Below are 57671 nucleotides of genomic sequence, written 5' to 3'. Positions count from 1 at the left end.
TAGTTGCTGTGCTCCCTCCTCTTTTATTTTCTGCTCCATGGATTGAATGGATTTATCGCGGATTAACTATTTTACTCATCGGCTGCCCTTGTGCATTGGTTATTTCTACTCCAGCTGCAATTGCATCAGGAATTACGGCTGCAACTAAACTTGGTATTCTTGTTAAAAATGCGAGTGCAATCGAAATCATTGGTAAAGTGACAAAAATTGCTTTTGATAAAACAGGTACAATCACTTATGGCCATCTTAAAGTAAAAGATATAATCAGTTTTAAGAATGATGAGAATAAACTTTTTCAATTAATAGCTTCTGTAGAGGAAAAATCAACACACCCACTTGCCAAAGCCATTTTAGTTGATGCGCAAAATAAAAATATTTCTCTTCTTGCTGTTCATAATGCCAAAACCATTCCTGGAATTGGTGCCTCGGCAATCATAAATGATCAAGAAGTTTTAGTTTGTTCACCGGTCTATGCAATTCAACAGGGAGTATTAGACACGCAGCAAGAAAATCAAATTCGCTCAACCCAATTGGAAGGAAAAACAATTGCAGTTGTATTATTAGAAAGGAATGCTATTGGGTTTGTTTCTTTCTCTGATGAGTTAAAATCTGAAGCTAAAAATTCGATTTTAAAACTCAATAAAATGGGAGTTCGCAGTGTTATCTTAACGGGAGATAATAAAATTTCTACACAGGCAATTACATCTGGACTTGAAGCAGAAATAATAGCTGAACTTTTACCAGAAGAAAAACTTTCTCATATTAAAAATATTTCAAAGTCTGAAAAAATTGCGATGGTTGGGGATGGTATCAATGACGCTCCTGCAATTGCAGCAGCAGATATTGGCATTGCCATGGGAGCTGGCACAGACGTAGCAGTTGATACGGCACAAATAGTAATTTCTAGAAATAATATCTCTGCCATTGTTGATACAATTGAACTTTCTCGTAAAACAATGAAAAATATTAAACAAAATATTACACTCTCAATTGGACTAAAAGCTATTTTCTTATTTTTAACAATTGTTGGAGAAACTCAACTTTGGATGGCAATATTAGCAGACACGGGGGCTACTGTTTTGGTTACCTTAAATGCGATTCGTCTGTTAAAGTATAAAGGTAACAAAATAAAAGTTTAAAATAATTTATTCTTGTTGAAGTCTACCAGAACATGAATTCACAGCATCTTCATTAGAATATTCATTGTCTCCAACGGCTTTACAAGAGTAAACTTTTCTAAACTTTTTTTGCTTGCCAATATACGCTTCGACTATACAGCGTGTTTCGATTACACGATCTTCGGTTCCTGGAATTTTAGTGCCAGCCTTTACTTTACATGTTGCAATAACTTTTCTGGTAATATCTTGACTTTTATCAGAGACAGTTCCATCCATTATTTTTAATTTTTCTGCCTCTAACAATGTAATGAGTTCACCACGTAAACCATTTGCAACATCATCATTTGCCGTAATTAAAATATATTGATCTTTATCACCATCTTTTGCAACTTGCTCAGCTAAATCGTGAAAAGCAGTGTCTATTTTTAGATCTTTACAGCCCTTGTATATTTTACAAAGCTCTAAATCACTTTCAGAACTTTCCTGATAGTCAGATAAGAATTTTTTTGCATCGTCAATTAATTTAGCAGTTATATCCTCAGATTTTGAACTTTCAATTGACTTTTTAAAATTAACTGCTTTTTTTAGATTTGTAGAAAGTTTTTCAGAAAGAGTTGAAATAAACATTGCTTTATCTAACGTAACAACAGCCGAAAAGCTATCAGAGTTAGTACATCTTTTAAGAACCTTTGCCCCCACTAAAATTTCAGAAACAACTGATTTTGAAGTCGCATTTAAAGAAGTATCAGTATTATTTTCATTTACCGTAGATGAGGCTGTAACTTTTTGCCTAATATTTCTTGCTAAATCAACTTGAGCATTTTGATCTGCCTCTTTTTGAGTTGCAGCAGCCCCAAAACCAACAAAAGAAGACTCATTGCTTTTAGATTGAAGATCTGCAAGGGTAGAGCAAGAATCTGTCTGTGCAAATGCAAAAGGAGATATTGAAATGAGAGAAGATAATATAATTGTATTTTTTAAAATCATAAAAGACCTTTATAAACAAATATGAAACTATCAATTATAATTTTTAATTTGCTGCTTTAGCTTCTGGTTCTTTTTTTGCAACACCTTCAATGAAATTCTTTTGAGCGTCTAAAAGTTTTTGGCGAATTTCAGGATTTCCACCAGGAACTCCATTGATGGCATCTTTCATTTGTCTTTCCAATGTAGATTTATCTATAGAAACTTGTACTGCACACATTAATTTTTTTATAGGTCTAACTCCAGAATCATCCGCTTCCATTGTTTGTTCCCAATAGGTAGTCGTTACTTTAGCGCCTGAAATATTCCCTTGTGATAGAAAAGCAGTTAAAGAAGACATAGATGGATCAGAAGAAGCATTTAATTCCTCAACTTGGCCAGAAGAAGTTACTGAGTTTTTAATATACTTCATCATTTCGCCAACTGCTTGAGTACGAGCCATTGAGATACAAGCATCAGGTCTTGAGGTTCCACTTAATGTCATTTTATGAATAAAAATAAAATTACCACCATCTTCTACCATCACTTGAGAATTTAAAGCCCAATCAGGAGTTTTTAAAGTTTTTGTCGAATTTGCAATCACTTCGGATTTTATATATTTTGAGGATGAAGTACAGCCAGCAATAAATAAAAGAGAAGTTACACAACTTAAACCAATTTTTACACCATTCATATTATTAATATTTCTCATATAAAATTCCTTTCGCAAAATAATCATGAAAAGAAGACATTAACTTTTTTTATTTTATTTCGCAAATTGCTTTATTATAAATTAAATTTGGTTTTTCAAAAATAGAATACTGAATAAAATAGACTGTTGTAAAAACAAAAAATATGCCAAGACAAGAAATAAAAACTCCGCCTATAAATCCAAGCCAAAACCATCTTTTTTTAATTTCAGTTTTATTTTGGGAATCTTTACTTCGAGAATAAGTATTGCGAATCACATCATTCATAAAGTTCTGAGCTTCATGCGCACCAATTGGAACAGACAAAGCTTTTTCATTATTAGAAATGTCAAACGATGTCCGATTTGAGTCGCCCATTATTAAATGCTCCCAGGTGCGTACTTCTTTCTAATGTTAGGAAGTTCTTCAAATATTCTTCCTGTGCGAATTGCCTCTCTCATCTCTTCGGTTAAGTCATAAAGAAATTGTAGATTATGGATTGATAAAAGGCGGAAAACTAAAAGTTCTTCAGCAACAAAAAGATGACGAAGATAGGCTCTAGAATAATTTTTACAGGTGTAGCAACTGCAATTTGAATCGAGGGGCTCTTTACTTGCTTTATGCGCTGCATTTTTAATTTGCATTTTACCATTTGCCGAGGCCGTTGATCTTACAAATACACTGCCATTGCGTGCATTTCGGGTTGGCATAACACAATCAAACATATCAATTCCTAGCATTATGGAATCAATAAGATCATCTGGAGCTCCTACTCCCATAAGGTAACGAGGTTTGTCATGGGGCATCCAAGGCATTGTCGCTGATAAAAGCCTTCTCATTTCCCTTTTAGACTCTCCAACGGACAAACCACCAATCGCAAAACCTTCAAAATCATTTTTTCTCAATTCTTTTATGCTTTGAACTCTTAAATCTCCATACATGCCGCCTTGGACAATACCAAATTGCGCTCTATTTTTATTTTTGCGTGCCTCTCGTGCTCTTTGCGCCCAACGCATGGAACGTTCCATACTTGCTTTTGCTTCGGCATGAGTCGCAGGATAAGAAGTGCACTCATCTAGAACCATTTGAATATCAGAATCAATATCTTCTTGGATACCCACAACGCTTTCTGGTGTTAAAGTGATTTTTGCTCCATTAATATGATTTGCAAATGTTGCTCCTTCTTCGTTTAGTTTACGAATTTTTGCAAGACTCATCACTTGAAATCCACCACTGTCAGTTAAAATTGCACCTGGCCAACGCATAAATTGATGCAAACCACCAAAATCACGCATTAACTCCATCCCAGGCCTTAAATTTAAATGATATGTGTTACCTAAAATAAGCCTATATCCAATGGAATAAACATCTTCTGGTGATAGTGATTTAACGCTTCCAACAGTGCCAACTGGCATAAAAATAGGAGTTTCGAGTTCTATATTTCCAAATTTTAATTTTGTGATACGTGGTCCAACTGTATGAAGAAGATCTCTCTCGCTTTCTACAGCTGCTTTTTTTTCTAATGCTACAGAAAACTCTTGCTCTAAATCAAGAGACTTTAAATCTGCGGTATCATATTTTCCAGTTTTAAAATCTTTATTGAGCTCAAGAGATTTAATTAATGAAAATTCAATTAAGTTTCTATTAGGTAACATATTCAAGAGTTTTCTCCAAAGACAAGAAGACTTGAGTCTCCATAACTAAAAAAACGATACTTTTTATTTATAGCATGAGCATAAAATTCTTTCCAGAATTGATATCCCATGAGCGCAGAAATAAGCATTGCTAAAGTGCTTTCAGGTTGATGGAAATTTGTGATTATTGCATTTCCAACACAAGGAACCACTTGATCATTTTCGTTTTGAGGATGAATAAAAATTTTTGTTGCTATCCATTTATCAACATAATTACTTAGATAATTATTTAAATTATTTTCTTTTGCTTTTTTAATTATTTCATTTTTATCATGCTTTGGAAAAGCTACCCTAAAAAAGCTTTCAACCGCTCTCAAAGAGGTTGTACCAACAAAAATAATTGGCCAATCATTAGCTAAATACATGGAAATTTTTTCGGCTACATTTTTTGAAATTATAAAATGCTCTTCATGCATATTATGTTCGTGTATATTTATTGATTGAACAGGCAAAAAAGTGCCTAATCCAACATGCAAAGTTACTGAGGCAAAATCAATTCCATTATTTAAACATTTTTCTATTATTTCAGGTGTAAAATGCAAGCCAGCCGTTGGTGCTGCAGAACTTCCTACTTCTAATTTATTTGAGTAAACCGTTTGATATCTTTCTTTATCAATTTCTTTTAAAGAATAAGATTGTTTATTACCTCTTTGAATATAGGGAGGCAAAGGCATTTCGCCATATTTTTCTAATAATTCATCAAGCGAATTTGCATTAACAAGTTCAACACATGGAGGTGATAGATTTGTCACCTTAAAAAGAGGCAGTAACTCTTCTTGATCTGCATAGAGAATTTCACCCTGTTTGATTTTACTTTTTGGTCTTAGTAAACAATGATAAAATTCTTTAATTCCTCTTTCTAATAAAAAAACTTCGCCACGTGCACCCGTTTTTCTGCGTATTCGCACCCTTGCTGGATACACTCGAGAGTCATTTGCAACGAGAAGAACCTTCGCATCTCTTTCTTTTATTTTAAATATATTATTTATTTCTTCAGCTATATTTACAAAAAAACTATCTGAAATAGTTTTTGTTGAAGATCTGCATACCAGTAAACGGCTTTTATCTCTTTTTTCCAAAGGTACTTGAGCAATTAACTCCTCTGGTAATTCATAATTAAAAAAACTTGTTTTCACTAATCAATAACCAATCTTTTGAGATGAGATCCAATGCGAGTCACTATTTCATAATTGATAGTTTGGGCCCACTCTGCTAAATTTTCTGCCGAAACAGACTCTTTCCCATCTGAGCCAATCAGTGTCGCAACCACAGATGTTTCATCACCTGTCGCCTCGGTCACGTCAACAATTATATGATTCATCATGACTCTCCCCAGTATTTTACAACGCAATCCATTTACCAGAACATAGCCTTTATTAGAAATAAGACGGGGGTAACCATCGTAATATCCCACAGGTAAAAGTGCCGTTCTCAGATCTCTATCTGCGCGGAAGGTACAACCATAACCTATATAAGAACCTGAAATAACAGTTTTAATACTTTGACTTTTACACTTCCAAGAAAGAACTGGCATTAACTTAGGCAATACATTTAACACAACTTTTGCAGAAAGTTTTGTTTCAATAGAGGGCCATAATCCATACATTGAAATACCAACCCGCACGAGATCATAACGTGAACGTGGGATGACAAGAGAAGCTGCACTCTGTGCAAAATGTTTTTCAAGGGAGTAGTTTAATGAAAACTTCTTCTCAATTATATCAAATGCTTCATTAAGTTTTGCCATTTGCTCAAAAGCATACTCTTGTTCAGTCACATCTTCCGTATTGGAAAAGTGTGACATGACTCCTTGAATATGAATGAGCTCGGTACATTTTGTTAAGAAATCAATTTTTTTCGTTAAATTATCGAGAGTAAAACCTTCTCTACCAAGGCCTGTGTCTATATGAATATGCGCTTTTAACGGACGATAAGAATTGCCCGTTCCCTTTTCAGATTGTTTTAAAATAGGAATATATTGTTTCCATTCCTCATCTCCAACAACAACTTCTATAACTTTACGTGCGCAACGCACTGCTTCTTCCGCTGTAATAACACCTAATACAATCACTCTTTTTTGGGTGAGATCATTTTCTTTTTCATATTTACGTATTTTAAAAGCATCCACAGGACTTATTACAAAAATAAGATCAACATAGCCATGTAGAATTTCAAGACAAGGCATAAATCCGTGCCCATAAGCATTTCCTTTTAAGACACATCCCAGCAGTATTTGAGATTCAACCGCATTTCTGAAGACAGAGACATTGTGAACAAATGCAGCTTGACTAATTTCAAGCCATGAAGCTTGTTCAGGAAATTCACTTATAAACGCCAAATCACCCATATGCACTCCTTCAAAACAGTTAACTCACACGCGATAGGACATTGAGTTTAACAACAATTATAATGAATTTTATTTTTTTGTAACACGCCTACGGAACAAAAACTTTACGCCGATACATTATTTGGAAAAAAGTGAGTTTATTGTACGGGGTATCATGGAAAACGAAAAACTCATAGCACAAATATCTCAACGAGAAGATGCTGGCGTTGATAAAGTTGGAACACTTTCAACTAAAACCAGCACTGTCATTTCTCGTATGCAACGTGCAGATGAGTTAAGAAAGAAAACAATTCGTGTTATCAACCTCGGAAAAATGCGCCTAACAAAATTAAAGATCCAAGACAGCTTAGAAATTATTAAAAAAATATTTTTCATCGAATATGGTGAAAATATGGAGCTTTATTTAAAAACCAATGAGATTGAAATTTATTCACTTTGGGTTGATGGCGTGACTCTTGCTGAAAATATGGAAAAAGAACTGCCCTACAAACCAGAAGAAATTATTCGCTTTCGCAATCGTCTTAGGCTTTGGGTGCGCATTTTTGAAAATCTATCCTACTATCACGCAAAAGGAATACTGCATGGAAATATAAAACCAGAAAATATTCTTATAAAAGATCGCAGTGCGGTTGACTTAAAACAATCGTATGATTCTGAATTTTTTGATAAAAAAGAGGAGGTTCCACACATATCCCTACTTGACGGAGGTTATGCTCACTTTCTTCCATATCAATCGCATAATCTAGAAGAAAAATCATCTCAAGCGAATGAAATTATTAATAGAAATTATTGGCTTCCCCCCGAAGCACGCGGTATTCTAGACGGCTGTTATCAGGAAAACTCTGATATTTATAGCCTAGCAGCCATTATGGCTTATGATTTAGGAATGATATCAATTGAAAAGAGTTCTGCCTTAAATGCATTGTGGCCTTTATATATTATTAGCGATAGCAATGTATTTAATTTTGGAAAAAAATGGTATAAGTGGAACACACGCCACCCCGTTACCGATGTTATGAAACGTTTAAAAGTCATCTTAAGCAAAGCTGTAAATCCAGCTCCCGAGAAAAGAACAATAGGATCTCGAGAGTTCGCTTATGAAGTTATGCTTTTAGCTAATAGACTTGCTGAATCAACTGAACACCAAAATTTAAATAATTTTTTTAATGAATTTATCCCAGAATTCGATGAAAACTCAGACAAAAACATTCTTAACAAACAATTTGATATCCCTGAAAACCTTGTGCAATTTTGTATAGATAAAGCCAGAAATCATAATAACCGATTTTGGATAGATGCTCGTAATAAAACAGCAAATAAATATATATTTATGAGAAATTTAAATACTGGAATGAATGTAATTCAAAAAAATACTATTTATTATGGAGTCAAATTCAGTCCAATTAACATTCCATTTTCGAGTTTAGATGAGTTTTGCAATTGTTTACTTAATAATACGCTTTTCTATAATCCGCTTTTTCTCCAAGAACTTCGTACATTATTTTATAATTTAGGCAGTGAAATTGATTCAGTCTTTTATGTACTACCTTCTCTCATAAAATATGGAGACAATAAGTCTTCTCATAATAAAAATATGAAAAATTTACTTATTCAGGTTAGACATGAATGCTTACATAACAATATTGACAAAATATTTGAAAAAATATTAGGTTCTTCTAAATTAAGTATGATAATTATTGATGATATTAATAGAGCCGATAATTCATCTCTTGCTGTATTACTTCGCCTCTTAAAAAAACAAACAAAAAATATTAAATGGGTTATTGGAGTGCGTTCTGAAGAAGAAATCAACGATATTGATAATAAAAAAGAACTCAATTCTCTTAAACACCAGGATCCCACATATTCAACCTTAAAAGATGATAGAACAAGATCTTTTTGGGTCACAAAACTTAATAATTTAACCAGTCAACAAGCTCGATTTCTAGCGACATGGTCTATGGTTGACTTACAAATAAGCACAGAAATTATTGAATTATTAAGTAGCAAAGTTATCTTAATGCAAGATATTTTCTCAAACAATTATCATCACGGGAAGGTGGATACTTTCCCAGAAGGCCCTGAACCTGAAGATTTAATTAAAGAAGATAAGAAAGTAGAAGAAGTAAGACCATTGACAGAAGAAGAGGAAGAAGAACTTGAAAAGAAAAAGGATCCTTTACACTTAGCATATGATGCACTGAAAACAGCAATCAAAATTGGGTTGGTTTCAGAAAATAGAGATGCGTTAACAGGACATTTACAATGTTATTTTTGGGAACATCAATATATATGGCTTAGTTTATCATTACTATTAAGCAAAAAAACAAAGTCTGAAATATATTATATACTTTCAGAATATTTATGTAATAATATTCATGATAAAACCACTCTTTTTGACATCATTCATATTTCTGAATACCTTTCAAAAAGCGATTTATCAAAAAGTGCTTTTGGAGCTTATTCTTCCCTTCTCGTCGCTTCAGAAGAATTATTTGATATAAATTCCGCTGAATTTGTTATAAGTAAATTGCAAATGCTCGGAGAGTCTGTCGAAAAAGATCGTCCCGACGATGCGTCTGTACTCGTTCCAAAAATACGAGAACATATTGCAGATCTTTCAAAGTCATTAGGCGATATTGAGCAAGCTGAAAAATATTATCGTGCTGTTGGCTGGAATTTGATGAATTCAAAAAGAAAATCTATTCTTTCAATGAAAAATTTCTTTCCATCTCAATATAAAAATAAAGAGAAAAGAACAGAAGAGTTTTTAAAGATTATTCAACAATCTGAGAAAGCCGAATTGTTTTCAGATATACCACACAGTATAAACTTTACTTACAAATCAGCAATTGAATTTGAGTTGTATAAAATTCAAAAAAAACTTTCCGATCCTCAAGCTTTTTATGACGCTGAGGAATCTAAAAATATTAAATTATTATTTAAAAGTTTTATAAAAATTGAAAACAGTGAAGAATCTAAAACAGAAAAGCTTCCACTTTCTCCTCGCTCAAAACCCATTCGAGGGATTGTTCTTTCACAACTTCTTAGATCTTGTGTCGGCTGGATTGATAATAATATCCTGTTTCCTCAAGTAATGCGTGCTTTGCAATTCACAATTGAAAATAATGATGGAGAAGATACTATTCATCTTTTATTTTCTTTAATTCTATGTGCAGAAAGAAATATTTCAACTAAAACTCGATCTTTTATTCTTGAAACAATAACTGATTTATCTGGACGTATTGGCAATGATATGGCTCTATATGAAGTTCTTTTAATGAGAGCTTGGTGTTCCTTTTTTTATGAAGGAGATTTACATGAAAGTAAAAAGAATTTAGACAGAATAAATTCATCTTCTGGAGAATTGCCACTTTCTCTTAGACAATGTGCACATAAATTATATTTATTGGTTGAATTTGAAAAACTTCCAATTGATCAAATATTAAATCATAAAACAAATATTCAGAAATACATAAAAAAAATGCAAGATTTTGAATTAGTAGATTGGGATATCGGATATACTATTCTTTTTTTAAAACAAGTGCACCCAAGTCTAAAAAAAGTTCCGGGGGACGAAATGTTTATAGGTAATATACTTGCTGAAAAAACAGATCAGCTCCTTCTGTACACTCATTATTTATTTGAAGGAGGGCATGCCCAAAGTGCTTCTATGGTGACTCAGGAAGCGAAAGAGAAGCAAATTAGACAATGGTTTAATACATCTATGCATATGGAATATGCGCCAGAGTCTTTTGCGCTTAAAGTCATTGAATATACAGCTCTTTTAAGAAGCAGCCAAAGCCAAAGTATTAAAATTAGAAAGAGAAAGAATTTTTTTATATCTCTAACAAAAGCATTTCTAAGAAAAAAAGAAACTTTTACAAAATACTGGGGAGAAGATAGAGCCATAAAAGAAAACATAAAAATAGACAAATCAAGTACCCAAGATACAGAAAGATTACATTTCTTATCCCAAAATTTGTTACGTGCTGGGTTTCATTGGTCATCCCACCGTCTTGCTAACAAAGCGCGTACGGACTTAAATATTATATCCAATGAAATCATAAATTTAGACTCAGAAGAGAGAAAAGAAAAGCTTACTTTTTCTCCTACAGCGCAGGTGACTCACATACGCTCAGAAAGGATAGAACAGTATGACATTTCTCAAGCATATCCTGAGCAAGGAGTCGCAATAAATTACATCTTAGAGTTTCTTCATAACTTTCAAAACAACGTTCGCACTGCAGAGTTAAGTGAGAGTGAACTCAAACATATATCTGATTTTATTAAAAAATCTGTCCCTACTGAAACAGATTTAATCGAGTCCACACTTGGAGCTGCACTGAAAGCTTCGGCAAAAAGAATTCACTTAAAAGAGCATACTGAAGATAATGTAGACCATACAAACGTAAATTCTGAGAGAAATGAAGATGTTGAGAACCCTTTGCAAAATCAAGACAATCCCTTAAAGCGTGTCGGATAGCTATTGACAGAGGCTCTTCACTCCATTATGTACATGTGACGTTTTGTTGCGTGATGTGATGGGGAAAATGCTCTCTAGATATCACATTCGTTAATTTTTACTTACAATGTGTGCAGCAAATTCAATACTTTAAAATGTGCTAAAATTTGCCCTAAGAGGATTCTAGTATGCCAACTCCTAAGATGAAAGTTTCCCGTTCACGCCGTAATATGCGCCGTGCTCACGACGCTTTAACACCAATTAACTTTTCTAAGTGCTCAAACTGTGCAGCTCCAAGACTCCCACATTCCGTTTGTGAGTCCTGCGGATTCTATAAAGGCCGTTTTATTGCAAAAAATATTCTTAAAGCAGACCTTCTAGCAGTTCTTCGCTAATTTTGTGCTTTAAAAATTAAAAAAGGGTTCTCAAAATAATGAGAACCCTTTTTTAATTTTTAAAGCCTTATTGATTATTCACGTCCCCAGATTTCCACAATAAAGTCTTTCTCCACAATATCTTTTGGATTTGCAACATACACAGCCTCTTGACCAGCACAATTGAAATTATAGTTCATTGTCACTGTGTCTGTTAAAACCTCATAGTTTGGATGAATTGATGCAAATAGCACTGGGTCATATCCTTTATACCAAGGCTTATTGCATTTTAAATCAAACCGAGCATTCGCATTTCTTATCAAATTATTATCAATATTTTTTACTTTGAAATAAAAGCTTGAATATTTTCCTTTTTCTATGACCTTGCTAAAGTCAATAAAATCTTCAGATGAACGTTCTTTTTGCCCAGAGAGAGGAGCATTATTTGAACGAATTTTTGCTATTAATTCCCCAATATTTGGCTCTAACAAAGTTTCATCATATTGTGAAACAAGTGATGTTAACTTAGCTGAAGAATTATTTAAACAGTCAACTAAATTAACATAGCATTGACTAGAAAATGCTTGTAACATCTCTATATTTGTATGCGAAAGAGTTAAAATATTATCTATACCATTTTTTTCATCTTCTGCTAAATATTTTACATTCATTAAAGAATTTGCTAAAGTATAATTATCAATCTGTTTAGATATTGCATGACTTACATCACTTTTGAGCCTACTCAATTGCTCCATTGTGTTTATATCATGGGTTAAAGCAAAATCGAGCTTTACTCCATTGTGATTTGCAATATTCAATTCATCATATTCAACAGTTGATGAACTTTCGATAGCCCAAGTATTTACATCTTTTACACTCAATTGTTTAACGAAGTCATCAGAAGCATATTGATTTAATCTATCAAAAAATGGCTGGCACTCTTCAATTTTATCCAAGCGACAAGACACTTTTGTCGTTAGGACAGATGCTAATTTTGTTGGATCTCCTCCTAATTGAAAACCATATACATTTAAGTAAATTTGTTTTTTTGTATCCTCATTTAATAATTTTAAGTTTTGATTAATTCCAATACGCTCTTGCTTTGTCAAAACATCTTTAACAGAAACACCAATTTTAGATTGAAAATCATTTAAAACTTTTTGAGAATCAAAATTAAGCTTCATAGTTAATAAAATTTTTGCAGATAATCTCTGTGAAGTTATTATCTCATCACCACATTTTTTTATAAAATTATATGCATTCTCTAATTTTCCGCTGTTATTAAAATTATCTTCTAAACCAGCTTTTAATTTATAAATATTACCTTCTTTTGGAGTGATTTTATGTTCACCATAACGGACATAAACTGAATAAGTTGTTGTGCGACTTAATTTTGTGGCAGAAGCTTCACGTGCATATTTAATTTCTGGCGAAATATCAACACCTTTGACGGGTACTGTCGCAGAAATCCCAATATTTAATACTTTTCTAAAATCACTTTCTTTTAGGTTATCCGAAAAATCAACAATTGATTTTTCTATTCCCTTTGGAAGAACAGATTCACCTCCCTCTAAACAACTTTCTGAAAAGAGGAAACCCATTTTATTAAATCCTTGCAAAAGCTTAGCTGACGATCCGTCACTGTTTAAAACAGAACTCCTTGCTTTTGTAATTTCATTTGCACTTTGAATATTTTCTGAAAAATATTTTTCGTTTTTAGAACAGGATATTAAAAATAATGAAAGAACAGAAACAACGGGTAAAAGACGAGAGATCTGAGTCATCATCCACCTCTATAGGTTATGGCTCAAAAGCCTTGAATAGTAAAAATTCTATTTTTTTATGTTAAGTTTATTTAGCAAAAAAACAAGTGGATGGCCAACTTTTTTTAATTTATAACACACTAGTGTATTTATATTTAAGTATAAATAATTTATATATAATTATCAACATGATATTTATATATTAAACATACCAAAAAAAATTTAGTTATTTATATAATATGAGTTAACTGTAAAGTGAATATGAAGTTTTATTTTTCTTCTTGAGAAATTTTATCAATAAATAGAGTTAATATTATAAAATTATTTAATTTTATAAAAGAATAGCTGTAAAAATGTATTGAACACAATTATTGTATAATAACTAACATATAAGGTTATGCAAATCTACAAACTTATTGAGTAAATTTATTTTGTGATTTTTATGGAAATTTATATAAGAGGTAATTATCTTTTTAAAATGCCTATCGCAGTTTGGTTGGGTAATAAAACAACTTCGGGTAACATAATTGTCCCAGGATTTGTCACAGAATTGCAACCTGTTTGCGCTCTATTTCCTAAAATTGCTCCAAACTTTTTTAAGCCAGAATCCACTTTTTTATTATCCAAACGAAGAATAATATTGCTATGATTCATTTTTAAATTTGCAAGCTTTGTTCCAGCCCCTAAATTACAATCATAACCCAAAATGGAATCGCCAACATAGTTAAAATGGGCTGCTTTTGCATTTGGTAAAAGAATAGCCCCTTTACACTCAGTGGTATGTCCCACCACAGCACCTTCGGAGATATAAACAGACCCTCTGATATAAGCACCATGTCGCACGACAGCTTTGGGGCCAATAAAAGTTGGGCCTGTAATATACGCTCCTGGCTCGACCACAGCGCCTTCGCAAATTACTATGAACTCCTTATTCTCAAGAATAGCTTGCGGACTCACCTGCCCTCTCATGCGATCCTCTAAAGGGATTTTTTGAATAGCGCTTTCAACAAACTGAGTGAGGGCTTTACCTAAAGCTTTCCATGGAAATTCCACTTCTTGTAAAAAATTAGAAAGCTCTTTGGGAATTTTAAGCTCGGATGCACGTTTGAGCTCAAACAAGGCGTCATTGCTGACAAACTTTGATTCAATTGTGATTCGATTCATATTAGTTTCCTTAAATTTTGGTTCTTTATCTTAAAGCAGACAGACTGTACCTGTCCATTTTCACATAATTTATAGCAAATCTCACTCAAGAACCCAGTTTTTTTTCCGAAAAAAAACCAATGCTTGAGTAATAAGCAAGTATTTTTATACGTTCTGCTAAAAGGCGTGAATGAATATGTTTGATAAAAATGAATTTAAAAATTGTTTTAGAAAATGGCTTGACGAAAATCCAAGTGCTACCTATGAAGAAGCGAAATCCTTCTGCGAATCACAAATCCCCTCAAATGCACAGGAACACTATGCATGGCTTGCCGAACAATCCATCGCTTGGTTTTTATGGAGAAAAGAGAATCAATCAAAAGAAAATTTAAATTTACATTATTCAGAAGATGAATCAGATAATTATCTGACAACAAAAAAGGATATTAATTATAATTAATATCCTTTTTATATTAACTCTAATTAATAAATTAGAGGCTGTAACTAACAACTACACCTGTTGTGTATTGATCGAATGTCAATTTAACTGAAGAGTCTTTGGTTTCCAAGGAATGTCTATTGTACGAGAACATAGCGCCCACGCCAACTGTACTTGTAACTGGAACAATTCCCATAGCAGTCGCACCAAAATAGTAATGATTTTTAGCATCTGTACCAATAGTTACATCTCCTGCCTTAACTTCAGTACGAGTTCCTATAGCATAACCGACATTCGCAAGAGTAAATAAAGAAAATTGAGGAACAATATCAATCTTTACACCTGCGTTTGCTTCTAAACTTGTCCAATAGGCATCAATTCTAGCACTACCTTCTTTTCGAGTTGTGTAAGCAGAATGTAGTCCTAAACCAGCAACAGGACTTACCATTCCAAATTTTGGGAAAGAATAAAGGCCAGAAAAATTTAATTCAGCACCTTTCATTTTATTATCACTTCCAAGTTGTGGATCCATATCATTTAAGAAAGTAGCTCCAAGACCACCGATAATATTAATATTCTTATTACTTTCAGTCTCTTGAGCAGAAACAGAAGAAGTAACAGCAACAGTTGCTAAACAAATTAAAGACTTAAATTTCATATTTAACCTCGTATGTATTATTAACTACAAAAACACAAATTAGCATTAAAATAATAATTAGAAACATGCAACAATCTAGACTAAATATTTTATTTAATTAAAAACTATATATTATAATGATTAGTATACTTTATTTTATTTTTATTTATTTAACATAAATAGATATAATTAAAAATGCTAAGCTCTTAAAATCATTTTTCTAAGTTTTGTTAAATAGTTACAGGCATGAATATCTATTAGTGAAAAGTTAAAGTATGAAGAATCCCAATCTTTTGAAAATGCCTGACGTAAATGTTTAAAAGCGATTGCTTCGGCATCAATATAAAGAGGATTTTTATTTTCTTTAAAGCGATTTCCTTGAAAAACCTCATCACAAATTTGATGAAGATTTTTCCAATTTTTTTCAATTCTATGAGTTTTATTTTCATTATTCCAATGCATTAGGCACAAGAAGCGATCGATTTCACCCAATGTTTCTATTTCAAGTTTACTTAAGCTTGATTTTAATAAAACAGAATCTGTTATCAATTTAAAATGACTTGTTTCTTCTGCAACAACGGCAAGCGTATTTAATGAAATGATATTTTTATTTTCAAATTCATGATAGATTTTTTTTCCAAATTGAATTCCAATAAAAAACTCTTCGTTCTCAATATTTTCTTCAAATAATATTTGTCCGCTATTTTCATCTACATCTTCAGAAGGAAATAACACAAAGTCTTCAATACTTTCTTCACTCTGTAATCCATAATAGCGAGCGATGATATTTAGAGAAGTATTACAACCATTTGCAATCTGTTTCTTGATGTTCGTCTGTGTCATTTATTGAACCTTACGTGAATTGACCTTTATGGGGTGAACACCACGCGCTAAGAGTTCTTTTTCTAATTTAGCACTTGCCGTATTTAACCAAGCATCATAAATACTTAAGGTTGTACGTATGCTGTCTTGGTGAGTTGTTTGCTCAGAAATATCAAGTAATATATCGACAGCAGTTGTGAAATTTCTGCTCATTTCTTGGTAAATTTGTGACATTGTTTCTTGATAAGTATTTTTACCTTTAAGCAAATGAGAAAGTTCACCATAAGCGGACTCGCCCATATTGACATAATATTTAATATCAAAGCTTTTTCTATTAAAATATTCTTGAAAAAATCCTGAAAAATAAAGGGCGGTATCAGCCAACTTCTTATAAAGTGCAACTTTTTCTACAAACGAACTTTCTAAGGCTTTCTTAAGAATTAAAACAAGGCAGCTTTCTGTTTCTTCAGAGTCACTTATTCTGACGTGCTCACACAACAGATTAACAATATAAAACTCTACGTTTTCTGTTAATCTAAGATGCTGTCTTTCCTGAGCCTCTACAACTTTTTCATGAAAGAACTGAACTGCATTGCTTTCATTCATCCAAATTGTATTTTCAACTGATTTCGGAGCCATTTATGCCTCCAAGAACCTAATTTTATGACTATTTTTTTAAATCATAAAATATAACGACTTAATAGTCAATTTTAACACTCCGTAATTATATCGACATTCAAAGCAAAATTTTAAAGTCTTTTTTGCTATTGTTTATTCTTGATTGTAGCTAATTGTATGTTAAGTCATTAAAAGGTAAATTTGTTTACCTGCTGTGGCTTTCTTACTTATATTATGGAGCATTTTACATTGCCGCATATAAAAAACCATAAGCATTCAAAATTACTTTCTTATATAGAAGACACCCCCGAGCTCATGGTGAGTCGCAAAAACGATCACATACGAATTTGCCAAACTGAAAAAATAGAGTCCGATGGAACTCCATTTGCTAAATTTCGCTTTATTCCCGAGGCTTTACCCGAAATTGATTTTGATGAAATCAACTTAGAACAATCTTTTTTAAATAATACTTTTTCAATGCCAGTTCTAGTCACAGGAATGACGGGTGGCATTGAAAAAGGTCAAGAAATAAATGAAGCAATTGCTCTTGCAGCTGAAAAATATAATATTCCAATGGGTCTTGGCTCACAAAAAATGATGATCAAAGATCCTAAATTTAAAAGACTTTTTGATGTTCGTAAAATTGCACCAAAGCTTTTTGTCATCGGTAATATAGGTGCTGTAAGTCTAAATTATGGCATTACTCTTGATGATATTCAAAGATTGGTTGATGATCTTGAACTTGGAGCATTTGCAATTCATCTCAATGCTCTCCAAGAGTGTATTCAACCCGAAGGAGAACGAAATTTCTTTCAACTGCTTAAAAAAATAGAGAATATCGCAAAAAATCTATCTGTACCTCTCATTGTCAAAGAAGTTGGATCCGGAATTTCAGCAGAAACATTTAAAAAACTTGTTTCTGTAGGGGTCTCTGCTGTAGATGTTGGCGGTAAAGGAGGCACAAGTTGGAGTGCAATTGAAGGTTTGAGAGCCGATCGAGAAGGACAAAGGCTTGGCGATTTGTTTAAAGACTGGGGACTCACCACCGATGACTCTCTCCTAAGTTGCTCTGGACTCAAAAACAATCTTCAATACAATGTTCCCTTGATTGCAACAGGGGGTATAAGAAATGGGCTGCAAGTTGCAAAAGCGGTTGCGGTGGGCGCCACAATGGTAGGTGTCGGACTGCCTTTATTTAAGGCTGCCGTTTCCCCTCAAGCAGGAGAAACTCCATTGGAATCCGTAGAAAGAGAACTTAGTTTTTTTAAAAAATCTCTTTCTATAACTATGTTTTGTGCAGGAGCTCAGAATTTAAGTCAATTAAGCTCTCGCATAGTTCAAGAAGTTCCATAAGAAAAGGTAACAACAATGGTAAAAGACGCTCAACAAGTCATTACAAGAACTTCAAATACACAAGCAGAAGCTATTTCAAAGCCAATAGCTCACCATGCGACTCCATCTTCAAGCCGCATACCAAATTTTGCTCAAATGAATTCAAAAGCACGCGCGCAAGCAATGATTTCGCGCAATATACTCTCTAATGAAGAAGCCCATAATTTAAATAATTCAGGTGCCCTTAATATAGAACAGGCTGAAAAATTTATTGAAAATTGTATTGGAGGCTACACTCTACCTCTTGGCATTGCTACAAATTTTTTAATTGATGGTGAAGAAGTTTTTATACCGATGGCTGTTGAGGAATCGAGTGTCGTAGCTGCTGCAAGTTATGGTGCTAAACTCGCTCGCACGGGTGGAGGCTTTATATCTGAACCCACAGAAACAATTGCAACCTGCCAAATTCAATTTTATACTTCGCCTTCAGAAAATATTTTTGATATTTTTAATGCCACGGCTAAAGAAAAAATATTTGAAATTGCTCAAATATGCCATCCACGTCTCATATCAAGAGGAGGCGGAGTTAAAAGTATTGAATTAAGAGCACTTTCTAAACCTGGGTATTTTGTCATTCACGTGAACGTTGACACCTGTGAAGCAATGGGCGCCAATATTGTCAATACGATAGCTGAGGAAGTCGGCCGTGCATTACCCGAAATAATTCCTTGCATAGTGGGTCCTAAAATACTTACAAATTTAACAACACACAGAATAACAAAAGTTAAATGTGAGATTGAATTTAGTGCGTTAGAACGTGATGGTTATTCTGGTGAAGAAGCTGCAAGACGTATTTGTTCTGTATGGGAATTTGCCGATCTTGATCCTTTTCGGGCAACCACCCATAACAAAGGGGTTATGAACGGAATAGACCCAATTGTAATTGCGACCGGAAATGACTGGCGCGCCGTTGAAGCAGGGTGCCATGCCTTTGCCTCTTTAACAGGGGTGTATAAGCCTCTAACAAAGTGGTTTATAAATGAAAGTAATCGTTTACAAGGCGAAATTGCTGTTCCCATTGCTGTTGGGACTGTAGGGGGTGTTACTAAACTGCATCCTTCCGCAACTGCTTGTTTGAAATTAATGGGATCACCCTCATCAGCAAAATTGTCAGCCATTATTGCAAGTGTAGGCCTAGCACAAAATTTATCTGCAATTCGCGCATTAGGATGTGAAGGCATTCAAAAAGGGCATATGGCTCTTCATGAAAAGAACTTAGAAATGATGAGAAAGTATGACCATTTTCCAAGCATATCTGTAGTTGAAACAGATAACACCCATAAATAAAGAAAAATTTGCAAATGTATAAGATGAGTCTATATGTCCCAGCCAAAGCCATGCTTTTAGGAGAATATGGTGTATTATACGGTGGCAAAGCCATCGCTTGCACATTTTTTGAACATTATTTTCTAATTCATATTCAGGCTCAGTCTACTCAATCAAAGGCTTCCACTCAAATAATAAGTTCATTTTTTAAAAATAATTTCATTGAGTTTGAAAATGATGAAATCATAAATTCAGAGAAAACCTCAGATATTAATTTTTTTAAGAACTTATTAAAGCCTTGGAAAAATCATCTTAAATCAATAAATCTTTCGATAGAAATTGAAAAATCATTTTCCCCATCCCTAGGGTTTGGCAGTTCTTCGGCTTTGATAGCAGGAATTTCAAAATCACTCTGGAAATTATTTTTTAAAGATATATCATATTTAAATAATGAAATATTCTGGAATTATATAAGAACTTCCTTGAAAGAAATTCAAGGAAATGGCAGTGGGTATGATATTGCTGTGCAACTTGCCGCCAGTCACGAAAATATTTTACAAAATAATATTCAATTTTGGATTTTCCAGAATCAAGAAAACAATTCTGTTCCAATTATAGACAGATTTATTTTAAAAGATAAAATTGAAAATTATGGATTTTTTCTTGCCACACAAATGTATTCTGACACCTCTAAGGTCATTAAAGATTTTCAATCTCAAGCAAAAAAAGAAGAGTTCGCCTTAAAACACACGTCTCTTGCTAATGAATTTATAATTAACTCTAATATTGAGCACACGTATAAATTGATGGAATTATCAAGAAAAATAGCTCAAGAACAAGGTTTAATTCCACAAAATAATGACAACTTAAATAAAATTATCAATCAATTAAATAAGCTCAATATCCCTTATAAAACAATGGGAGCAGGCCATGGAGATTGCCTTTGGGTTTTATATAATAAGAATACATTTTTAAAGCATTTAAAAATACAAAAACTTGAAATCCCTTTTGTATTTCATAATCTTGGGAATTCTATATGAATCATATAATAAAAGATTTGCCTCCATCACTTAAATTAATTCAAGACAAATTACGTCAATTAAAAAGTGAAAATAAATTTGAAATTCAAAATGGTGATGAAGGTTATGCAACAGCACCAAGCAATATTGCTCTCCTTAAATACTGGGGTAAAGCACAAAATCGATCGCAAATACCAACAAATTCAAATTTAAGTTACACTCTTGGAGGATTTCGTTCCTTTACTAAAATCACGACTCAGGGACGTTTTTTACCTGATTCCTGCAATAAAATTCCACCAATAAAAAATAGATTATTTTTAAATAATGATAAAAATCAAAAAATATTACCTGAAAAAATGGATATATTGATACAATCCATTTTTTATAATTTTGCTGACGAAATTTCTCTTAAAATTGAAAGTCACAATAATTTCCCCACTGCATGTGGAATTGCTTCAAGTGCATCAGGATACGCAGCACTTATAGGAGCAATAGCTGATCTTCTCCAACTAAAAAATCATCTTACAAAAGAAGAATTACACACTTGGCTCACAGAATGGGCTCGCTTAGGAAGCGGATCTGCAACTCGTAGTGCTATCGAATGCGCAGGTGACTCCTTTGTCAAATGGGAGTTAGAAAGTGCTCATGATGAAAGTTTCACAAAGACATCTCTCATGCCCCACCATCCAAAATGGAAACAGCTTGAACACTGTGTGTTTGTATTAAATTCAAATGAGAAAGTGATCTCAAGTTCTGAGGGACATAAATCTGCCAACACATCTGCTTTAAATGCAATTCGAGTAGCAGGTATTCCAAAAAGAATGGTATTAATAAGCAAAGCATTGAAAGAATTTGATTTTGAACTTCTTCAACAATTAAGCGAAGAAGATGCCCTTTCTATGCATGCAGTTATGCAAACAGGAACTCCTGCAGCTTGTTATCTTGATCATGATGTAAGCAAAGCAATTGCACTGTTTATTAAATTAAGAGACGAATCTGAATTAAAAGCATTTTGGACTTTAGATGCAGGACCAAATATTCATTTAATTTTCACCCAAGAATCAAAACAAATGATTCAAAATTTTCATGTAAAATTGCAAGAGTTATTTAATAAAAAAATAAACGTTTTTATGAATTCTTATAGAAGTGGATTGCTTATAGGCAAAGAAAATTTCGATAATTTGAGTTCTATTGAAATATTAAAAAATAGTATTAATTGAAATTTTTAAGGTTTAGGTATCCATATGAATTTTTTAACTCAAAGTAATTTGACTGCATATGCTTCTGGAAAAGCAATTTTAATTGGTGAACACTCTGTTGTGTATGGACACAAAGCTGTTGCCATTGCATTGCCAGATGTAAAACTTAAACTTACTTTTTTTGCTCCAGATCATTCTCAAAATATCAGCTCATGGGACAACGCATGGTTCACAAAAATAAGAGGAAATTCTTTTATTCCAGAACAGCGAGTTACTCAACTTCTAACTAAAGCATTCGAAAAAGCACTTACTTTATGTGGAGTTGATTCTTCTTTGCAGTACTATATACCCCAAAAATTTCTGATAGAATCTGATATTCCTCTTGGTGGAGGTATGGGTGGCAGTGCAGCAATCAGCACTTGTCTCTTAAAAATTGCAAATCAAATATTTAACTTAAATAACGAAACAAAAGCAGGATTAAACTTTCAACAACAAATTCAATTTGCCAACGAAATTGACTGCCTTTTTCATTTTGGTAAAGCGAGCGGTCTTGACGCTTCAACTGTAGCAAGCAATGGAATTATTGAGTTTTCAAAAGGTAAATTACCTGAATATATTCAAAATAAAAAAGAATTTTGGCTTGCTCTTGTTGATTCAAAAGAGCGGGGTGAAACGGCACATATGGTAAAAAAAGTTGCTGAAAAACTTAATACTATTCCAGAGCAAATGCAAAACGCCTTAATTCAACTTGGTGTTTTAGCTGAAAAGTCTATTTTAGCGCTAACAGCTGGAGATTTAAAATTATTGGCAAATTGCTTAAACACGGCTCAGAATTATTTATGCGAAATGGGTGTTTCAACAGAAAAAATAGATACAATTATACAAAAATTTAAAGATACAGGAGCTCTTGCTGCAAAACTTACCGGCGCTGGTGGAGGAGGAATGGTTTTGGGATTATTTGAAAGTAAGCCAGATGTTTTATATTCTCACTTTGATAAAGACTCTCTTTTTATAACAAGAGTGCCTCAATATGTCGAAAAATCATAATGAAATATCTCATAGACCTTTACCAGAAACAACAATACAATCTCGTAATCAACAATTAAGTTTTAATTCTAAAGAAGCTCTAAGCCTTTGGGCACAAAAACCTTTATCTCAAAATTTAAATGATACAATTTTGCACTTTATAATGAGTTTTCAAAGTATCCATACGCAAAAAAACTATTTAAATGATCTTAAAAGTTTTTTAAATTTTACTTCTAATATAAATTATAAATGCGAAAGTATATCTGAAGTAAACGAAAAAATATTAATAACTTGGCACGAATATCTAAGCACTAAAACAAATTTATCGCAGGTGAGCATTCGAAGAAAATTAATGACTCTTTCTTCTTTTCTAGAATTTTGTTTTAAAAGAGACTTAATTAAAGAAAATGCCATGAAATTTATACGTTTACCTAAGCTAATTGAACAAAGTAAAACAAATGCTTTTACAGAATCTGAAAGCAAAAAAATTGTTGCATATTTAAAAAATGAATGGAAAATACTATCTGAAAAATCTAACCAATGTGTCCGCAAATATAAGGCAGCTTATTTAAAATATGCTGTAATTAGCACTCTATTTTCTGTTGGAATGCGCGTTAATGAATTATGTGAAATAAAAATAAGTGATCTAGAATTTAACGAAGATTTTTCCCGTGTCCATTTGAAAACAAAAGGTAACAAAGATCATGCTCCTTTTCTTCACGATACAATCGCAAAATTAATTAAAAATTATGTCAATGAAATGCGATCAGAGGCAAAAGAAAATGAGTATCTTTTTATTAGAACGCAAGACGTAAAAAATGTAAACAAATTAAGTCAAGTTGCAATTTATAATATGATTGTAGATACTGCACAAAAAGTTGGAATTGAAAAAAAGGTAAGCCCCCACAGTTGCCGAGCAACTCTTGCGACTTTACTCCATAAGAAAGGCACTCCCATCGCAAGTATACAAAAAATCCTAAACCACAATAGCATAACAACCACTGCTATTTACATTAAAAAAGCCGATGAATTACAAGAAGCTGCTGCTACTAAAATAAATATTATGGAAAATAAAAAATGAATTAAATATTCTCACACTTTTTTATTTCATCTGCAGTCGGCATTTTCACAAGTTTATTCTCAGCAAGCTTTTTCTGAATTTCAATCGCTGCAAAACAATGTATTTTTGTAGATGGATGAACTAAATCCCAAAATAAATAATCCTGAGGATTTTTACATGCAACATTTGGTTTTGCAGGAAAGCTTGGAACACCTACGTAACAAGCATTTTCAATATTTTTAATATTATATTTTTTAGGATTTTTCTTAATTTGAGTTAACATATCTTCTGCATCAAAAAAAATAAGTTTAAATTCTTTATCTTTATTTGCCTCATTAATTCGTAAAATACCTGATTTAATCACATAATTTTCTGTTTTTGAAACTGCTGTTAAGAAGAAACTCATTTTTTTATATTCTTCAATATCTGTATTGAGAGCAATCTTTCCCAAGTCGGGTAAATTGGAAACCAGTATGTTTTTCGCTCCACTTTCTTTTAATATTTTTACCGAATTTATAACATCAAAAGATAAGTTCCATAAAGACTTCAATGTAGCACGAGGCTCATTAAAATCCATAGTGAAAATATTATTTGATCCAGCCCAAACAACAAAGAGTGTTTTAGATAAATCAATTTTTCCACTTTTTAATTTATTTAAATAAGTATCTAGTTGAGAAATCAATGGAACTGCGCTTGGATATCGAGGATTATTTCCAGAGGTCAATGCCCCTAAGTACGCATTGTCAACTAAATTCGCCTGAATTGATTTTGTAAAATACTCCGCCCAAACCAGTCCATTTGTTGCCCGCCCTTTATAATAAGGAGGCAATGGCATTGGATTTATAGATGATTTTGATGCTAAAAAATAGTTTCCATTATCTGATAAACTGTCACCAAAAATAATAACATTTTTTATTTCACTTCCATGAGCAAATGTAAAATTAAAAAAAAGAATCAATACAAGTATCGAAATAAATTTTTTTAACATAATTTACTCACTCATTATGAGGTTTACTCAATTCTTCTGTTCTTAAATTCTTGCGTAATATTTTTCCAATTGGAGATTTTGGAAGTTCGCTTCTAAACTCTACATGCTTTGGAACTTTATATGAAGTAATATATTTTCGACAATGCTCAATGACTTGTTGTTCAGTTAAAGCTGAATCCTTTTTAACAATAAAAGCTTTTACAGCCTCACTTGTTCTCTCATTGGGAATTCCGATGACAGCAACTTCACCAACTCCATGTAATTTTGCAATACAATCTTCCACTTCATTCGGATAAACATTAAAACCACTTACAAGAATCATGTCTTTCTTACGATCAACTATTTTAATATACCCATCGGAATCCATGACTGCAATATCACCAGTCAACATCCAGCCATCTTTTAAAACTTTCGATGTCTCTTCAGGTCTTTGCCAATAACCTACCATGACCTGAGGTCCTTTAACTGCAATTTCTCCGACTTCACCAACAGACACAACCTTTCCTTCTTCACTTATAAGCACGACATCAGTGCCTGGCACTGGCACTCCAACGGTATCTGATTTCACTATTCCATTAATAGGATTAAAAGTAACTACAGGAGAAGTTTCAGTCAATCCATATCCTTCTACAACAGATGTATTTGTTACTTTATTCCATCTTTCAGAAACAGCTTTATGCAATGCTGCCCCCCCTGCAATTGAAGCCTTTAAATGTTTAGGAGGGTTTTCAGAAAACCATTTTTCATTTAATAATCCATTAAAAAGTGTATTTACTCCTGATATCCAAGTAATATTTGCTTTTTCAAAAGCTTTCTTAATATTTAAAAGCGGACGAGGGTTAGGAATCAAAACACTCACCCCACCTACTTTAAAAAATGTTATTAAATTTACTGTAAATGCAAAAATATGATACAATGGTAAAACTGTTAAAAGAACTTCTTGCCCATTTGTAATTTTTGATTTACCCATTTCAATAATTTGATACATATTTGCAATAATATTTTTATGAGTTAACATTGCACCTTTGCTAACTCCAGTGGTTCCTCCTGTATATTGCAAAGCACAAATATCATCTAAAGTAACATTTATCCAATAATTAATAACATCAATTTTATTCTCTCTTAAAACCTTTTTTCCAATATTAAGAGATTCTTCAAAAGGAATGGCATGAACTTCACAATTTGGAATTTGCTTTCTAACATATTTTAAGACACTTTTTACTAATATTTTTTTAATTGGTGCGAAAAGGTCTGCAACACTTACAATAATAACTTTTTCAATTTTTGTATTAGGAATAACTTGTTTTAGTTTATCGGCAAACATATCAATAATGACTAAGGCTTTTGCTCCGCTGTCCAAAAACTGATGCTGCATTTCATGAGCAGTATAAAGTGGATTCGCATTCACAATAGCAACCCCTGCCTTAAAACATCCGAATACAACAATGGGATAAGCAAGACAGTTTGGCAATTGAATGGCCACACGATCACCTGACTTTAAATGCAATTCTTCTCTTAAATAAACAGCAAAAGCGTTAGAAAAAGTATCCGTTTCAGCAAAAGTTAAAGATTTATCCATTCCATTAGGTAGCATCATGCGATAGGCTATTCTATTTTTCCATTTCTCAGAATTTTTAGAAACCATTTCGGCTAAATTGTTATATTCAAATTTTTCTAATTCACAATTTGTACCATGCCCATAATGATCATGCCATGGACGTTCAACACATTCAAATACACTACCAGACATCTCAGCTCTCCTCTAAAACTCTAAATGCAATTTGTATCGAACCATAAAATAACTTCAAATTCCAGTAAACGAAATAATCCTAGACATATAGCTTTCTCATCGTCTTAAATGAAGTTAATTATCTAGTTTGTTATTTTTCAACTTTAAGAGTTTGTCAATTATTTTAGCCGTCAAACTTTATTTTATTTATTTTGCATAATTTTTTGATCTTAAATTTGCTATCAAAAGGAAATTCTAAATTGAAATAAAAATAATTTTTTAGCGCAATGGATAAAGGAACTTTTTTTCCTCTATTTATACCTAAATTGGGTAATTTTTTGAGTGTGAATATCCTTTCCTACACACAAGAAAAATTTGACACAAAAGCCTAAATTGCATCTAAAGTTTTCTAAAATAAAGTTAAACTTGAAGCAAACCAATAGAAAAGGAGAATGCCATGAGCGTCAATACAGTTAAAGGTTCAGGCGGAGTAGCAACCCCAAATGCAGTTGCAGCTCCTGAAGCCGCAAAAGCAGAAAAAACTGCGCCCAAAAACGCAGCACATACAGCATATGCAAAGGCAAAAGAGGCTCCGAGTGTTAAAGATGCTGCCAATGTTCAAATTTCTCCGCGCGCAAAAGAATTGAGCATGGCCAAGAAGATTGCTGAGGAAACTCCTGATGTCCGAGAAGATAAAGTTGCAAAATTTAAAGAACAGATTAACAAAGGTGAATATAATCCTGACTCAGGAAAAATTGCTGATGGAATTTTAAGAGAAGCAATAAGAGATGAAATAGCTAAAGATCCAAGTATTATTTTTGGGTAAATTCATTCATATTAATTATAAAGTGACATAAGCAATGGAAGAACTCATATCACTTATTGCACAATTTAATGATATATTAAAAAAACAGATTGTAACATACACTGAATTTATTCCAATTTTAGATGAAGAAGAAAATGCTATTTGTAAATATGATTTATCTTATTTAGAAAAAATTGTTATTTTAAAAGATCAAAAATCAAGAATTGCGATCTCCCTCGAAGAAAAAAGACTTCTTCTCATCAAAAAAATATGCTATATGATAGCTTTTGACAGTCGCGGACTCACGCTCTCATTAAATCTCTTTGCCCAAGCGTTTTCTACATACACAAAAAATATTCAGTCACTTATTAGTTCTGAAACCTTTTGCAAATTAAAAGAACTTCAAGATCAGTTTTTTTCAATAAAAGCAGAATATGAAAATACATTCGAATTTATTTACCCCAGAATATATAGAAATCAAGTCATCCTTAAAAAATTATTGCGTAATGTTACTCTCTCACTCAGTCTATTTCAGTCAGAAGCTGAAGTTGGCATGAATTACGATTCGCTTGGAAAAGCACAGTCGCTCTTAAACCAAAACAATAATTATTCTTCTGTTCGAGTGAAAGCTTAAAATGGTTGCAACTTTAAACCACATCTTAAATTTAGGCAGTGAATCATTACAAAACTCTCGGACAGGTGTTGATGTAACAGGACATAACATATCCAATGCACAAACTCCTGGTTACAGCAGACAGCTTGTTAACTTAGAAACGAAATGGCCAATTGAATATGGTTTACATGTTTTTGGTGATGGTGCACGCATTCAATCTATTCAACGTGCACATGATAAATTCATAGAAGGCCAGCTTCGTCGAGAAATACAAATTCAAAGTAAAACAGAAGTATTAGCTGAAGGACTAAAAAGAATTGAAAGTTATTTCAATCCCGATTTAACCTCCACTGTTCGCGATCGCTTTGTAAGTTTTGTGAGTTCAATTCGGGAACTGTCAAATTTCCCAGAAGAGCCCTCTGTAAGAATAAATATGATAGAAAATGGTAAAGCACTTTCTCAAGCATTTAATGCAGCACATGCAAATGTTGTTCAGGTTCAAACAGATGCAAATGAAGAAATTAAACAAACAATTTCTCTAGTGAATCAAAAAATAGCTGAAGTTGCAAAGCTCAATGGACAAATTCGTGAAATGGGAGCCGGTAACTTAACAGATGTAAATGACCTAGAAGATCGTCGTGATAAACTTATAAAAGAAATAGGCAGTATAGTTGATATCAACGCATATCATGATAAAAATGATCAAATTACTGTTCGCGGACCTGCAGAATGTTTACTTGTTGAAGGAAATCTTTCATCACGTTTTAAAATAGAAGATGTTTATACACCTACACATATGCCAGATATTTCGATTTCAGAATTTGAAAAAGAACGTTACTTTGATATGACTCACTTTATAAGCAAAGGTAAAATGGGAGCATTACTTGATATTCGAGATCGTTATGCGCAAAGAGTGCGAGATGATCTAAATATGCTTGCTCAAGGTTTTGCGGATGCATTTAACGAAGTACATCAAAAAGGTTACGGTATAAATGATATGCACAATTTAAAAGGAAGAGACTTTTTTGCAGGTTTAAATGGACCGGGTGAAGCCGCCCAAGATATTGAAGTCGATCCAGGTATCGTTTTCAATCCGAATGCAGTTGGCATTGCTTTGTCATCTGATACTCCAGGTGACAATGTTATTGCGAATCAACTTATTAAACTTTTTTACGAGCCCTTATTTGATAATAATACTGTTACTATAACTGGTATTTATGACAAAATGATAAGTAAAATAGGGATCGCTGCGCTTAGAACGAAAGAAGAAGCAACAGCCTCCCAAATTGTTTATGATCGTTTGAAATCACAACGTGAAAGTGTTTCAGGTGTTTCTTTAGATGATGAAGCTGCAAATTTATTAAAATATCAACATTTGTTTACAGCGAGTTCACGTGTGATTACAACGGCTGATGAAATGTTTAAAACAGTTCTCGATCTAAAGAGGTAATATATTTATTTTTTGAGGAGGAGTTATGGCTCTTCAACCTAGAATTTCAGAACAATATCGTTACGGAGTTACATCTGACAGAATTGGAAATGTGAAAGCTATTTCTGATGATGTAAACGAAACAGCTGCTTCAGGAAGAAAATTAAAAAGAATAAGTGATGACCCTGTAGGAACAATTCGTGTTCTACGTAATAGAAATAGAATTTCAAATTTAGACCAATATAGAAAAACATTAGACTTTGGCAGAGGATATTTATCTAAAACGGAAGATGCACTTTCATCCATTTATAATTCTTTAATTAGAGCAAAAGAACTTGGCATTCAACAATCCAACAGTACTTATGATGAACCATCTCATAAAGCAGTGGCTGCAGAAGTTCGACAAATTTTAAATCATGTCATTATTTTAGGAAATACATCTTACAGCGATAAATACGTTTTTGGTGGTTTTCAAACGACTCAGCCTCCTATTTCGCCAGATGGGCATTATTTAGGTGATGACGGAATTATTTTTGTTCAAGTAGATGAAGATAGTTTTCGTCCTATTAATGTGAATGGAAGAGAAATTTTTGATGTACCAGCTGAATTTGATGGAAAGCGTCCTCCACTTGTGTCAATACTTCAAAATATGTATGAGTCGCTTTTTTCATGGGATAGAGATAAATTGCATCAATCCATGGTTGATCTCGATAGCATAATGAATTCTGTTGTGACCATGACAGCATCCTTGGGTGCAAGAAGAGTCTCTCTTGAGGATGTTTCTGAAAGACTTGATCGTGGTGAATCACAATTACACAATGACAATAACAATATTGAAGGGGCAGATATGGTAAAGTCTGCACTTGATTTAAAACGCACAGAAAGTGCAGTTAATTTTACACTCCAAGCGACATCTAAAATGCTTACCCCATCTTTACTTGAATTTCTAAAATAAAATATTAAATTATCAATTGATATTTAATAGTAAAGCAATAAGATAATATTCAGAATTAATGAGATATGCTCATTTTTATGAAAGGTAATTATAAATGAATATAATAATTTTATCAGGAAGTCATAGAGAAAAATCACAATCAGAGAAAGTTTCACTATATATCCAATCCAATATTAAAAATCAAAAAGAATTAAATGTTGATATTATTTCATTGGCTAAAAATCCAATTCCATTCATTGATGATGATTTTCTCAATGGAAATGATGAAAATTGGGCTCGCATTTGGAAACCAATATCAAGCAAATTAAAAGAAGCCGACGGAATAATAATAGTTACTCCCGAATGGCATGGAATGTCTCCTTCTGGTGTAAAAAACTTTTTATTACTTTGTAAAGCGAATGAAGTTGGACATAAAGCAGGTTTAATTGTTTCTGTGTCTGCTGGAATGGGTGGAAGTTATCCCATAGCAGAACTGCGTATGAATAGCTCAAAAAACACCCGTATATGCTATATTCCAGAACACCTCATTATTCGTGACTGCCATAATGTTTTAAATGACAAAGAACCTCAAAGTTCAAATGATTCTGATATTCGAAAAAGAATTTCATATACAACAAATTTATTTATAGAATATTCTTCAGCATTAAAAAAAGTAAGAGACAGTGGAATTATTGATTTAAAAAATTTCCCAAATGGAATGTAAAAATATCTAAAAAAAAACTAAAATCTCAATTTATTTGTTTACACAATATTCATATTTATCTTGCATGTATCTAACTATACATGTAAATCATCTTAATATCAATATTATTCTCACAACTTAAATGGAGATTTTATGTTTAAGATTTTTATACTTATAATATTTAATTTATTTTTAATTTTCCCATCATACTCAAATAGTACTAATGAATATAACAATCAAGAAAATGGAAAAAGTTCTATAAGAGTGGATCTATTATTTGGTGCTGGATACATGATGTGGGTTTGTACTCATTCTGGTAATTCATGCTCATCTGCTTTTACAATTACAAATGGCACAGCAATTGAAGTTGAAAAGGGTGATACTTTTTATGTTGGAATTGCTGCTCTTCCTAGAATTTGTGATTTTTACAAAGTAACAAATTCTAATAGTTTAGCAGTTATTTCATATTGGGGAACGGTTTTTAAACCGAATTTTAATATATTTGGAGATGAAACTATTCAGTTTTTGAATCGAGAAACAACTTACAATCTCATCGCAGGTTGCCAACAGTTTCAAGGAAAATACAATGAAAAATATTAAAGTCAAATCATCTCGAAGAAAATTCATTGCAAATTTAGCAAAAATTGCTGCATTGAGTTCAAGTGTAAGTACAATTAAATCCTTTGGCTTTAACTCAGTAAATGCACTTCAATTACCAAACTTTCCAAATGGTATAGTTCCTTATCTTGAAAAATTTGAAAATTGGTCTGGAGAAGTAAAAGCAAGAGCATTGTGGACATATGCCCCAAAAAATTCTTTAGAAATTCTCCAAATTGTAAATTGGGCAAAAAATAATAATTATAAAGTCCGTCCTAAAGGCAAAATGCACAATTGGTCTCCTCTTACAATTGCAAATGGAATAGATGTGTCAAGCCGTGTCATACTCATTGATACAAAGCCTTATCTAAATAAAGTCAAAATAGATAAATCACAATTCCCTAGTAAAGTAACAGCTGAAACTGGAATTTCTATGGAAAATCTATTAAACGCACTGGAGGAACAGGATCTTGGTTTAACAGTGACGCCCGCCCCCGGAGAGTTAACTTTAGGGGGCGTCTTAGCAATCAATGGACATGGAAGTGCCGTTGCAGCCGCAAATGAAAACAGTCTTTCTCTTGGCCATAGCTATGGCTCATTAAGCAATCTTATAATATCACTGACTGCAATTGTATTAGATAACGAATCAAATAAATATATCCTAAAAAAATTTGAAAGATCAGAGCCTAATTGCCAAGCATTTTTAGTGCACCTAGGTAGAGCATTTATTACAGAAGTCACATTGCAAGTTGGAAAAAATCAAAGAATGCGCTGCCAAAGCATCATAGGAATCCCAGCATCTGAAATATTTGGCAAAGAAGAAGTATCCAAATTTAGTTTTGCAAAATTGGTTGAAAAAAATGGCCGAGTGGAGGCAATTTGGTTTCCATTTACAGATAAACCTTGGATTAAAGTCTGGAGTGTAACAGATGAACAAAAACCAAAAGCATCTAGGGAAGTAAAGAGCCCATATAATTATCCATTTTCAGATAATCTTTGCGATGAATTAGCAAAAATGATTAAAACTATTATCTCTGGAAAAACAAGCATAACACCTCAATTTGGAAAGCTCGAATATTTTATAACGGCCGGAGGCTTAGAATACAATCAATCTTTTGATATTTGGGGATGGTCTAAAAACGTATTGCTTTATGTAAAACCTTCCACACTTAGAGTAACAGAAAGTGGCTATGTTGTTTTAACAAAAAGATCAAATATTCAACGCGTATTGAATGAATTCTATACCTATTATAACTATCTTATTGAAAAATATAGAGAAAGAAGTATATACCCAATAAATGGTCCTGTTGAAATTAGAGTCACAGGACTTGAAGAAAGCGACGATATAATCAATACAAGCGCCCTTCCACCTCTTTTATCTTCGCTGAAAAAAAATTCAAAATATTCGGAATGGGATGTGGGAATATGGCTAAACATTCTAACTTTTCCAGGAACACCATATTCAAATGAATTTTATATGAATATCGAACAGTGGATTTTTGCAAACTATTCAGAACCATATGCAGCAGTCCGAGTGGAATGGTCCAAAGGCTGGGCGTTTGAAAGAAATAGTGTGTGGAAAAATAAGTTATTTATAGAGAATCAAATTTCAAAATCTTTTTATTCTGAAATTGCACCGGTATCAGATTTAGAATTAGCATCAGCTATTTACCAAAAATATGATCCTTACCATATTTTCTCTTCACCTTTAATTGAATCCTTAAAGATTTAATTAAATTTGTTTTATCTTCACCATATATAGATTAAATATAAATATTTAATCCTATACCAAGGAAATTATAAACCTGAAGAAGAAATTTTTTTGAAAGAGTAATTTCCCAAGACATCTTCTACCGAAAATATCTAATTAATGTATTGACAATAGACATTAGTATATAGTTCTATCTGCTTGTGTATTCTCTATGCATTTATTGGTTCTTAAATAAATGCATCTCAATATGAATGCAAATTAAAAAATGGATAAAATAATATCTTCTATGAATAATCATATTAAGGAATATTAAATGAGTAACCAAAATAATTTTGCCAATAATATTGCAATAGATATAAAAAAGTCCTATTTGAGATTTCCTTTTACATTTATACTATCAGCAATTGTCTCTTTCTTAGGAATTTATTTTTTTGATATTCTTGAAAAAAACGATTATATATTAAAAATAATAATTTCTTCGATTATTAGCATTCCATTCTCAATAGCTATTTATCTGTTTTTTGAAAGCATAAACTATAAAAAATATCTATTTTTACCAAGTCTTATTTCTTTTGTTTTTGTCACATTGCATTTCTTTGCAACAAAATTAGATTTTACCAATGGTTATTATTATAAAATATCACAGTTATTTCTTATCTTTCATTTATTTATTTCTGTTTCACCTTTTCTTTTTAAAAAGGATATTAATAATTTTTGGAGCTTTAACAAAAATTTGCTGCATAGATTAATATTAGCAATATTATACTCAATGACATTATTTTTAGGCCTATCCTTTGCAATTTTTATAACCCAGTACTTATTTGATCTTAATTATTTATTCCCTAAAAATATTTATATAAAATTATGGTTTTTCTGTGCTTTTATATTTCAAGTATCTGTATTTATATTAGGCATTCCCAGTAGTATTGAAAACATAAAAACATATGAAAAATATCCAAATGGTCTGAAAACATTTATCCAATATATTTTTATTCCTCTTTTGCTCCTTTATATGATAATTCTTTATTTTTATTTGGGTAAAATTTTACTTGCATGGAATTTACCTAAAGGACAAGTGGGTTGGATGGTTTCAACTTTAGGCGTTCTTGGAATTCTTTGTATATTGTTTTTATATCCTGTGAGAAAATCACTTGAAACAAGATGGTCACAAATTTTTGAAAAATACTTTTATATTTTACTCTTACCTTTATTAGCAATGCTTTTTTTAGGGGTATTTACAAGAATTTACACTTATGGTTTTACAGAAAATCGCTACTTCCTTTTACTCCTAGCCTTCTGGTTACTTGCAATTTCTTTATATTTTAAAATCTCTAAATCAAATAATATTAAAATATTTCCAATATCATTACTCATAGCCTTATTTGTCTCAATGATTGGTCCATGGGGAGCTTATCAAGTTTCAGAAAGAAGTCAGGTAAAAATTTTTAAGGAAAGTTTAGCAAATAATAAAATATTAGTTAATGGAAAAATACAAAAAATCACTCAAACTCTTTCTTTTGAAGAAAGAAAGAGAATAAGCTCACTTTTTGAGTATATTCAAAATAATTATGGAATTAGTTCTTTAATTGAAGTAATAAATAATGAGCAATTGAATAATTTATTAGAAAAAGAAAAAGTAAAATCAAATCATCAAGAAATAAAAGAACTATTTATGAAAGAAATAGGAATTAAATTTATACCAAAGTGGCAAACTAAAGAAAAAGTAGAGTAAAGTTCACTTTAAACAACGACATGTCGAACATGATCGCCGAGAAGTGAACTAAAGTAATCTTCTACAGATGCCCCATCAAATGCAACAAGAGATGCTTTTTTACCAATTTCTATTGAACCATAAGTCTTTTCAAGTCCTAAAGCAAAAGCAGCATTTATTGTAACCCCTGCAATAACTTCTGCTAGAGAAAATCCACATTGAGAAAGTGCTAAATAGCTTGAAAACCAAATATTATTCATCGGCGAACTGCCTGGATTAAAATCCGTACCAATTGCAACTTTAATTCCCGATGCACGCCATCGTTTTGCATCAACATACGGTATTTTACTAAAGAAACTCGTTGTCGGCAACGCAACAGCCCCAACTCCCAAAACAGCAAGACGGCCGAGGTCAGATTCTGTCGCATATTGGCAATGATCAACTGTTAACACACGTCCCTTTTTTCTTCTTTTAGAAGCTGTTTGTTCGAGCCTGCGCGCAAGCTCAGCTGCTAATTCTGCGCCGCCGCTGCGAGAAAACTCATCTGCATGAATATGGACATCTAAACCATGTTGAAGAGCTGCTCCCAACCAACGTTCTGATTGCTCTTTGGTAAAATAATTTCTTTCAAGAAAGATATCTGCTGCTAAAGGAAAGGCAATGCCCTTTTTAACAGCCTCTTCACCTAAAGCCGCAATATTCGGCAAATCTTCAACCAACGCTTGAATATAGTTATCGAGTCCTCTGTATTCTGGACTTGCAGCATGTGGTCCTAAATATGTTGGGCATAAATGAGGTAAATCCATTGCATCTTTGCCTGAATGAGCTTCATACAGTGCTTCAAGCATTTTTCTTTCTTGTAAAGGATTTAAGCCATAACCCGTCTTTGCTTCTAATAAAACCACACCACGTGCGAGAGAGTCTTTTGCATTTAATTTGTAGAGTTCAGAAAGTTCATGTCCTGTCACTTTACGAGTGGCTTTCATTGTCGAAACAATTCCTCCTCCTTTTGCAGAAATATCTTCATAGGTCATCCCTTGAGATTTTAAGACCGTTTCATTTGCACGACTTCCTGCAAAAATAGGGTGATTGTGACAATCAATCATCCCAGGAACGATAACATACTTTGAAGCATCAATTATTTCAATATCACCCAAATTCCCGTGAGTATCTAAAAGATTTTCACCAATATCAATAAAAACTCCATCAGAAATAAGAATATCACAATTCTTTAAAACCGATAAACCTTTTTGAGAAAGACTATCATTTTCTGCACTATCCCAACCTTTTAAGGTAACTACACAGGGGGAGTTTCTAAAAATGATTTTTTTATTCTTTTTTGTAGACCAAATCTTTGCTGCCATAATGCACCTCAACTTTTAAGGTTGCGTGGATAAAAATGCGGAGAACTGACTCCAACTTCTCCAGTCATTTGCTCACGCGCAATTTGTTGTGAAGTTTCGTAACCGGCATCAGCATGACGAAAAATTCCCATAGCAGGATCAAAAGTTAAGACCCGTTTTAAACGTTCTGCTGCCTCATCACTTCCATCTGCTACAATAACCATCCCAGCATGAAGAGAATAACCCATTCCAACTCCGCCCCCGTGATGAAAACTCACCCAAGAAGCTCCACTGGCAATGTTCCCAAATGCATTTAAAAGAGCCCAGTCTGCAACCGCATCACTTCCATCCTTCATGGCTTCCGTTTCACGGTAAGGAGAAGCGACACTTCCACAGTCAAGGTGATCTCTTCCAATAACAATTGGACAACTAATTTCTCCATTTTTTACCATCTGATTCAAGAGTAACCCTGCTTTTAATCTATCTCCATACCCAAGCCACAAAATTCTGGCAGGCAAACCTTGGACAGAAATTCTTTCAGGAGCAAGCTTTAGCCAGCGTTGAATATCTTCATAATCTGAAAATAAATTTGTAAGAGCCGCATCGGCTTTTTTAAGATCACTCTGATCTCCACTTAGCATTGCAAAACGAAATGGTCCTTTGCCTTTACAAAATAGTGGGCGAATATATTCTGGAACAAATCCTTTAATATCAAATGCATTCTCAACACCCTCTTTTTTTGCCATAGCTCTAATATTATTACCATAATCAAAGGTAGGAACTCCTCTCTTTTTTAACTCCAATAAACATTTAACATGTTTTGCAATGCTTACTAGAGCATCTTTTTCAACCAATTTTGGATTTTCTTTCCTCAACTGTTCTACTTTTTCCATAGAATAACCTTGGGGGATATAGCCATAAACGGGATCATGTGCAGATGTTTGATCGGTCACAAGACTCGGTTTAAAATCTTTTCGCTCAAGAAGTTTTGGCAGTATATCAACAACATTTCCAATAATAGCAATACTTTTAGCCACTCCATTTTCAAGGTGATTATTTAAAGATTTCATAGCTAAATCGATATTATCATATATTTCATCAAGATATTTCGATTTCACACGCATTTCTGCCCGTTTTCTATCGACCTCAACTCCTAAAAAGCAGGCTCCTGTCAATACAGCGGCTAATGGCTGAGCCCCTCCCATTCCACCAAGGCCTGCTGAAAAAACATATTTTCCTTTTGTTTTCCCTTGATAATGCTGATGAAATGCTTCATTAAAGGTTTCATAAGTACCCTGTACAATTCCTTGTGAACCAATATAAATCCAACTTCCTGCGGTCATTTGTCCATACATCATCAAACCTTTTTTTTCGAGCTCATCAAAATGATCCCAATTTGCCCAATTTCCTACTAAGTTGCTGTTTGCAATGAGCACTCTCGGAGCATTTTTCCATGTTTTTATACGAGCCACAGGACTGCCGCTCTGAATAAGCAGGCTTTCATCATCTTCTAAGTCTTGTAATGCTTGAGTTATTTTTTGAAAGTCCTGTATAGAGCGTGCTGCTTTGCCACGCCCCCCATAAACAACAAGTTCTTCAGGGTTTTCTGCAACTTCTTTATCTAAATTATTTAACAGCATACGCAGTGCAGCCTCTTGTAGCCAACCTTTTGTATTTAATTTTTTGCCTCTAGGAGCTGATTCCCCAGGCTTAAAAATTTTTGTTGTGAAAGAGCTTACATTATGGATAGACATAAATATCCTCGCTAGTTTTAAAAGAGGAGAAAGGAAAAAAATGATTTGGACGGGTCCAACAACTTCTTGTGATTCATCAACACAATACTTCATTCCAGAGCATCTTAAAAATGATTTTGGAAAAATTGATGCCGCATTACGCAGCTTCTTTACTGAGTCTCGTTTGGCAAAAATGGAAAAAGTAGCTGATAAAAGAAGCAGAAAAGTTTTAACAGTTTTTGAAAATACTCATCATGCACACAATATAAGTGCTATTTTAAGAACAATAGATGCTTTTGGATTTCTAGATCTTTTCTTTCTATATTCAAATCAAGAAATGCGATTTCGCACTGCAGATACGATTGATAGAGGTGCAAGTCAGTGGCTCATGCCAAAAAGGCTTACATCTATTGAAAACTGTGCAAATATATTAAAACAAAATGGCTACAAGATTGCACTTGTTTCCTTACCAGATTTTTCAAGAACATCTGAATATTATGCTAAAAATATTCCTTCATTTGCAAGCAATCAATTTTCATCAAAAGATTTTAAAAATTTTATTGGAAAAAACAAAATTGCTCTCATTTTTGGAAGTGAACTCCATGGAGTCTCTCCAGAATGGAAGAATCATGCAGATATGTACGTGTCTGTGCAAATGTTTGGATTTATGGAATCTCTTAACGTCTCAGTATGCGCAGGTATTATTTTACAAGCACTTCGTGAATTTATGGAAATAAATTCTTGTGAACTCTATTTATCAGAGCAAGAAAAGAAACTTGTATTAGAGCATTGGATGGCAAAAACATGTTCAAGTGCATTTGAATATATCTCTAATAGAAAATCAGAGCTTTTACCTTGGTTTGAGTTCGTACGCAGTGGGAAGTTTTTTCAACCATCAATCAATCTAAATGATTCACCTAGATTATCCGATAAGACCAAAGTTTTATAATACTTGTTTTATTTAAACACAAAGGTCTTTTTAATGGATGATGCTAAACTTAATATACTCGTAATAGAAGATGATGAGTATATTAGTAAAGTAATAACCAAAGAATTTACTGCTCTAAATTATGCAACACATACCATTTCAACTATTTCAGAGGCTAAAGAATATATTAATGAAAAAGCTCATTTAATTAACCTTTTTTTATTAGATATAAAACTTCCGGATGGAGATGGACTGAGCCTGCTTGATACAATTAAGCAAAAAAACCAAGAAGCGGCCATTATAATAATGTCTGGTCATTTAAACAATAAAATAGTCAATCGAGCCATTCGCAATGGATGCTATAATTTTTTAGAAAAACCATTTTCAGTTGAAAAAGATATTGTACCAATAGTAAAAAGATCATTATCTTCAATTCTTTTAAAAAAAGAAAATAATTATTTAAGTGAACAAATGTTACACACTTCAAAACTCACGGCTTTAGGCGAATTATCTGCAACAATTGTCCACGATATTAGGGGACCTCTTGGCATAATTCAACTTACCTGCGAAGATTTAAACGAAGATTTTTTACAAAAAAATAATCTTTCTAAAGAAGAACTCGAAGAACATTTATCTCAAATATTTAAAGCATGTGGAAAAATAAAAAAACTTGTTGACCATCTTAGAAACTATTCTAGAAATGATCACAGCGAAAAAGAAGAGTCTATAAATGTTTATTCTCTCATAGAAAATAGTTTATTTATGGTCAAACAGAAAATAAGAAATTTTAATATTAAAGTTATCCATGAAGAAGATATTACTTTAAGCAAAATTGAAATCAAATGTTATCCTAATAAATTTGAACAAGTTCTTATGAATTTAATGAGCAATGCATGCGATGCAATGAAGGAACAAGAAAAAAAAGAACTTTCAATTAAAGTATTTATCAATCAAGGTTTTTTATATATTTCAGTTTGTGACACAGGTTCTGGTATTCCTGAGAATATACAAACTAAAATATTTGAAAGTTTTTTCACAACCAAACCTAAAGGCGAAGGAACAGGTTTAGGTCTAAGTATTGTGAAAAATATAGTAATGGAACATGGTGGCGAGTTATTGTTAGAGTCAGAAATGGGAGTTGGGTCTATTTTTACAGTAAAATTGCCAACTACTAAAATATTAAGTGAGGACGACAGTAGCAAATCTCCACCCCCATCGAAAGCTGCTTGAGAAATAAAATGAATCTAAATAGTTATATATTTGCTGATGAAGAACATATTAAAAGAGAAAAAGCCAAGGTAAAGGCTGCAAAAAAAAGCCGTTGGTGGCAACAAAAATGTGCTCCAGGCCTTTGTGCTTATTGTGGTAAAAAGTTTCCAATTAAAGAATTGACTCTCGATCACATCGTACCCTTAGCAAGAGGTGGCACAACAGCTCCGGGTAACGTTGTCCCTGCTTGTAGAGAATGTAATAAAAACAAAGGAGTTGACACTCCAGTTGACCTTATCTTTAAAAAGTTATGATATATTACTAAAAATACTCTACTTTAATGGGTTAAATTCTTATGGCATCAACAGTCATCGAATTATCGCCAGATATGTCTTTTTTGGTTGTGGATGATGCTCCAGCATCACGTGAAACCATTGTTAAAACTCTAAAAACACTCGGGTTTAAAAAAGTATCAGAAGGAATAAGTGAAGGCGAAGCTTTAAAGCTCTTACAAGAAAAAGTATTTGACTTTGTTATTTGCGAAAAAGACATGCGCCAATTAGGCGGCTATGAATTTTTGATGGAAATGCATGAAAATTTAGAAATCAAACGAGTTCCTTTTATGATTGTTGGGACAGAACAATCAAAAGAAGATCGCGTCCGCTTTCCTGAAGCAAATCCAGATGGTTTTTTAAAAATGCCTTTTGTTATGAAGGATCTTTCTACTCAAATTTCTCAAACACTCATGCGCTATCGTGAGGGAGAAAATATAGAAGTTGACTATGAAATTGCAAGAGATCTTTATATGAATGGAGAATACGAACAAGCATTAGGCTGGTATAAAAATATCTCAATGAAAAATTTAACTTCAGCCAGAGCATTTGTTGGTATTTCTCGCTGCAACAGAGCTTTAGGTAACAGCGAAGAAGCTGTAAAAAATCTAAAATTTGCCATGCAAAATAATAAAAACCATGTCCAAGCATATATTGAATATGGCATTTGTCTGCTTGCAACCGATCAAAAACAAGCTGCTTTAAAAGCTTTCGATCAAGCCTTACTCGTCAATCCTAAAAATCCAATGCGCTATGAAGAAGCGGCCAATATACTCACACGCTGTGAGTTATATGAAGAAGCAGAGAATTTTTTAATGCGTGCAGTCAATATGAAAATTGTTTACCCCAAATTATATGCACAAGTTGGTCGAAATTTTCTATCTCAAAAAAAGAAAGATAAGGCTCTCGATTTTCTTCAAAGAGCTAATGAGCAAGATCCTAACAACCCAAGCTTTTTAAATAGTATTGGAATTTGTTATAAGGAAATGGGTAAATTCGAAGAGTCTGTTAATTATTATAATCTAGCTTTAAAAATAAATCCCAATGATGTAAAAATAATGTTTAATAAAGTATTATGCCTTATTACCATGAGGGAATATGAGCGGGCAAAAAAAGTTTGCCATAGCATCTTAAAAGTTGATCCAAAATTTGAGAGAGTTCAACAAAAGATAGTCGAAATTGACAAATTAGCTTCAGAACAAACGGTCGAAATTAAATACAGAGGGGTTATTCCAAAATAATTATGAATAATCAAACAAATCTTCCCTTTTTAGATGAAGAAATCATTAGCAATATGAAAGAGCTTGGCAATGGTGATGAAGCCTTTGCAAACCGATTATTAATTGTTCAACTCATCACTGTTTACTTAGAGAATCTCTCTGAAAGAGTTACAGAATTAAGTGAAGCAATGAAAAAAAGCGATGCTCCCGTTATAGAAAGATCTGCACACACCTTAAAATCTAGCTCTCGCCTGATTGGCCTTGTTGCTTTAGCAGAGGATTGCCAAACTTTAGAAGACATGGGATTTGATAAAAAACTCGAGAATGCACAACCTGTATTTGAAAGAGTTATCTCTGCAACAACAAAAGCTGTAGATGTTTTAAAAAATAAAATCATCGAAATTGAAAAAGCTTAAGAGGGATTTGCTGTGAGTGGAAAAACCATCTTAATAGTGGATGATGCAGTAGAAACACGACTTTTTTTAAAAGGAATTGTTAATTCTTTAGCATTTACACCAGTTGAAGCTAAAAGTGGAATTGATGCACTTAAAATTCTTGGAGATCAAAAAATTGATCTTGTTATTCTAGATGTTCTCATGCCAAATTTAGATGGATATCAAACTTTAGAGTTTATTAATCAACTAAAAAAAACCCAAAATATTAAAGTGATATTTTTCAGTGGTAAAAAGGGAGAACTCGATCAGACAAAAATCAACGAACTAAAACCAGATGACTTCATTCATAAAACCGTTGATATTCAAGTCTTAAAAACAAAAATAAAAAAACTTATCAATGCCGAAGAGAGCCAAGCAACAAAACCCATGGCACCACCAGCAATGCAACCACCTCAAGCTGCGCCTAAACAAGCGACACCATCAGCTGCCCCACAACCACCCATTGCAACCAGCAAACCTCCTCCGACTGCAGTTCCTCCAGCAGTTGCGGCAAAACCAGCTGCTGGGGCTGCTGCTAAACCGATTTCACCTCAAACTCCTGCAACTGGAGCAAAACTTGAACTCAACGCAACAATTACCAATATGCCGATTGTACTTGATATTATAATTACACAACTCACACCTTCTGGAATCGTTTTTCAATCTAAATTTCAATTTAAAGAAGGCGCTCAGCTTTCAATAAACTGTCCTCAGGCCGCTACAACTTTAAAAAAAGCAGGTGAGCTGCAAACAAAAGTACAAAAATGTGTTCAAGATGGAGAAAATTATATTGTCAATACAAGTTTTGCTTAATAATTTACAATGAGCTTAAAAATATTTCTTCTTTACCAGATCAGAAAATACGCAGTAAGTAAAATAAGAAATCCAATATCCAAAGAAAATACTTCCAATGAGATCACTTATAAAATGAAAACTCAATAGCAATAATGCTAACATTACTAAAATATTAAATAATATATAAAACAAACGATATCTTGGATAAGCATACCAGAAAAGTGTAGTTGCAGAAATCATCACTACAGCATGTCCTGATGGAAAAGAACTCCAAGAATGTTCATCTTTAAACCAATGGAATTTATAAGAATTACTGTGCGTTAACATATATATATTATCTCTGCTAAATATAAACTTTAGAATACTTTTAATGCTCGTTGAAATTAGAACACTCATAGCAGATAAAACTAAAACCACTTCTAGCTTTATATAACTTTTTGTATATATATATTTTAAAAGAATAATAAAAATAAGAAATGGCGAAATAACAAACAAGACGGGAGGAATTAAAACTATATAATTTAATTCTTTAAGAAAATTATTTGCTATTATGTTCCCTTTTAAAATAAAAACCAACTCTCTATCAAGATAAAAAATTGATAATAAAACTACAAAAAAGAACACAAGAGATGAAACGCATAAGTTTAAAATTAGTTTCTTACTGAGCATATCCAACCATTTCTTTAAGCAGCTTTATTTACATAGTATTTTTCAATAAAGCTGCTTCATAAAATAAGACAGAACATCAAATAGTATATTATTTATAAAAAAACAATCTTTCCGAATCCTCATTTGCTTCCAATGCATTAAATTTAGCATTCCTTCAGGCAAAAAGTCGTTTTTTGACTTTTGCAAAGGCTTCATTGTAAATAATTCAAACCTCATACATTTAATCCTTTTGACTCATTAAATTCACTCCAAGCTTGTTTAAAAATACGTCAAAATGTCCACATAGCCAAAAAAAAAGCGCGCTTTTAGAAAGAGCTAACCGATAGAAAACTCTGAGATATTTTACCATTGTGAGGATTAGTTATAGAATGTTCACAAAAACAGATGAGTTTTTAATAAAACTCAACGATAATATTAAATATTTTATAATTTTAAGTACATCATCAATTAGCATTTTTTGTGGAGCATTTTTTAATTTAAATTATTTTTATTCTGTTCCAAACTCAATTACAACAATCCTTTTTATTAGTAATTTATTAATAATTTTAACAATTATAACATTTCTAAACATTAAATATAATTTTTCAAAGAAAATATTCTCTCTGACAAATACCATATCAATTTCCTTCATAATATTAGCAATTTTTATAATATATCTAATTGAAGTAATCCATATCTTTCCAAATTCAAAACAAGTTATCAGCAGTCTATTAAATATTTTTATTTGGAACTCAATTGCATTTAACTCTGCTATTATTTTTTTAAAACGACGGACATTCCTCGAAAAAAGTGAGCAGGATAGAACTTACGTCTCAAAAACATCATTAACAACAATTGCAATTTTCACATTACTCACTGCAAATACATTGACTCAAGATATAAAAATATCATTTTCTATTGCTTTATTCTTACCAATTCTTATTTTACTCAACGAATTACAAAATATTTCACAATCAAAATCAGGTAAATCTCATTTAAGCTTAATTCTATTTGTTAGTTATATTTGTGCAAGTTTTCAATTAGGCCTTTTTTTAAATATAAATTTAATCTATAGTAATTTCATAAGTGAATCATTATTATTTATATGTCTTATAACGCTTAGTCTTCGTAATTATAGCTACCTTTCCTGTGAATTTAAAGACATTCAAAAAATGTCGATCAATCTTGCCCGAAAAATGGGTGAGTTAAGCATGATGCATATTGAAGCACAAAAAGCACAATTGGCAAAAGAAAATTTTTTAGCGACTATGAGCCATGAAATAAGAACGCCAGTCAATGGAATCATTGGCCATGCCGAACTTCTTTCTGACTCAGATATTTCTGACGAGCAACAACGCTTGCTTGGAATGATTACAATTAGCAGTAAAAACTTAATGAAATTAATTGATGAAGTTTTAGATCTTCCAAACTTAATTTCTGGAAATATTATATTAAGTAAAGAAGAAATTGATATTTCTAACCTAGTCGAAAGTGTCATTGATGTTGTCAGTCCCAAAAGCTTTGAAAAAGGTCTTGATCTGACTTATTTTATTGAACCATCTGTTCCACAATTTATTATTGGCGATCAAAAACGTATTGGTCAAATACTTTTAAACTTTAGTAACAATGCTCTTAAATTTACAGACTCAGGAGAAGTATTTATAGGTGTAACTTTAATAGACAATTTAAATGAAAATGAAATTGAACTCCTCTTTGAAGTAAAAGACACGGGTGTTGGAATTCCGGCAAGTAAAATTAAAAAACTATTTAAAGCCTATTCACAAACGGATGCTTCCATTTCAAGAAAATATGGTGGTACAGGATTGGGGCTTGCAATTTCTGCTCAACTTATTGAACTCATGGGAGGAAAAATTTGGGCAGAAAGCATTGTTGGTAAAGGAACTCGCTTTTTATTTACACTAAAATGCAAAATCGGAAAAAGCACTCCAAAATCGACTGTAAATATAGAGCATTTAAAAAATGTAAAATGTCTAGCAATTTCTGAAAACCCAACCATGCGATATATTTTAACGCGTAGGTTTAGACAATGGAAAATGATTGCAAAAATAGTTAGAACTTTCGAAGAGGCACAGCATTTAAGTGGAATAGAAGAATTTCAGGTGTTAATTGTTGATATTGTCAATGATAGCAAAAAAGCAAGTATGTTTTTAAAAGGAAATCAAATCAATCCAACCGGTAAAATTCCCTCAATAGCTCTCATAAATCTTGGAAAATACTCGGCACCAAATTTACATTTAATCTCAAATGAAACAATTACTAAACCACTAAAAACAGATTTTTTAGCAAAAACAATGAAAAAAATTTTAGACCATAAAACTCAAATAAAATTAGAAGATAATATTAATATTATCTCTGATTTACAACATCATGTAACAAACAAAAATAATCTCATCCAAAGTAAAAATCCACTAAATATTCTGGTTGCTGAAGATAATCCAGTGAATCAAAAATTAATTATGAGTATTTTAAAAAAAATGGGACACAATGCAAAACTTGTTGAGAATGGTAAACTCGCTGTTGAAGAAGAAAGTAATGCAAATTATGATCTCATTTTAATGGATTTGCAAATGCCAATTATGGATGGCTTAGATGCAACTCGAAATATTATTATTAATAAGAAAGGAAAAATTAGACCCAAAATATTAGCACTCACCGCAAATGCAATGCCTGGCGATAAAGAGAGATGTTTAGATGCTGGCATGGACGATTACTTAACAAAACCAATTCAAATTAAAACTCTTAATGAAAAAATTGAGCAATGGGTTCAAAAAGAAAAACTCCCAATAATAGAAACAGAATCACCTAAAATACAAGATGTAAATGAAACTAATAAAAAGGATTTAAGAATTCTTGTTGCAGAAGATAATTTGGTGAATCAAAAGTTAATTATGAGTATCCTAAAAAAAATAGGATACAATGCAACTCTTGTTGAAAATGGTGCTCTTGCAGTTGAAGCTGCATTAAAAGACAAATATGATATCATCATTATGGATCTACAAATGCCTATAATGGATGGACTTGAAGCATCTAAACAAATTAAATCAAACGACACTATTCAGCCTAAACCAAAAATTATTGCACTCACTGCAAATGCAATGGCAGGAGATAAAGAACGCTGCTTAAATGCTGGAATGGATGACTACATGACAAAGCCCTTACAGATTAAAAATTTAGATGAAACATTGAAAAAATGGGGAAATAAAAACACTGCCTAAGAGAAGGATTTTAGAATGATCGATAGCGAAAGTCGTTTTTGGAAAATTCCATACTACTTAATAAGTAAACGAATTTTAGCTGTAATTGCAATTATTTCTATTTATATTTTAACGATAAGAGAAGATATTATCAGTAATAGTTTTATTCTTTTTTATGATATATTAAATGCGTGGATAATAACGATCACCTATTTTCTTTTTAAATTAGTGCACCAAAGTGGTCGGAAAAACTATTTAATTTATTCAAAAATTGTTGCTCTTTTAGCATTTTTTAGCTGGATGTCTGTCTTTTTGTCATTAAGTGAAACTCCAATTTTTGGAAAATTAAATATTATCGCCGAAGAAATTCCATTTATAATTATTTTTATTATTATAATAATAAATAAAAGAAAATTTAATATCAAAATAGAACGCTTAGAACCTTGGATGACAGCGATTTTATATTTAACAGTTCCATTAATAATTTTGATAAATTTTCAAATATTTTACAAAAGTAACTCAGTTGATTTAGTTGAAAGTTTCTTAAAGCTTTATATATATTCCATTGCTTTTTTACATTCCTATACAGCATTTCGATTTGAATACTCACGTTTTGAATCACTCAAAGATGAAATGGAAATTAAAAGTGTTGATATTTCTAAAGTAGCTGAATCAATGAAAGAAGCGACTCGACTTAAGGGAGAATTCTTGGCTAATATGAGTCATGAATTACGAACTCCTTTAAATGGAATTTTAGGTTCTGCAACATTACTTGTTGGGACAAAATTGAATCAAGAACAGAGGGGATATTTAGAAATATTAAGAGCATGCGGAAATAATTTGCTTGTAATAATAAATGAAATACTTGATTTTTCAAAATTAGAGGCGAATAAACTCGAGCTAGAACATATTGCTTTTGAAGTCAATTCTTGTGTCGAAAATGTATTTGAACTTCTTGCCCCTGCAGCAGCGAGTCAAGATACGGAATTAATATATGATATTGATACAAATGTGCCAATTCAAGTAGTAGGAGATCTGACACGTATTCAACAGGTTCTCACTCATTTAACTGACAATGCTATTAAATTTACAAAAAATGGTTACACCTATATTTCCGTTCACTCAACAACAAATGATTCAGGAAAGATTAAATTATCATTTGATGTAGAAGACACTGGAAGTGGAATTTCAAAAAAGAACATAACTAAAATATTCCAAACTTTTTCACAGATAGATGATTCTTCCACGCGTAAATATGGCGGAACAGGGTTAGGATTGAGTATTGCAAAGAGATTAACAGAAATGATGCAAGGAATAATTCACGTTAAAAGTGAAATAGATAAAGGCTCTACCTTTAGTTTTAATGTAATAACAGAAAATATTAACACCGAAAAATATAAATTTGAACCGAGTCCATGCAACTTAATGAATTCAACTGAACTTAGTCAAAAAGTCATTTATATTCTTGAAAAGAAAAAACTTTTGCAGAAATCAATCCGCAACAGATGCGAATATTGGGGATTAGAAGCCTTTTCTGCAGAATCTATTGAAGAGGCAATTGAAATTCCTTCGCAGATTTCTCCTTCATTTGTTTTGGTCAGTATTGATGATTTTGATAAAGTTAAAGTTATAGAAAAAATCACTGAAAAATACTCTGATAAAAATATTATATTTATTGCTGTCTTCAAAAACTCAAGCATGTATTCTCCCGAAGATAAAATAATACCAAGCGGTTATTTTGGAAATATATTTAAACCTATTCGTTACTCATTATTATATGAAATTTTATTAGATGCTTCGACACAAAAGTCTTCGGGATCCCATATTCTACAAAAAGTAGAAGAACAGAAAATAGGAGATTTATATCCACTCAAAATATTAATTGCTGAAGACAATGTAGTTAATCAGAAATTAATATCAAATATGCTTAAAAAATATGGATATATTTGTGATATTGTTGCTAATGGAAATGAAGTTCTCGAAGCTTTAACCCGCGCTCAATATGATATTATTTTTATGGATGTACAAATGCCTGAAATGGATGGTCTCGAGGCCACTCGACAAATTATAAAAAAATATCCAAAAAGTAACACGCGTCCAAAAGTACTCGCAATGACAGCGCATGCACGAGGAGCAGAAGGCCAGGTATGTCTTGATGCTGGTATGGAAGGTTATTTAGGTAAGCCAATTGACATGAAAGAACTTAAACAAATGCTTACCTATTGGGGAAATATGATTAAGAAAATGAAACCATCTACTTAATTTGTAATGAAGGAGGTGGCAATGGCAATTCTTCATCATAATTTTTAGCTCCTGTTTTTGCTTTTGGCAATTCTTCATCATCCGCAGAATTTAAAGAGCTTTTATCTTCATTAAAATCTAATTTACCAGTTGATTTTGTAAGTGGCTCAGGCACAACGGGTTTATTATTTAATGAAGCTGTGACATCACTTACCTCATTGCTATTAGGGCTTGAAAAAATGTTTTGTGGCGGTGGAACAGGAGTGTAAAAAGAAACCTTTCGTTTTGGAATAAAAACATTGTCCGATGATGATCCCGTAATATAAATTTTAAATAACCTTCTTCCTGTTTCAGAATAATCGTTTGCATAAGGGTTCTTTTCTTCTGCATTATCATCATCTGTTTCTTGATTTGCCAATGATACACCAGAATTAATAGGAACAATAACTTGACTCAAATTTGAACCAAACTCAAATGGCACAACATGAGCTTTTTTTTCTGCCCAATATTTCCAATCTAATTTCTCTGCAAAATTTTGATTTTTAATAATGGAAAGAGCTATTTCTTGCCATGCAGGAATGGCTCCCCCTCCATACACTCTATAGCCCTTACGAATCATTGGTTCATTTGTATCATAGCCAATATATGAAGCTATTGTATAGGCATTGTCAGGACTCAAAACATCACCATTTGATGCAGGATAGGGAATAAATCCAATATAAGTACCATTTTTATAATCATTTGTTGTTCCTGTTTTTCCAAATACAGGAATACGAATTTTTGCTGCCTGAAGCTGTTTATCAATAACTTCATCATTTGAACGTAAAATTATTTCATTATTTAATACATATGCGGTACCAGCTGTTACAGTACCTCGCAAAACATTCATCATTGAAGGGGAATAAAAACGATCGGCAAACTGATACTCTTTTGCTTTAGCTTCCCATAATAAATTTCCATTTGAATCTTCAATTCTTTTAATAAGAACAAGCTGATTCGGCTGCACTGAATTAAAATAACGATAAGTTTTTCCAGTCAAAAAAGTTTGGTACATTAAAGCCAAGTCTGACAAAGTAATATCATTTGACCCCAAAGGAAATGACTGTACCCATTTTAAAGGCTTTTGAATTCCCATTGAATTTGACATATTTGCTGTGTAATACATTCCTAAAGAATATCTAAAATCAGCATTCCAGAATAGTTTTTCAAAAGGTGAGGCTTCTTGCAAATTTTTCCAATATTTTGCTAAATCAGAATTTATTGTTTCAATTAATGATAAAGGAACAACTCCATCTAATAAAATATTTGTTGAGTTTAAAATAGAAGAGTTTGCTCGAATTAGAGTTAATAATGCATCAATACTTAAAGGCGTTGTTTTAATACCAGTCACCAGATTTGAAGTGACTTCAGGACGCCAAGGATCTTGTGATTGAAATACCAAAGCACCATCTTCGGATTTAGCAAATGAAAGTAAAAAATCTCTATCGATTTCTGTAATAGCTGAGCCTGATGACGTTTCTTTTAAAGCTTCTATAGCATTTTTTGCTTGTGCAGCAAGTTTATTAAATCTTAATAAATTATTTTTTAGAAGATTTATTCTTAGATCTTTTTCTTTTGGTGTTAAATCTTTATCTTCAATAATTATTTGTTCTTGTTTTTCAAACCCATTACCAAAATGCAGAGTTCTTAAAAAGACTTTTAATCTATTATTTCCAAATACAGACAAATCAGATAATAAATCAGCCTTAATTTTTTCTAATATTCCATGCTTTAAGTAATATTCATTATCTGGAGTTGCATTAAACTTTTTGGCAATAAGCGCTAAAGACTGTTCTTTTGACATGCCATTTCCTGTGATTCCAAGGAAATTTAAAAGATCCAAGAATTGATCGTAATTTAATTTGTCTGTAAGGTGACGTAAAATCCAAATACTTGCTAAGTTTTCAGACTTTGCACCTGCTCCTAATATAGTTGTTTCTAGCGAGCTAGGTGCATGATCAGGTCTAGGGAAATAGAATACATTTTGCCAAGTAAAAACATCTCTCATATTAGATAAAGGATCTAGAACAGTCCAACCAAGTTGTTGGGCCGCATAATAAGCTGTAAGTTTAAATGATGACCCTGGTTGGCGTTCTGCAAAGACGGCTCGATTGTATTCACTAGAAGAAAACCCTCCTGCCATAGCAATAATTCGACCTTTATCGAGTACAATAACAGCACCTTGTACACGCGGACGTGATTCAATATCGCAAAACATAATCCCTTCAGGTGTAATATTTTTCACACTTGCAAGAACATACTGCCCAATATGTACAGATGATAAAAAAGCATCTCTTGATTTTTTTAAGCCTTTTTTAAAGGATTGATCCATGATTAATGAAACACGATTTATAGCTTCCGTATTTACCACACAAGTTGGAATACCAAAACTTATTCTTATTTTCTCGGCATCTTCAATTCTTTCAATACTTTCAATTTTTCCTACATAAAATCCATTTTCTTCTGGTTTTTGGATATTCATAAAATTAGATTGAGGTTCTGCGCTGAATCCGTTTAAAATTAATTGAATTCGACTTAAATTTTGCCTTAATCCATATTGAGCTGCATTTTGAATATCTTTTTCAAGAGTTGTTGTAATATGCAAACCCATTGTACCAACTTCATCCACATTATTTGCACCAATTGCCTGTAAAACTTCGGGACGTGCAAGTTGTTTTGAAATAATTTGATTGACTGCAAGTTCATTAAATTGAAAACGTCCTTGATTAAAAGGAACAGACTCTTTTAAAGAGTCTTCCAATTGCTGCGCAGTTATTTTTTGGTTTTTAAACATTCTATTTAAAACATAATTTTTACGAATTCTCGCTTCATTTCTAGCTTTTTCCTGACCATTTACTGTTATTTTTGTAAATGGATTATACTTTTCAGGTGCTTTTACGCTCCCAGCTATAAAGGCAGCTTCAATTAAACTTAAATCTTCAACATTTTTATTAAAATAATATTTTGCGGCAACCCCAACTCCTCTTCCGTTTCCAGTTACGTGAAATTGGTTCAAATAAAACTCAAGTATTTGATCTTTAGAATACATTTTTTCCAGTTTAAATGCATTTATCATTTCTTGAAATTTAATATAAAGATCTGTTTCTCTTCTCCCAAAAAGATTTTTAACAGTCTGTTGTGTTATCGTCGAAGCACCTTGTCTTGTTCTAAAAATAAGGTTATGCACAGCCGCACGTAAAATACCCTTTGGTTCTATACCTATATTTGTATAAAAATCTTCATCTTCTGCTGAAACGATTGCATCTTTCATTACTTGCGGAACTAAATCAACTCCAACATAAATGCGGTGTTCTTGTCCAAATAAACTTCCTAATTGTGATTGTCCATCAGCATAATAAAGAACTGTTTCTTTAGAAAGTATATCAATAATTTTAGACTTCTCAAAATCAGCATAATTACCTGCATAAACTTGCCAAATAACGAAACTTGTAGCAATTGCAACAGGCACGCATCCCAAAAAAAAGAGAAATAAAAATACAAGTATAATTTTTTTCATATGAACTCCAAAAACGTGCCTATCCTTCATGCCCTGTTTACTTGCTCAAAGCAACCAGCTGTCATACATATTGCCTAGTCTATGATAATCCTTACTGCATTCAAGAGGAGATCGAGTGTCATGAACCCATCTTTCCAATATTGGAGATTTGATTTAAGCCCCTATGTTTTTCAGGTAAAGAATATTAATTTTAATTGGGTCACAACCATATGGGGAGCTGCCCTTTTAATAATTATTTTTGCTGGAGGATTTTTATTTACTCGAAAAAAGATATCCTCCACAAAAAGTCTGATAGCAAATTCTAAACAAAATGAAAACAATCTGAAACTTAATAATACTATGACAAGGTATGCTTATATCGAGTCTTTACTCATTTATGCATTAGGAATTTTTGTCATACTTTTTTCTTTGCAAAAGTTTAATATTAATTGGGGACTGCGTTGGTATAGTACAATGTATCTTATCGGCTTTATGTCTGTATATATTGCTTGCACATATTGGATAAAAAAGAAAACATTGATGTTGACTGAAAACATGTTAATGAATTTAATTACTGTTTGCATTATTGGTATGCTTATTGGTGCAAGATCAGCATATGTTTTTATATATAACTGGGATTTCTATAAACATCATCCTCTTGATGCAATTGCAACATGGGAAGGCGGTCTATCATTTCATGGAGGAATTATTGGTGTATCAATAGCACTTATATTATTCTGTAGGAAATATAAAATTCCTTTTTTCCATTTAACTGATAAAATAGCTTTTATTGTCCCGATTGGAATTGGCATGGGGCGCATAGGTAATTTTATGAATGGTGAACTTTGGGGTAGACCTATTGAAAGTCATGTGCCATGGGCTGTTATTTTTCCAGATGGAGGTCCTATAGCGCGTCATCCAAGTCAAATATATCAAAGTATTGGAGAAGGATGGCTTTTATTTCTAACTCTATTCATTATATCTCGCTTTAAGCGAAGAGAAGGAACTCTTTCTGTTTGTTTCATTATTTTTTATGGCATTTATCGATTTATCAATGAGTATTTTCGGGCTGCTGATTCACAGTTAAATTATTTTAATATATTTGATTTTATTTGGGAACCAATAAATGTTTCACAATTTTCTCAATGGTGGCAGTTTGTTACAATGGGACAAATTCTTTGTATTTTAACAACCTTTATCGGAATCATTTTTTTATTTTTGACACGAAGAAATATTTCAGAAAATAGTCCAGAATGGAAAAAGAGATATAAATCATTTGAGAGAGTGCATATCGCTGAGAAGTAATAAATATGTTTTCATCCCCAGATCTTCCTCCAAAAGAAACAGATTTAGCTCCACTCAGCTGGGCTCATTTTAATCCTGGGGATCTAAAACAAGATCTTATTACCTTACCTCTTGAAGGAGCAATAATAGGCGCTATTAATGCCTTTTATTCTCCAAGAGCTGAAAGTCTTTGGCCTTTCAATCATGAATCTGCAAATAAAAATACCGCAAAGACAACTCTCACACGCTCAGCTTTGTTACCTTATAGCCTAGGTGTAGCAACACTCGTTTTTGGGGGATTAAAATTAAGCAATGATGATTTTTTTATAGGCACACAAATTCGAGGTCTCTTGCACGCACACTTGTTAAATGAAATTGCAACCTCAGCCGCAAAAGTAAGTTTTCAAAGAAAAAGGCCTTTTTATGATACTGAAGTGAATGCACAGCTCACTCCAGCTGAAGATGATCGTTTCAGTTTTTTTAGCGGACATGCTTCTCATGCATTTACATTTGCAACTTATACAAGCGCATTGATGCTTAAATATTCAGAAAACCCCTATCTAAGTTGGACTTATACCATAGCAGCATATTCAACTGCTGCATGGATAGCTTTAACAAGAGTTGCGGATAATGCTCATCATGTGAGTGATGTGATTGTAGGTGGACTTGTCGGAACGGTTATTGCAGGAAGCGTTTTTTATCGAGTGCAACAAATCGATAGCATAAATAAACAGATGGGAAACACAAAAAATAATTTTGACTTTCAATTTATTCCGTATACTTTTCAGGATAATTCAAAAAAGACTTGGTATGCGGGTAGTTTTGAAATTAAATTTTAATTAAAGGATTAAAAATGAAAATTCTAAAAAAACCATCCATTGGTGTTTTTTGTTCTGCCAAAAATAATATTCCAAATGATTTTTTAAATTTTGCATATAAATTTGGATCTTTTCTAGGGAAAAACAACTTTAAAACCGTTTATGGGGGCGGCAATCAAGGAATGATGAAAAAACTTGCTGAAGGTGTTTGCTCAGAAAAAGGTGATATTCTTGGAATTATTACACTGGAGTTTATTAAAAGAGAAGGTAATTTTGAGAATTTAAATGATAAAATCATTTGCGAATCATTAGATGAAAGAAAAAAACTTTTAATTTCCCATTCTGATGTGCTATGTGTTCTCCCTGGTGGTTTTGGAAGTCTAGATGAATTGTTTACAGCAATTCAATTTAACAATTTAAATTCACCTCGAAAAACTTTAATAATTGTTGATTATCTTAATTTCTATGCACCCTTATTAAATTGGCTTGAAGATATTTCGAATATCAATATAATCGAAAAACCAGCAAACCATTTTTGCATAGCACGTTCTCTACATGATATAGAAAAATTACTTTTATAAGTATTTAAGGAATATTATGATAATAAATTCATTAAAAAAGATATTATTTTTTAACCTTGTTTTTTTTAGTTTAAACGCTTTCTCAAATGAAGTTACACAAAATAATCCAAAAACAAAAACACAAGTTCAAAGCTTTACAACAGATTTACAGACTGTTGTAAAAGCAGCTACAAAACAAAAAAGCTTTTCAGTTGAATTCACCCAACAAACTTTTTCTTTATTACGTAATAAAGTTTCAGAATCAAACGGCATCCTCTCCATAAAAAAGCCAGCTTCTTTTCGTTTTGAAGTGACTAAACCTCGTAATGAACTCTATGTTTCTAATGGTAAAGAATTTTGGAAATATGTTGCAGATCTTAAGCATGCTCAATATTTAAAAAACTTATCGCAAGAGTTTGGCTTTGTACAAGTGCTTACTAATTTATCACAATTACAAAAATATTATCATGTTTCACAATGGACAGATGAAGAAGCAAAAAAACTAAATCAGTCGGCAAATATCTCACCTGTCGAGTCTGACACACCACCTGAAAAAAACAATGATTTTATCCTTTTGAAATTGGTTCCGAAAGGAGACAAACAGCAAAAAGTTTTATACGCTATTATTCAGGTGAAGACGGGATTTATACAAGAACTTCGTATTGTCCAACTCAATGGAAACCGAATCCGTCTTGTGTTTTTAAATCATTCACTAAAGCTTTTAACTGATGAAGTTTTTCAATTTACACCACCACAAGGTATCGTTGTGGATAAATTATAATGGGAAGGAATGAATTTTTTAGAAAGCATAAAAACAATTTTATCTTGGAGATCAATAGTTGACATAACTATTGTTGCGACACTTTTTTACAATATAATTTCGATATTAAAAGGCACGCGAGCAGCTCAGGTTCTCATAGGAATGCTCGTTATATTTATTGCCTTTGTCATTTCAAACTCACTTCAATTCGAAACTATTCATTGGATAATAAGCAAATTTTATGCCTCATTTATTATTGTAGTTATTGTACTCTTCCAAGATGATATCAGACGATTACTAACTCGAGTAGGGCGAGGACCCTTTGTCACTGGCCTCGATGTGCTCTCGGGAACGCATATTATTGAAGAAGTCACAAATGCAGCAAAATCTTTAAGCCATGAACGAATTGGTGCTCTTATCGTTTTTGAAAGATCAGTGGGACTCGATAAACTGTATGATCACAGTGTAAAACTTGATGCTATTGTCTCTGAACAACTTTTAAGCAGTATTTTTCAATCATTCTCACCTTTGCATGATGGAGCTGTCATCATTCAAAAAACGCGCATCAATTGTGCATCAGCCCAGCTTCCTCTTTCAAAAAATCCACGCTTTTCAAAGAAAATGGGCACTCGCCACAGTGCTGCTGTTGGAATTTCGGAAGAAACAGATGCTGTCGTTCTTGTCGTGAGTGAAGAAACTGGCAATATTTCTATTGCCTGGGAAGGAAATTTACAAAAACAAAGTTCAGTAGAAGCAACAAGAAAAATGCTTTCTGTATTACTTATTCCTCGAGGACAAAAATCAAATTTAGTTTATTGGATAGAAAATAAAGTTATTTTTAAATATTATAAGCTATTAAATAAAATTAAATTAACAATATTGCATTCAAAAAATATTACAACTAATCCAGAATTAGATAAAAGAAAACCATCTGAAAAATCTATAAACCCAAAAAAAGTTTCTTCATTAGAAAGCTTAGCTCTTCAACAAATTGAGCAAGAAAATAAATTAGCTTCTAATTCTCCGAAAAATATCCATATTAAGTTTCCACAAAATTCAAAAATAAAACAAATAAATTATTCAGAAATTCAATTTATTACAAGTAATATCAATGCATCTCCGACTCTCAATATTAAAAAAGATTCACCCGAGGAAAATCTATTAGATGAGAGCGAATTAAATGAAAATGATGAATCTAATTTACAAGAAGAAGATTCTAAAACAACAAATGCAAGTAAAATTAATTCTGCATTAAAATCATTAAATGATTTAGCACCAGAAGATAGATTTGATCCTCCGATCCCCAAATCACCCCCACCAAGAAATGTTTCCATAGGTGGAATTCCACTTGATCCTCCAATT

General features: G+C 32.5%; 48 protein-coding genes (2 of these 48 cut by a window edge). 31 read left to right on the top strand and 17 right to left on the bottom strand.

Annotation, left to right across the window (positions count from 1 at the left end):
• A protein-coding gene (locus GCL57_RS04095) for a heavy metal translocating P-type ATPase (RefSeq protein WP_161597587.1) crosses the window boundary here: on the top strand, positions 1-1139 show its 3' portion. Its footprint begins 1081 nt before the window's first position; only the last 1139 of its 2220 coding nucleotides appear in the window; its start codon lies off the left edge, out of view; the stop codon is at positions 1137-1139.
• A gap of 6 nt (positions 1140-1145) precedes the next feature.
• Here the strand turns inward: GCL57_RS04095 and GCL57_RS04090 are convergent, their stop codons facing one another.
• From GCL57_RS04090 to alr, 6 genes are read right to left on the bottom strand one after another with little or no spacing between them, the layout of a single operon-like run.
• Positions 1146-2105 (bottom strand): LPP20 family lipoprotein, encoded by a 960-nt coding sequence (locus GCL57_RS04090; RefSeq protein ID WP_152212005.1) that lies wholly within the window; start codon positions 2103-2105, stop codon positions 1146-1148.
• A gap of 43 nt (positions 2106-2148) precedes the next feature.
• A complete protein-coding gene (locus GCL57_RS04085; RefSeq protein WP_152212004.1) occupies positions 2149-2793 on the bottom strand; it encodes a hypothetical protein in 645 nt (214 codons plus the stop codon).
• A 49-nt stretch (positions 2794-2842) separates the two neighbouring features.
• Positions 2843-3148 carry a hypothetical protein gene (locus tag GCL57_RS04080; protein ID WP_152212003.1) on the bottom strand — a complete coding sequence of 102 codons (306 nt, stop codon included), beginning with the start codon at positions 3146-3148 and terminating at the stop codon, positions 2843-2845.
• A 2-nt stretch (positions 3149-3150) separates the two neighbouring features.
• Positions 3151-4425 carry a tRNA guanosine(34) transglycosylase Tgt gene (tgt, locus tag GCL57_RS04075; protein WP_152212521.1) on the bottom strand — a complete coding sequence of 425 codons (1275 nt, stop codon included), beginning with the start codon at positions 4423-4425 and terminating at the stop codon, positions 3151-3153.
• Between the two features lie 2 nt (positions 4426-4427).
• Positions 4428-5600, bottom strand: coding sequence for a tRNA preQ1(34) S-adenosylmethionine ribosyltransferase-isomerase QueA (gene queA / locus GCL57_RS04070; RefSeq protein WP_152212002.1), 1173 nt, complete (start codon positions 5598-5600; stop codon positions 4428-4430).
• Positions 5600-6811, bottom strand: coding sequence for an alanine racemase (alr, locus tag GCL57_RS04065; RefSeq protein WP_152212001.1), 1212 nt, complete (start codon positions 6809-6811; stop codon positions 5600-5602). Before alr ends, queA begins: the two co-directional genes overlap by 1 nt.
• Before the next feature lie 154 nt (positions 6812-6965).
• On the opposite strand from alr, the gene GCL57_RS04060 reads away from it, so the two are divergent.
• Positions 6966-11297 carry a protein kinase domain-containing protein gene (locus GCL57_RS04060; protein ID WP_152212000.1) on the top strand — a complete coding sequence of 1444 codons (4332 nt, stop codon included), beginning with the start codon at positions 6966-6968 and terminating at the stop codon, positions 11295-11297.
• Between the two features lie 167 nt (positions 11298-11464).
• Positions 11465-11671, top strand: a complete 207-nt coding sequence (gene rpmF, locus GCL57_RS04055) for a 50S ribosomal protein L32 (protein ID WP_130606822.1) — start codon at positions 11465-11467, stop codon at positions 11669-11671.
• 74 nt (positions 11672-11745) lie between these two features.
• On the opposite strand, the gene GCL57_RS04050 is transcribed toward rpmF, so the two are convergent.
• Positions 11746-13434: a hypothetical protein gene (locus GCL57_RS04050; RefSeq protein ID WP_152211999.1), complete on the bottom strand. Its 1689-nt coding sequence runs from the start codon at positions 13432-13434 to the stop codon at positions 11746-11748.
• Positions 13435-13878: 444 nt separating this feature from the next.
• Positions 13879-14577 (bottom strand): LbetaH domain-containing protein, encoded by a 699-nt coding sequence (locus GCL57_RS04045; RefSeq protein WP_152211998.1) that lies wholly within the window; start codon positions 14575-14577, stop codon positions 13879-13881.
• A 175-nt stretch (positions 14578-14752) separates the two neighbouring features.
• Between GCL57_RS04045 and GCL57_RS04040 the strand changes: the two genes are divergently transcribed.
• Positions 14753-15016 carry a hypothetical protein gene (locus GCL57_RS04040; RefSeq protein WP_152211997.1) on the top strand — a complete coding sequence of 88 codons (264 nt, stop codon included), beginning with the start codon at positions 14753-14755 and terminating at the stop codon, positions 15014-15016.
• Between the two features lie 31 nt (positions 15017-15047).
• Here GCL57_RS04040 and GCL57_RS04035 read toward each other — a convergent pair whose 3' ends face one another.
• From GCL57_RS04035 to GCL57_RS04025, 3 genes are all read right to left on the bottom strand, one after another.
• The gene (locus GCL57_RS04035; RefSeq protein ID WP_152211996.1) at positions 15048-15653 is read right to left on the bottom strand and encodes a hypothetical protein; all 606 of its coding nucleotides are present in this window, start codon (positions 15651-15653) and stop codon (positions 15048-15050) included.
• A gap of 177 nt (positions 15654-15830) precedes the next feature.
• The gene (locus tag GCL57_RS04030) at positions 15831-16475 is read right to left on the bottom strand and encodes a hypothetical protein (protein ID WP_152211995.1); all 645 of its coding nucleotides are present in this window, start codon (positions 16473-16475) and stop codon (positions 15831-15833) included.
• Positions 16476-17093, bottom strand: a complete 618-nt coding sequence (locus GCL57_RS04025; RefSeq protein WP_152211994.1) for a hypothetical protein — start codon at positions 17091-17093, stop codon at positions 16476-16478.
• Between the two features lie 228 nt (positions 17094-17321).
• Between GCL57_RS04025 and fni the strand changes: the two genes are divergently transcribed.
• The 6 genes from fni to GCL57_RS03995 are packed head-to-tail and all read left to right on the top strand — an operon-like array spanning position 17322 to position 24055.
• On the top strand, positions 17322-18425 hold the full coding sequence (fni, locus tag GCL57_RS04020) for a type 2 isopentenyl-diphosphate Delta-isomerase (protein WP_161597586.1): 1104 nt from the start codon (positions 17322-17324) through the stop codon (positions 18423-18425).
• A 15-nt stretch (positions 18426-18440) separates the two neighbouring features.
• A complete protein-coding gene (locus tag GCL57_RS04015; protein ID WP_152211992.1) occupies positions 18441-19751 on the top strand; it encodes a hydroxymethylglutaryl-CoA reductase, degradative in 1311 nt (436 codons plus the stop codon).
• 14 nt (positions 19752-19765) lie between these two features.
• Entirely contained in the window at positions 19766-20770 is a 1005-nt protein-coding gene (locus GCL57_RS04010) for a mevalonate kinase family protein (protein WP_152211991.1), read from the top strand.
• On the top strand, positions 20767-21969 hold the full coding sequence (gene mvaD, locus GCL57_RS04005) for a diphosphomevalonate decarboxylase (RefSeq protein ID WP_152211990.1): 1203 nt from the start codon (positions 20767-20769) through the stop codon (positions 21967-21969). Before GCL57_RS04010 ends, mvaD begins: the two co-directional genes overlap by 4 nt.
• A gap of 24 nt (positions 21970-21993) precedes the next feature.
• A complete protein-coding gene (mvk, locus tag GCL57_RS04000) occupies positions 21994-22995 on the top strand; it encodes a mevalonate kinase (RefSeq protein ID WP_152211989.1) in 1002 nt (333 codons plus the stop codon).
• Complete coding sequence (locus tag GCL57_RS03995; protein WP_152211988.1) at positions 22979-24055, top strand: tyrosine-type recombinase/integrase; 1077 nt, start codon at positions 22979-22981, stop codon at positions 24053-24055. Before mvk ends, GCL57_RS03995 begins: the two co-directional genes overlap by 17 nt.
• A 1-nt stretch (position 24056) precedes the next feature.
• On the opposite strand, the gene GCL57_RS03990 is transcribed toward GCL57_RS03995, so the two are convergent.
• Together GCL57_RS03990 and GCL57_RS03985 are read right to left on the bottom strand one after the other, a co-directional pair.
• Complete coding sequence (locus tag GCL57_RS03990; RefSeq protein WP_152211987.1) at positions 24057-25022, bottom strand: SGNH/GDSL hydrolase family protein; 966 nt, start codon at positions 25020-25022, stop codon at positions 24057-24059.
• Positions 25023-25029: 7 nt separating this feature from the next.
• Positions 25030-26772 (bottom strand): AMP-binding protein, encoded by a 1743-nt coding sequence (locus GCL57_RS03985; RefSeq protein ID WP_152211986.1) that lies wholly within the window; start codon positions 26770-26772, stop codon positions 25030-25032.
• A gap of 436 nt (positions 26773-27208) precedes the next feature.
• Here GCL57_RS03985 and flgM point away from each other — a divergent pair, with 436 nt between their 5' ends.
• The 8 genes from flgM to GCL57_RS03945 all read left to right on the top strand — a co-directional run bounded on the left by flgM (position 27209) and on the right by GCL57_RS03945 (position 35275).
• A complete protein-coding gene (flgM, locus tag GCL57_RS03980) occupies positions 27209-27577 on the top strand; it encodes a flagellar biosynthesis anti-sigma factor FlgM (protein WP_152211985.1) in 369 nt (122 codons plus the stop codon).
• 34 nt (positions 27578-27611) lie between these two features.
• Positions 27612-28190, top strand: a complete 579-nt coding sequence (locus tag GCL57_RS03975; protein ID WP_152211984.1) for a flagellar export chaperone FlgN — start codon at positions 27612-27614, stop codon at positions 28188-28190.
• Between the two features lies 1 nt (position 28191).
• Positions 28192-29619, top strand: coding sequence for a flagellar hook-associated protein FlgK (gene flgK / locus GCL57_RS03970; protein WP_152211983.1), 1428 nt, complete (start codon positions 28192-28194; stop codon positions 29617-29619).
• Positions 29620-29644: 25 nt separating this feature from the next.
• On the top strand, positions 29645-30553 hold the full coding sequence (gene flgL, locus GCL57_RS03965) for a flagellar hook-associated protein FlgL (RefSeq protein WP_152211982.1): 909 nt from the start codon (positions 29645-29647) through the stop codon (positions 30551-30553).
• A gap of 94 nt (positions 30554-30647) precedes the next feature.
• Complete coding sequence (locus tag GCL57_RS03960) at positions 30648-31256, top strand: NADPH-dependent FMN reductase (protein WP_152211981.1); 609 nt, start codon at positions 30648-30650, stop codon at positions 31254-31256.
• A gap of 132 nt (positions 31257-31388) precedes the next feature.
• Complete coding sequence (locus tag GCL57_RS03955) at positions 31389-31835, top strand: hypothetical protein (protein ID WP_152211980.1); 447 nt, start codon at positions 31389-31391, stop codon at positions 31833-31835.
• On the top strand, positions 31822-33564 hold the full coding sequence (locus GCL57_RS03950) for a cholesterol oxidase substrate-binding domain-containing protein (RefSeq protein ID WP_152211979.1): 1743 nt from the start codon (positions 31822-31824) through the stop codon (positions 33562-33564). The genes GCL57_RS03955 and GCL57_RS03950 overlap by 14 nt, the downstream gene beginning before the upstream one ends.
• 292 nt (positions 33565-33856) lie before the next feature.
• Positions 33857-35275 (top strand): DUF4153 domain-containing protein, encoded by a 1419-nt coding sequence (locus GCL57_RS03945; protein WP_152211978.1) that lies wholly within the window; start codon positions 33857-33859, stop codon positions 35273-35275.
• Between the two features lie 8 nt (positions 35276-35283).
• Here the strand turns inward: GCL57_RS03945 and GCL57_RS03940 are convergent, their stop codons facing one another.
• Positions 35284-36618 carry an amidohydrolase family protein gene (locus tag GCL57_RS03940; RefSeq protein WP_152211977.1) on the bottom strand — a complete coding sequence of 445 codons (1335 nt, stop codon included), beginning with the start codon at positions 36616-36618 and terminating at the stop codon, positions 35284-35286.
• Between the two features lie 8 nt (positions 36619-36626).
• Positions 36627-38351, bottom strand: a complete 1725-nt coding sequence (gene hutU, locus GCL57_RS03935) for a urocanate hydratase (RefSeq protein ID WP_152211976.1) — start codon at positions 38349-38351, stop codon at positions 36627-36629.
• Between the two features lie 40 nt (positions 38352-38391).
• Between hutU and GCL57_RS03930 the strand changes: the two genes are divergently transcribed.
• From GCL57_RS03930 to GCL57_RS03905, 6 genes are read left to right on the top strand one after another with little or no spacing between them, the layout of a single operon-like run.
• A complete protein-coding gene (locus tag GCL57_RS03930) occupies positions 38392-39279 on the top strand; it encodes a TrmH family RNA methyltransferase (RefSeq protein ID WP_152211975.1) in 888 nt (295 codons plus the stop codon).
• 33 nt (positions 39280-39312) lie between these two features.
• Positions 39313-40488: a hybrid sensor histidine kinase/response regulator gene (locus GCL57_RS03925; protein ID WP_152211974.1), complete on the top strand. Its 1176-nt coding sequence runs from the start codon at positions 39313-39315 to the stop codon at positions 40486-40488.
• Positions 40489-40496: 8 nt separating this feature from the next.
• The gene (locus GCL57_RS03920; protein WP_152211973.1) at positions 40497-40781 is read left to right on the top strand and encodes an HNH endonuclease; all 285 of its coding nucleotides are present in this window, start codon (positions 40497-40499) and stop codon (positions 40779-40781) included.
• A 41-nt stretch (positions 40782-40822) separates the two neighbouring features.
• The gene (locus tag GCL57_RS03915; RefSeq protein ID WP_152211972.1) at positions 40823-42040 is read left to right on the top strand and encodes a tetratricopeptide repeat protein; all 1218 of its coding nucleotides are present in this window, start codon (positions 40823-40825) and stop codon (positions 42038-42040) included.
• Between the two features lie 2 nt (positions 42041-42042).
• Positions 42043-42435 (top strand): Hpt domain-containing protein, encoded by a 393-nt coding sequence (locus tag GCL57_RS03910; RefSeq protein WP_152211971.1) that lies wholly within the window; start codon positions 42043-42045, stop codon positions 42433-42435.
• Positions 42436-42447: 12 nt separating this feature from the next.
• On the top strand, positions 42448-43266 hold the full coding sequence (locus GCL57_RS03905) for a response regulator (protein ID WP_152211970.1): 819 nt from the start codon (positions 42448-42450) through the stop codon (positions 43264-43266).
• Between the two features lie 15 nt (positions 43267-43281).
• Here GCL57_RS03905 and GCL57_RS03900 read toward each other — a convergent pair whose 3' ends face one another.
• Positions 43282-43917 carry a phosphatase PAP2 family protein gene (locus GCL57_RS03900; RefSeq protein WP_152211969.1) on the bottom strand — a complete coding sequence of 212 codons (636 nt, stop codon included), beginning with the start codon at positions 43915-43917 and terminating at the stop codon, positions 43282-43284.
• Between the two features lie 368 nt (positions 43918-44285).
• On the opposite strand from GCL57_RS03900, the gene GCL57_RS03895 reads away from it, so the two are divergent.
• Together GCL57_RS03895 and GCL57_RS03890 are read left to right on the top strand one after the other, a co-directional pair.
• Positions 44286-47132 carry a response regulator gene (locus GCL57_RS03895; RefSeq protein WP_152211968.1) on the top strand — a complete coding sequence of 949 codons (2847 nt, stop codon included), beginning with the start codon at positions 44286-44288 and terminating at the stop codon, positions 47130-47132.
• A 15-nt stretch (positions 47133-47147) separates the two neighbouring features.
• Positions 47148-49373, top strand: a complete 2226-nt coding sequence (locus GCL57_RS03890; RefSeq protein WP_152211967.1) for a response regulator — start codon at positions 47148-47150, stop codon at positions 49371-49373.
• On the opposite strand, the gene GCL57_RS03885 is transcribed toward GCL57_RS03890, so the two are convergent.
• On the bottom strand, positions 49366-52908 hold the full coding sequence (locus GCL57_RS03885) for a transglycosylase domain-containing protein (protein WP_161597585.1): 3543 nt from the start codon (positions 52906-52908) through the stop codon (positions 49366-49368). The genes GCL57_RS03890 and GCL57_RS03885 overlap by 8 nt on opposite strands.
• A gap of 120 nt (positions 52909-53028) precedes the next feature.
• Here GCL57_RS03885 and lgt point away from each other — a divergent pair, with 120 nt between their 5' ends.
• The 5 genes in view from lgt to cdaA are tightly spaced (at most 16 nt apart) and all read left to right on the top strand, a layout consistent with a single transcriptional unit that may run on beyond the window.
• Positions 53029-54192 (top strand): prolipoprotein diacylglyceryl transferase, encoded by a 1164-nt coding sequence (lgt, locus tag GCL57_RS03880; protein WP_161597584.1) that lies wholly within the window; start codon positions 53029-53031, stop codon positions 54190-54192.
• Between the two features lie 5 nt (positions 54193-54197).
• Positions 54198-55010 (top strand): phosphatase PAP2 family protein, encoded by an 813-nt coding sequence (locus tag GCL57_RS03875; RefSeq protein WP_152211964.1) that lies wholly within the window; start codon positions 54198-54200, stop codon positions 55008-55010.
• A 14-nt stretch (positions 55011-55024) separates the two neighbouring features.
• Positions 55025-55570: an LOG family protein gene (locus tag GCL57_RS03870; RefSeq protein WP_152211963.1), complete on the top strand. Its 546-nt coding sequence runs from the start codon at positions 55025-55027 to the stop codon at positions 55568-55570.
• Positions 55571-55586: 16 nt separating this feature from the next.
• A complete protein-coding gene (locus GCL57_RS03865; RefSeq protein WP_152211962.1) occupies positions 55587-56330 on the top strand; it encodes a LolA family protein in 744 nt (247 codons plus the stop codon).
• Between the two features lie 9 nt (positions 56331-56339).
• A protein-coding gene (gene cdaA / locus GCL57_RS03860) for a diadenylate cyclase CdaA (protein ID WP_152211961.1) crosses the window boundary here: on the top strand, positions 56340-57671 show its 5' portion. It continues 57 nt past the right edge of the window; the window shows 1332 of its 1389 coding nt (coding positions 1-1332); the start codon lies at positions 56340-56342; its stop codon lies off the right edge, out of view.

This window comes from Fluviispira multicolorata, from assembly GCF_009208585.1.
GTDB lineage: Bacteria > Bdellovibrionota_B > Oligoflexia > Silvanigrellales > Silvanigrellaceae > Silvanigrella > Silvanigrella multicolorata.
The sequence above is the reverse complement of the archived record's forward strand: the minus strand, read 5'-3'. Positions and strand labels throughout refer to the sequence as shown.

Coding starts and splice junctions, on each gene's coding strand:
- GCL57_RS04040 (WP_152211997.1), top strand. CDS start 14,753: ATGTTTGATAAAAATGAATTTAAAAATTGTTTTAGAAAATGGCTTGAC.
- GCL57_RS03955 (WP_152211980.1), top strand. CDS start 31,389: ATGTTTAAGATTTTTATACTTATAATATTTAATTTATTTTTAATTTTC.
- GCL57_RS03920 (WP_152211973.1), top strand. CDS start 40,497: ATGAATCTAAATAGTTATATATTTGCTGATGAAGAACATATTAAAAGA.
- GCL57_RS03995 (WP_152211988.1), top strand. CDS start 22,979: ATGTCGAAAAATCATAATGAAATATCTCATAGACCTTTACCAGAAACA.
- GCL57_RS03915 (WP_152211972.1), top strand. CDS start 40,823: ATGGCATCAACAGTCATCGAATTATCGCCAGATATGTCTTTTTTGGTT.
- GCL57_RS04045 (WP_152211998.1), bottom strand. CDS start 14,577: ATGAATCGAATCACAATTGAATCAAAGTTTGTCAGCAATGACGCCTTG.
- GCL57_RS03960 (WP_152211981.1), top strand. CDS start 30,648: ATGAATATAATAATTTTATCAGGAAGTCATAGAGAAAAATCACAATCA.
- GCL57_RS04050 (WP_152211999.1), bottom strand. CDS start 13,434: ATGACTCAGATCTCTCGTCTTTTACCCGTTGTTTCTGTTCTTTCATTA.
- GCL57_RS04035 (WP_152211996.1), bottom strand. CDS start 15,653: ATGAAATTTAAGTCTTTAATTTGTTTAGCAACTGTTGCTGTTACTTCT.
- flgL (WP_152211982.1), top strand. CDS start 29,645: ATGGCTCTTCAACCTAGAATTTCAGAACAATATCGTTACGGAGTTACA.
- GCL57_RS04090 (WP_152212005.1), bottom strand. CDS start 2,105: ATGATTTTAAAAAATACAATTATATTATCTTCTCTCATTTCAATATCT.
- GCL57_RS03885 (WP_161597585.1), bottom strand. CDS start 52,908: ATGAAAAAAATTATACTTGTATTTTTATTTCTCTTTTTTTTGGGATGC.
- flgM (WP_152211985.1), top strand. CDS start 27,209: ATGAGCGTCAATACAGTTAAAGGTTCAGGCGGAGTAGCAACCCCAAAT.
- rpmF (WP_130606822.1), top strand. CDS start 11,465: ATGCCAACTCCTAAGATGAAAGTTTCCCGTTCACGCCGTAATATGCGC.
- GCL57_RS04085 (WP_152212004.1), bottom strand. CDS start 2,793: ATGAGAAATATTAATAATATGAATGGTGTAAAAATTGGTTTAAGTTGT.
- GCL57_RS04025 (WP_152211994.1), bottom strand. CDS start 17,093: ATGGCTCCGAAATCAGTTGAAAATACAATTTGGATGAATGAAAGCAAT.
- GCL57_RS03950 (WP_152211979.1), top strand. CDS start 31,822: ATGAAAAATATTAAAGTCAAATCATCTCGAAGAAAATTCATTGCAAAT.
- GCL57_RS04060 (WP_152212000.1), top strand. CDS start 6,966: ATGGAAAACGAAAAACTCATAGCACAAATATCTCAACGAGAAGATGCT.
- GCL57_RS03890 (WP_152211967.1), top strand. CDS start 47,148: ATGATCGATAGCGAAAGTCGTTTTTGGAAAATTCCATACTACTTAATA.
- GCL57_RS03895 (WP_152211968.1), top strand. CDS start 44,286: ATGTTCACAAAAACAGATGAGTTTTTAATAAAACTCAACGATAATATT.
- GCL57_RS03940 (WP_152211977.1), bottom strand. CDS start 36,618: ATGGCAGCAAAGATTTGGTCTACAAAAAAGAATAAAAAAATCATTTTT.
- mvaD (WP_152211990.1), top strand. CDS start 20,767: ATGAATCATATAATAAAAGATTTGCCTCCATCACTTAAATTAATTCAA.
- GCL57_RS03900 (WP_152211969.1), bottom strand. CDS start 43,917: ATGCTCAGTAAGAAACTAATTTTAAACTTATGCGTTTCATCTCTTGTG.
- GCL57_RS04015 (WP_152211992.1), top strand. CDS start 18,441: ATGGTAAAAGACGCTCAACAAGTCATTACAAGAACTTCAAATACACAA.
- lgt (WP_161597584.1), top strand. CDS start 53,029: ATGAACCCATCTTTCCAATATTGGAGATTTGATTTAAGCCCCTATGTT.
- flgK (WP_152211983.1), top strand. CDS start 28,192: ATGGTTGCAACTTTAAACCACATCTTAAATTTAGGCAGTGAATCATTA.
- GCL57_RS03865 (WP_152211962.1), top strand. CDS start 55,587: ATGATAATAAATTCATTAAAAAAGATATTATTTTTTAACCTTGTTTTT.
- GCL57_RS03870 (WP_152211963.1), top strand. CDS start 55,025: ATGAAAATTCTAAAAAAACCATCCATTGGTGTTTTTTGTTCTGCCAAA.
- GCL57_RS03990 (WP_152211987.1), bottom strand. CDS start 25,022: ATGTTAAAAAAATTTATTTCGATACTTGTATTGATTCTTTTTTTTAAT.
- tgt (WP_152212521.1), bottom strand. CDS start 4,425: ATGTTACCTAATAGAAACTTAATTGAATTTTCATTAATTAAATCTCTT.
- GCL57_RS03875 (WP_152211964.1), top strand. CDS start 54,198: ATGTTTTCATCCCCAGATCTTCCTCCAAAAGAAACAGATTTAGCTCCA.
- GCL57_RS04030 (WP_152211995.1), bottom strand. CDS start 16,475: ATGACACAGACGAACATCAAGAAACAGATTGCAAATGGTTGTAATACT.
- GCL57_RS03910 (WP_152211971.1), top strand. CDS start 42,043: ATGAATAATCAAACAAATCTTCCCTTTTTAGATGAAGAAATCATTAGC.
- GCL57_RS03975 (WP_152211984.1), top strand. CDS start 27,612: ATGGAAGAACTCATATCACTTATTGCACAATTTAATGATATATTAAAA.
- alr (WP_152212001.1), bottom strand. CDS start 6,811: ATGGGTGATTTGGCGTTTATAAGTGAATTTCCTGAACAAGCTTCATGG.
- hutU (WP_152211976.1), bottom strand. CDS start 38,351: ATGTCTATCCATAATGTAAGCTCTTTCACAACAAAAATTTTTAAGCCT.
- GCL57_RS03945 (WP_152211978.1), top strand. CDS start 33,857: ATGAGTAACCAAAATAATTTTGCCAATAATATTGCAATAGATATAAAA.
- mvk (WP_152211989.1), top strand. CDS start 21,994: ATGAATTTTTTAACTCAAAGTAATTTGACTGCATATGCTTCTGGAAAA.
- GCL57_RS03930 (WP_152211975.1), top strand. CDS start 38,392: ATGATTTGGACGGGTCCAACAACTTCTTGTGATTCATCAACACAATAC.
- GCL57_RS04010 (WP_152211991.1), top strand. CDS start 19,766: ATGTATAAGATGAGTCTATATGTCCCAGCCAAAGCCATGCTTTTAGGA.
- GCL57_RS03925 (WP_152211974.1), top strand. CDS start 39,313: ATGGATGATGCTAAACTTAATATACTCGTAATAGAAGATGATGAGTAT.
- GCL57_RS04080 (WP_152212003.1), bottom strand. CDS start 3,148: ATGGGCGACTCAAATCGGACATCGTTTGACATTTCTAATAATGAAAAA.
- GCL57_RS03985 (WP_152211986.1), bottom strand. CDS start 26,772: ATGTCTGGTAGTGTATTTGAATGTGTTGAACGTCCATGGCATGATCAT.